The following is a 56,699-nucleotide window of genomic DNA, read 5'->3' as shown; positions in this document are numbered from 1 at the left end:
GCGCCGAACAACTCTTCCATGGCCTTGCGCGCCTCGGTCGAGATGCGCTTGAGGTGCTCGCCGCCCTTGCCGATGACGATTCCCTTGTGGCCCGGCTTGTCGACGATGATGGCGGCGTTGATGCGGCGCAGGTTGCCATCCGCCTCGAAGCGCTCGATCTCGACCGTCATGCCGTAGGGCAACTCGTCGCCGAGCAGGCGGAACAGCTTTTCGCGGAGGAACTCGGCGGCCAGAAAGCGCTCGCTGCGATCGGTGACATCATCCGGCCCGAACATCGGCGGACCTTCGGGCAGGTAGCCGCGCGACACGGCCAGCAGTGCATCGACATTCTTGCCGCGCTCGGCCGACAGGGGCACCACTTCGGCAAACGGGAAGGCGCCGCGCGTCAGCTCGATGAAGGGCAACAGGCTGGACTTGTCGGCCAGAGTGTCCACCTTGTTGATGACCAGGATCACCTTGGCGTCCCGAGGTAGCAAGGCCACCACCTGCTCGTCTTCCGGCCCGAAGCGCCCCGCCTCGATCACCAGATAGACCAGGTCGACATCGGCCAGCGACTGGGTCACCGTGCGGTTCATGGTGCGATTGAGCGCATTCTGGTGCCGCGTCTGAAAACCCGGTGTGTCGACGAAGACGAACTGTGCCGTGTCGTCGGTGAGAATGCCGGACACCCGGTGCCGCGTGGTCTGCGCCTTGCTTGAGACGATGCTGACCTTGAGGCCGATGAGGCGATTCATCAGCGTGGACTTGCCGACGTTCGGCCGTCCGACGATGGCGATGAATCCGGTGCGGAAGGCGCCGCCTTCCGGAGTCTGACTATCCTGCATGCTGCTCCAGTTTTTCCATGGCCGCCGAAGCGGCCTGCTGTTCGGCGGCCCGCCGGCTCGACCCAGTACCCCGCGTCTGCATGCCCCCATCGATGGTGCACTCGACTTCGAATTCCTGAGCATGCGCCTCGCCGCGGGTTTCGACCAGCCGGTATTTCGGCAGCTGCCGGCGCCGCGCCTGCAACCACTCCTGCAGCCGGGTCTTGGGATCCTTGAGGCTGGACTTCGGGTCCAGGTGCGTCAGGTGGTCGGCGAACAGGCGGTCGATGACCGCCTTCGCGGCGTCGAAGCCACCATCAAGGTAGACCGCGGCAAACACCGCTTCGAGTGCATCAGAGAGGATCGAAGGCCGCTCGGCGCCGCGGCTTTTGAGTTCGCCTTCGCCCAGGCGCAACACCGCGCCGAGCTGCAGCTCGACGGCGAGACCGTGCAGGGCATCCTGGCAGACCAACTGCGCCCGCAAGCGGGACAGATCGCCTTCGCGCAACTCGGGAAAACGGGAAAACAGCGCCAGCGCAACCACATGATTGACCACGCTGTCGCCGAGAAATTCGAGCCGCTCGTTGTTCGGTTGACCGAAGCTGCGATGGGTCAGCGCCTGGCGCAGGCGGGCGACGTCCTTGAAGCGATAATCGATCCGCGCCTGCAGCGTTTCCAGACTCACCCGACCCCCGTCAGGAACCACTACTACGCACGGTGCCGGTATCGAAGTCGATCAGCAGGCTCACGTTGCCTGCAATGGGCACTCGTTTGGCGTAGGCCATGGACATCTCGATCTGGTTGCCGCGCTTGACCACGACCAGATCGCGCCCGGTGACGCTTCTCACGTCGCCGATATAGGCACGCTTGTCGAAATCGGCGCGGATCTGACCGACCGTCACGTCCGCCGATGGCTTGGACTCGGCGATCGCATTCAACACGCGTTTGACCGCCAGGTACTCGGTCACCGCCGGCACGGTACGCATCCCGATCAGGAACAGGAAACCAAGAATGGCCCCCACGATCAGCACACCGATCAAAGACAGGCCCGTCTGCTTGTTCTTCATGCGATTGCCCTTCAGTGGAAAAACCCGATACGGCTCGGCTCGTTGAAGTTGAACCAGATCAGGAACGCCTTGCCGACGATGTTCTCTTCGGGGACGAAACCCCAGACGCGGCTGTCGCTGCTGTCGTCCCGGTTGTCGCCCATGACGAAGTAATGCCCGGGCGGGACGGTGCAGCGTACGCCGTTGTTAGTATAAGTGCAGTTCTCGCGCTGCGGGAATTGCTTGACCTGAGGCACATAGGCCGGCTTATCGCCGTCATTCAAGAACGCATGCTCGACGCTGCCGAGATTCTCGGAATACTTGGCACTGGCATACAGGCGATCGCGGTGGACATATTCACCGGCCGATGTCACATCGACCGGTTTTCCATTGATGCTCAAACGCTTGTCGAAGTACTCGATGGTGTCACCGGGCAGTCCGACCACACGTTTGATGTAGTCCAGCGAGGGATCTTCCGGGTAGCGGAACACCATCACGTCGCCGCGCTCCGGCGTGTTCATGTCGACGATTTTCTTGTTGATGACCGGCAGGCGAATGCCATAGGTGTATTTGTTGACCAGGATGAAATCGCCGACGAGCAAGGTCGGGATCATCGAGCCGGACGGAATCTTGAACGGCTCGACCAGGAACGAGCGCAGAAAGAATACCGCCAGGATGACCGGAAAAAAACTGGCGCCATATTCCACCCACCATGGCTCCCCGGCATCGGGCGCGCGCCGCTTGCGGGCATAGAATTTGTCAGCCAGCCACAGCACACCGGTCGCCACCAGCAGCAGGAAAAGAATCAGGGCAAAATTCACGAGGTCTCCGGTTCGCTTCTGAAGAGGGTTACTTGCTGTCGTCGGTACGCAGCACGGCCAGGAAGGCCTCCTGCGGAATTTCCACCGCACCGACCTGCTTCATGCGCCGCTTGCCGGCCTTTTGCTTTTCCAGCAGCTTGCGCTTGCGCGAAATATCGCCGCCGTAGCACTTGGCCAGCACGTTCTTGCGCAGCGCCTTGATGTTCTCGCGCGACACGATGGTCGAGCCGATCGCCGCCTGCACGGCCACGTCGAACATCTGGCGCGGGATGATGCCGCGCAGCTTGGCGGCCAGTTCGCGCCCGCGGAAATGGGCATTCGCCCGATGCACGATCACCGACAGCGCATCGACTTTCTCGCCGTTGACCAGCATGTCGAGCTTGACCAGATCGGCGGCCTGGTAGCAGTGCAGTTCGTAGTCGAGCGAGGCATAGCCACGCGACACCGACTTGAGGCGGTCGAAGAAGTCCATGACCACTTCGTTCATCGGGATGTCGTAGACCAGTTGGACCTGCCGGCCGTGATAGCGCATGTCGACCTGCGTGCCGCGCTTCTGGGTGCATAGCGTGATCACCACGCCCACATACTCCTGCGGCATGTAGATGGTCGCACGAATGATCGGCTCTCGAATTTCATCGATCTTCGACGGATCGGGCAGCTTGGCCGGGTTCTCGACCTTGATCACCGAGCCGTCCTTGAGCAGGACTTCGTACACCACCGTCGGTGCGGTGGTGATCAGGTCGATATCGAATTCGCGCTCGAGTCGTTCCTGCACGATGTCCATGTGCAGCAAGCCGAGAAAGCCGCATCGGAAGCCGAAGCCCAACGCCTGCGACACTTCCGGCTCGAAACGCAGCGCCGCATCGTTGAGTTGCAGCTTCTCGAGCGATTCGCGCAACTGTTCGTATTCGTTGGATTCGACCGGGTACAGGCCGGCGAACACCTGCGACTTGATTTCCTTGAACCCTGGCAGCGGCTTGTTGGCCGGGCGGGTGGCGAGGGTCACGGTGTCGCCCACCTTGGCGTCCGAGATCACCTTGATGCCACTGATGATGAAGCCCACTTCGCCGGCTGACAGCGAATCGCGCACCAGCGACTTGGGCGTAAACACACCGACCGAATCCACCGGGTACTCGGCGCCCGTCGCCATCAGCCGCATCCGGTCCTTGGCCTTGATGCTGCCATCGACCACCCGCACCAGGATCACCACGCCGACATAGCTATCGAACCACGAGTCGATGATCAAGGCCTTGAGCGGCGCATCGGGGTCGCCCACCGGCGGCGGGACGCGGCGCACCACGGTTTCGAGGATGTCGTCGATGCCCAGGCCGGTCTTGGCCGAGCACAGCGTCGCGTCGGAGGCATCGACCCCGATCACATCCTCGATTTCGGCGCGCACCCGCTCCGGATCGGCCGCCGGCAGATCCACCTTGTTGAGCACCGGGATCACTTCGAGGTTCTGCTCGATCGCCGTGTAGCAATTGGCCACCGTCTGCGCTTCGACGCCCTGCGAGGCATCGACCACCAGCAGCGCGCCTTCGCAGGCGGACAGGGAGCGCGAGACTTCATAGCTGAAGTCCACATGCCCTGGGGTGTCGATGAGGTTGAACTGGTATTCCTGACCGTCCTTCGCCTTGTAGAGCAAGGAGGCGGTCTGCGCCTTGATCGTAATCCCACGCTCGCGCTCAAGATCCATCGAATCGAGCACCTGGGCGTCCATCTCCCGGTCGGCCAGGCCGCCGCAGCGCTGGATCAAGCGATCGGCCAGCGTCGATTTACCGTGATCGATATGGGCAATGATGGAGAAATTACGTATGTGGCGCATATTCACAACAAAAAAGGTGCCTTGCGGCACCCTCGGTTCCCGGGCGTAGTCAATCGGCGGATTCTAGCGGAAATCGGGCCAGATAGGCACGCACCGCGGCGGTGTCGAGATGGTAGTGGCACAATTCTTCGCCCTCGGGCGTCAGCAGCACCGGCACCAGTTCGCCCCAACGTGCTTCCAGTGCCGGATCGCTGTCCACATCGATGACGTCGATCGACACGCCCGCCGCGTCGGCAAGCGGCTGCACCGCCGCCAGCATGTCATCGCACAAATGGCACCAACTGCGGCCCAGCAAGCGCAACACCGCCATCAAGGCACCTCGATGGCAACGAAGCTGCGCGCGGTACCGCGCTGAAGCAGCACCACCAGCGGCGCTTGCGCCTCCAAGCGACCGAGCGCCGCGTCCAGGTCGTCGAGCGTGCGCAGTGGGGTTTGCTTTCCGTCTTCGACAGCGGCCACCAGCACATCGCCTTCGCGCACCCGGGCACGTGCCGCCGGTCCCTCGGCCTTGCGCACCTCCAGGCCCCAAGGCGCCCCGATCGACTTCAAGCGGGCACCGGCAAGCGCAGCCAGATCCAGGCCGCGACGCGACCACTGCGCGGGCTTCGATGCAGGTCGCCGGGCATGCGCCGTGGCACGGTCGGCCTCGGGCCACTGCCCCAGCGTGACCTGCAAGGTCTGCCGCTCGCCGCCACGCAGCACATCCATCGGCACCTCCCGCCCCGGCGCCATGCGGGCCACAATGCGCGGCAAATCATCGGAGCGCTGAACGGACTGATCGCCGAAACGGACGATCACATCGCCGGCACGCACGCCGGCGCGCTGCGCGGGGCTGTCCGGTTCGACGGAGCCGACCAGCGCGCCATCCAGCGAAGACAGGCCGAAGGCGCCGGCCAATGCGGCGGTGACTTCCTGGATGCCGACGCCGATTCGCCCGCGCTCGACCTTGCCGGCCTTTCTGAGCTGCGTCTGGATATCCATGGCGATGTCGATCGGAATGGCGAACGAGACGCCCATGAAACCGCCGGTACGGCTGAATATCTGGGCATTGATGCCGACCACCTCGCCCGCCAGGTTGAACAGCGGACCACCCGAATTGCCCGGGTTGATCGCCACATCGGTCTGGATGAAGGGCACGAAGCTCTCTTCGGGAAAAACGCGGCCCTTGGCGCTGACGATCCCGGCCGTCACGCTGTTCTCAAAACCGAAGGGCGACCCGATGGCCACCACCCACTCGCCGACTGAAACGCTGTCCGGCGCGCCGAGCCGCACGGCCGGCAGGCCGCTGGCATCGATCTTCAGCAGCGCGATATCGGCACGCCGGTCAAGCCCCACCAGCGTCCCCACGAAGACGCGCCGGTCGAGCAGACGCACCTGAATGCTCTGAGCATCGCCTACCACATGCGCATTGGTGAGGATGTAGCCGTCGTCGGAAATGAAGAAGCCCGACCCCTGCGACTGCTCGATGTCATCGGGCTCCACCTGCGGCGCGTCCGGCAGGAAACGCCGCAGAAAATCGGGCACATGCGGATTGTCGCCCGGCAAGCCACGCGGCGCCGGAGCGACGGAAGGAGGCTGGGAAACGCTAATATTGACCACCGAGGCCCCGTGCTCGCGCACCAGACGCTGAAAGTCCGGCAACGTCTCCGCAAGGACCGACGCCGACACCCCGGCGACGCAGGTAAAGACCAGCACCCACTGGCTGCACCACCGCCTAATCATGATGCGCCGTGACCGGCCCCGCTTGGGCGCATGCCGCATCGGCCGCCAGCCGCACGGACAGCTTTTGCCGCCAGAATCGACGCCCACCGATCCGGCGGACGGCGGCGACCGAGAGCGCCAGCGCTGCGGCCAGTCCGATCACCGCACCGGCATTGCCGGACCACCAAGTCCCAACACCTGCACCGACAAGGGCCGCGAGGGTCGGCAGGCCATAGCTGATGGCCGCGGCGCCCAAGGCGGCGCCGTCGTCGATCTGCAGGCGCACGCGATCACCGGCAGCGAAATGCTGCGGATTGTCGACATGGAAGACTTCGTCGGGTTTGCCGAAGGCGTGAGCGATCTTCGCACCGCCACACCCACCGGGTTCGTGACAGCGTCCACAGCCGGTGGGTTGGTCGTCGACCCGGACCCAGGCTCGACGGTCCGCCGTCCGCAGCACCACCCCCCGCGCCTCGATCACTGGGCATCCACCGTCATACCGTCGCCAACGCGACGCAGTGCCTCATGCGGCGCCTCGCCCAGCACGGTCAGCCGCTGGCCCCCGACATTACGGGCATACACGGCGATCGATCCGGCCTCCATGAAACCGGCACTCGCCGACGCCCCGCCCGCCGACGCCGGTTCGACAAAGACGGAAATGTTGGCCATGCCATCGGAGAGCACCATGTGCAGCACGGACTGCCCCTGGGCTCCGACCGAGCGGCGAACGCTGGAGACCAGCCGATACCCCGGCAGCACATCGCCAAGGCGCCATGCGGCGGCCTCGCCGTCGGCCTCGTCACCCTTGGCGTTCACGGTCTGCCAGTCATCGGCCACGGCATACTTCTGCTCGAGCAACGACGGATCCACGGCCTCGCCGACATGAATCTCGTTGAACGCGAACTGCTCGATCACCTCGCCCTTGGCGCCGACCAACCGGGCTTTGAGCAACAAGCCGCTATCCACATCGGCCCACAATTGGTGGCCATAGCGCAGCGTGTCCTTGGGCTCGAGCACGACCAGTTGCGCCTTGCGCCCAGCCACCCGGCTGACATCCCCCAGTGAGATCCGGTAATACTCGTCAAGCGCTGAGACCGCCATCGGCAAGCGTGCGGGAAAGGCGCGGCGCTTGCCGACCCGGTCGATGATCACGGTTTTCAGATCCGGCAGCACGCAACGCACTTCGCTGTTGTTGCGGATCACCTCGCGCGGGTTGCCGTCGAGCGTTTCGAGACGCTCCACTTCGCCATTCGGGCCGACCACATGCGCAATGCGCAAGGCTTCGAGGCGCTTGCCGCTGAGATACGAAAACGTGCCGGAGTAATTCAGTTTCTGAGCAGCACTCGCCATCCGGTCCATCCAGAACAGCGCATCCTGCTCGGGCGCGCCGACGGCGACACCGCCGACGACGAACAACCACAGGGCAACGAGGCAACGCCTCATCGTTGCGCCCCCGGAGACACCTCGGCGACCGTCCGAACGAAAGGTGCAACCGCAGGGATCGCCCCTTGATTTGACAGGCTCTGGTGGGCGAACAGATAGGCGCGCAATGGCTCGTTGTCCCGCTTGTCGTCGGCAACGACTTTGGTCGCCATCGGCGCCGGCGTCATTCGGGCCATCTGAATGGCCGCCGTATTGGCGGGTGAGTCGGACGCGACCGGAAACGCCAGCCAACCGACCACAGCGACACCTGCGACCGATGCCGCCAGCGGCATCAGCTTTCGCCACGAGGGACGGGGCGTTTCGTTGCGTCGAAGCGCCACAGGCACCAGCACCGTCGGCTCATCCTCCAGGCGGGCCATGACCCGGGCGGTCAGATCTTGCGACAAATCCACCTCGCCGCGCAGCGCATCCCCGATCAGGCAGTAGCGATCCCACTGCCGTCGAACATCGGCTGACGCCCTGACAGAACCAAGGACCGGTTCCATTGCCTGGGCGTCAACATCACCATCAAGCAGTGCCGAAATACGTTCCTTCATACCTACCACCGTTGGTCAGGGGCCGTATCCAACAACGGCCGAAGTTTCTCTGCAATCGCCTCGCGAGCCCGGAATATCCGCGAACGCACCGTACCGATGGGACATTCCATGATGCCGGCGATCTCCTCGTAACTCATTCCTTCGATTTCACGCAAAACGATTGCGGTTCTCAATTCTTCGGGCAACGCTTCCATTGCCGTCTCGACGGTCTGACCGATCTGGCGCGACATCATCAACCGCTCGGGCGTATTGATGTCCCGCAACTGCTCGCCGTCGTCGAAAGTCTCGGCGTCCTCCGAACTGAACCCGGTGGCCGTCGGTGCTCTTCGACCTTGCGCAACCAGATAGTTCTTCGCCGTATTGACACCGATACGATAGAGCCAGGTATAGAACGCACTCTCGCCACGAAACGCCGGCAAGGCCCGATACGCCTTGATGAACGTTTCCTGAGCGACATCCTCCACCTCCGCCGGATCACGGATCAAACGCGACAGCAAGCGCAACAACTTGCGCTGATACTTGGAGACCAACAGGCCGAACGCCTGTTTGTCCCCGCGCTGTACGCGCTCAACAAGTTGTTGATCCAATTCTCTATCGGTCATTTGGCATCTGGCGGAAATCGGGGATCGATCATGGCGGAGCATAAACCGCGAAAGTATAACCAACCCACCGCGTCGCGCCAAAAGCGCAAGGACCTGTGCAATCGACTCCCCCCGTGCCGAATAGTTCAGACGGCGCAAGGGTTTTTGCTTCACCAGCCGCGGGGGCGCGAGTGATATAGTTGGCGCCCGTCATTTTGCTGGGACCTGTCGGTGGAAGCCTTCGACGTCATCATCATCGGAAGTGGACTGGCCGGCCAGTCGCTCGCCCTGCGCCTGGCGGAACATCGTCGTGTCGCCATCGTCACCAAACGCGCGCTCGCCGACGGCGCCAGCGCCTGGGCGCAAGGCGGCATTGCCGCCGTGCTCGATCCGTCGGACAGTGTCGAATCGCATGTTGCCGACACCTTCGACGCCGGCGCCGGACTGAACAACCGCGCCGCCACCCAGCATGTGGTCGAAAACAGCCGACGCGCCATCCAGTGGCTGATCGAACGCGGCGTGCCCTTCACGCGCGACGACGACAGCCCGACCGGCTACCACCTCACCCGCGAGGGCGGTCACAGCCACCGGCGCATCATCCATGCCGCCGACGCCACCGGCGCCGCAGTGCAGGCCACCCTGACACCTCAGGTCGCCGCCCACCCGAACATCACGATCTTCGAACGCCACATCGCGATCGACCTGATCCCCGGCAGCAAACTCGGACGGCCCGAATACGGCTGCCTCGGCGCCTACGTGCTCGACATCGACAACGACCAGGTCAAGACCCTGAGCGCCCCGAGCACCGTGCTGGCCACAGGTGGGGCCGGCAAAGTTTACGTCTACACCACCAATCCGGACACCGCCACGGGTGACGGCATCGCCATGGCCTGGCGGGCCGGCTGCCGGGTGGCGAACATGGAGTTCATCCAGTTCCATCCGACCTGCCTCTATCATCCGCAAGCCAAGTCTTTCCTGATCTCTGAAGCGGTGCGGGGCGAAGGCGGATTGCTGCGCCTGCCCAGCGGCGAGCGCTTCATGCCCGAGCACGACCCGCGCGCCGAACTGGCACCGCGTGACATCGTGGCCCGCGCCATCGACTTCGAGATGAAGAAACGAGGGCTGGACTGCGTCTTCCTGGACATCTCGCACAAACCGGCCGATTTCCTGCAATCGCACTTCCCCACCATTTACGCACGCTGCCTGGAGCTAGGCATCGACATCACCCGGCAACCGATCCCGGTGGTTCCGGCCGCCCACTACTCCTGCGGCGGCATTCTTACCGACCTGAGCGGACGGACCGACCTGCCCGGTTTGTACGCCGTCGGCGAAGCCACCTGCACGGGATTACATGGCGCCAACCGGCTGGCCAGCAACTCGCTGCTCGAATGCGTCGTATTCAGCGAGAGCATCGCTGCCGCCATCCTCGCTCAAGCACCGCACCCAGCCCTGCCGCTCCCGCCATGGGACGAGAGCCGGGTCACCGATGCCGACGAGGAAATCGTCATCTCCCACAACTGGGAGGAACTGCGGCGTTTCATGTGGGACTATGTCGGCATTGTCCGCACCCACAAACGTCTGCTCCGCGCGCAACACCGCATCCGGCTGCTCAGCCGGGAGATCAACGAGTTCTATACGAACTTCCGGGTCACCAACGATTTGATCGAGCTGCGCAATCTGGTGACCACTGCCGACCTGATCGTTCGCTGTGCCCTGCGCCGCAAGGAAAGCCGGGGGCTGCATTTCAGTCGTGACTATCCGCAGATGCTTCCACGCCCGAAGGACACCGTGTTGCGCCCCCGCCGCGCGCCCAAGCTCTAGCGGACCATTGGATTTTCGTCGGGTCGGATGGGCCGGTGAAAACACCGCCCTATCCAGCCGCTTCGTCGTTTCGTGCGGTTCAACCGCCTCAGATTCGACGCGTCATGATCCCTCAGGGCCGACAGGCTGCGAACCCGGCCGCTCACCGGGGGCGTTGCGAAACCAGATGCACAGCCACCGCCAACCATCGGGATGACCCAAGCTGTCGGGCAGCACCATGAGCGAAAACCGTCGCCCGTGGGCATTGCGCCCATGCAGCCACAGCACGCCAGCCATATCGACGCTCGACGGCGCCAACTCGCAGGCCTCGGATTCACCAGGCGGAATCCAGCGGCCGTCAGGCAACAGGCAAAGGGTCTGTGATGTGGCCGGGCGCCGGCGCGCCAGCCCACCACACACCGCCATCAGGCAAAGCGCGCCCGCCACGACATACCAGGCCACACCTGGGGTCAGCAAAAGCACCAAAGCCGCCCCGCCACCTGCACCGATCGACAATCGGGAAAGGTCGCGGGACGGCTTCAGCGCCAGCGTCAGGGGAAGGCGGAAGACCGCCTCCGGCATGCTCAGACCCGGGCGAGCGCCAAGGTCCCGTTGGTACCACCGAACCCGAACGAATTCGACAGCGCCACCCGGATCTCCATCGGACGGGCCGCATTGGCGGCATAGTCCAGGTCGCAGGCAGGGTCCTGCTCGAAGATGTTGATCGTCGGCGGGGCGATCTGGTTGTGCACCGCCAGCGCCGTGAACACCGCCTCGACCCCACCCGCAGCCCCCAGCAGGTGACCGGTCATGGACTTGGTGGAGCTGACCACCAGCGCCTTGGCATGGTCGCCAAAGCAGCGCTTGACGGCCACGGTTTCGGCCACGTCGCCCAGTGGCGTGGAGGTGCCGTGGGCATTGATGTAGTCGAAATTCTCGACCGACAGGCCCGCGTCACGAATGGCGTTGGACATCGAACGGGCAGCCCCGTCGCCGTCTTCGCATGGCGCGGTCATGTGATAGGCATCTGCGCTCATGCCGTAGCCAACCACCTCGGCATAGATCTTGGCACCACGCGCTTTGGCGCGCTCGTACTCCTCGAGCACCACCACGCCCGCACCTTCGCCGAGCACGAAGCCGTCGCGACCAGTGTCCCAGGGACGGCTGGCCGTGGCCGGATCGTCATTGCGCGTGGACAGGGCGCGTGCAGAGGCAAAACCGCCGATCGCCAGCGGCGTGATCGTCGACTCGGCACCACCGGCGACCATGGCATCCACATCGCCGTACTGAATCATCCGCGCGGCTTCGCCGATGCAATGGGTTGCCGTGGTGCAGGCCGTGACCATGGCCAGGCAAGGCCCCTTGAAGCCATACATGATCGACAGATGACCGGCGATCATGTTGATGATCGTACCGGGAATAAAGAAGGGCGAAATCTTGCGATGGCCGGCTTTGAGGTAATCGTCGTGTGTCGCCTCGATCATCGGCAAGCCGCCGATACCCGAGCCGATATTCACGCCGATGCGCTCTGCGTCCACCCCGGCCGTTTCCAGCCCTGCGTCCTTGACCGCCTGAATGCCGGCGGCTAGGCCGTAGTGAATAAAGGTATCCATCCGGCGCGCGTCTTTTGGCGACAGATAGCTCCCGATATCGAAATTCTTGACCTCACCGGCAATGCGCACCGGGAAGGCCGACGCGTCGAAACGCGTGATCTCCGAGATGCCGGAGCGGCCATTGACAATGTTGTCCCAAGCCTCCGGGATGGAATTACCGACAGGGGAAATAATGCCCAGGCCGGTTACAACAACTCTGCGACGTGTCAATGTTCGCTCCGGTATCCGTTATTACTTGTTCAAATGCGCAGTCACGTAATCGATGGCTTGCTGCACAGTGGTGATTTTCTCAGCCTCTTCGTCCGGAATTTCGCACTCGAATTCTTCCTCGAGCGCCATCACCAGTTCCACGGTGTCCAGCGAATCTGCGCCAAGATCGTCCACGAACGAGGACTCGTTCTTGATTTCGGACTCGTTAACACCGAGCTGCTCCGCGACGATTTTCTTGACGCGTTGTTCGATGTTCTCCATGAAATAGCTCCTTCCCGGATATGCGGGTATGTAGTTAAGGCGGGCGTATTCTACCAAAAAGGCGGCCCGCCGATAGGGTCAAGTTCAAGCCATGTACATGCCACCATTGACATGCAAGGTGGTGCCAGTCACATACGATGCCGCCGGCGATGCCAGGAAGGCCACCGCTGCCGCCACTTCTTCCGGCCGGCCCAGGCGGCCGGCCGCGATCTGGCCGGTCAGCGCTTCGCGCGCTGCGTCCGGCAAAGCCCGGGTCATGTCGGTATCGATAAAGCCCGGTGCCACACAATTGACCGTGATGTTGCGACTACCCAGCTCGCGCGCCAGCGCACGGGCCATGCCCGCCACGCCCGCCTTGGCAGCCGCATAGTTGGCCTGCCCGGGGTTACCGGAACTGCCGACCACCGATGTCACGTTGATGATGCGACCATGGCGCGCCTTCATCATGCCGCGCATCACCAGCCGCGACATCCGGAAGACGGCCTTGAGGTTGGTATCGACCACCGCATCCCACTCGTCATCCTTCATGCGCATGGCGAGGTTGTCGCGGGTGATGCCGGCATTGTTGACCAGAATGGCCACCGAGCCGAAGTCCTTTTCGATCTGTGCAATGACGGCTTCGCAGGCCGCCGGATCGGTGACGTTGAGCGCCAGACCGCTACCCGTATAGCCCTGCTCGGCGAGCGCCTTGGCGATCTCCGCGGCCCCGGTTTCGGACGTCGCCGTCCCCACCACAGTGGCCCCCATGGCCGCCAACTCCATCGCGATCGCCCGGCCGATGCCGCGCGATGCGCCCGTCACCAGTGCAACCTGGCCGTCGAGAACCTTCGTCATGCGTTTTCCTTTACCAAAGCAATCGATTCACCCAGCGAGGCCTCGTCGACAATCGCCCCACCCTGCACATCCTTGACGATGCGCTTGGTCAGCCCCGCCAGCACCTTGCCCGGACCGCATTCGATCACAGCACGAGCGCCCTGCGCGGCCATGGCTTCGAGCGACTCGATCCAGCGCACGGGCGAATAGGCCTGACGCACCAGGGCGTCGCGGATCTGCGCGGGATCGGTGCAAATCGCGACATCCACGTTATTCACGACAGGAATGCTGGGCGCGGAAACTTCGACCCCGGCCAGGCGCTCCGCCAATTGCTCCGCCGCAGGCTTCATGAGGGCGCAGTGGAACGGCGCGCTTACCGGCAACAGTACCGCCCGCTTGGCACCGCGCGACTTGGCCAGCGCCATCGCGCGATCGACGGCGGCAACGGCGCCGGCGATCACGATCTGCCCGGGCGCGTTCAGGTTTGCCGCCTCCACCACCTCGTCTTCGGCCGCTTCGGCACACACGGCGATCACGGCATCGGCATCCAGCCCCAACAAGGCCGCCATGGCGCCCTGCCCGGCCGGCACCGCAGCCTGCATCGCCGCCGCACGGAAGCGCACCAGCGGCACGGCGTCGGAGAACTTCAGCGCGCCCGCGGCCACCAACGCGCTGTACTCGCCCAGGCTGTGGCCCGCCACCAGGTCCGGGGCCGGACCGCCGGCCGCCAACCAGGCGCGATACACCGCCACGCCGGCGGTCAGCATCAGGGGCTGGGTATTGACCGTTTGCGCCAGGCGCTCGGCCGGCCCATCGGCCACCATCGCCCAGAGATCTTCGCCCAGGGCCTCGGAGGCCTCTTCAAACGTCTGGCGAATCACCGGGGCATCGCCATAGGCCGCCATCATGCCGACGGACTGCGAGCCCTGGCCGGGAAATACGAGTGCGAACTTCATGGAAACTCCTTGAACGGAACCGCTCAATACTGGACCAGCGCGGCGCCCCAGGTAAAGCCACCGCCGACGCCTTCGAGTACCAGCCGCTGGCCGCGCTGGATGCGTCCGTCGCGAATCGCGACATCGAGCGCCAGGGGAATCGACGCTGCCGAGGTATTGCCATGCGCATCGACCGTGCTGACCACACGCTCGAGGGGCAGCCCCAGCCGCTTTGCCGTGGAATGGATGATGCGGATGTTCGCCTGGTGCGGAATCAACCAGTCCACCTCGCCCACATCGGACGCGGCAGATGCCAGCACTTCCTGCGCCACATCGCCGAGCACCCGCACAGCGAACTTGAACACGGCCTGCCCGTCCATGCGCAGGAACGGATCGCCAAGCACCTTGCCGGACGCCACGGTTCCCGGCACACAGAGAATGGGATGATGGCTGCCGTCGGCATGCAAGGCCGTCGACAGGATGCCCGGCGTCTCCGAGGCTTCGAGCATGATGGCACCGGCGCCATCGCCAAACAGCACGCAGGTGGTGCGATCCTGCCAGTCGAGAATGCGCGAGAAGACCTCGGCCCCGACCACCAGCGCGCGCTTGTGACTGCCGGACCGGATGAACTTCTCGGCCACCGTCAGGGCATAGACGAAACCGCTACACACCGCCTGCACGTCGAAGGCCGGACTTTCGTTGCGAATACCGAGGCGCGACTGAAGCAGCGCGGCAGTGCTGGGAAAAATATAGTCGGGGGTGGAGGTTGCGACGATGATCAGGTCGACATCTTCGGCCTGCATCCCGGCCGCTTCGATGGCCCGCCGCGCGGCGATCTCCGCCAGGTCGCTGGCGCTTTGGCCGTCGGCCGCGAAATGCCGGGCACGGATGCCGGTGCGCGTGGTGATCCACTCGTCGGAGGTGTCGATTCCGCGTGCGACCAGATCGTCGTTGGTGACCGGAGCGCCGGGCAGACAGCTGCCGGTTCCTGCAATTCGCGCATAAATCATACGGCTTCCTCCCGCGCACCCATCCGCTCGGTAATGCGCTCAAGCAATCGATTTCCGGCAGCCTCGGCAGCCCGCGCGATGGCCTGCTCGAAGGCGTAAGCATCGGCGGAGCCGTGGCTCTTGACGACCACACCACGCAGCCCGACCAGTGCCGCGCCATTGTAGCGGCGATGATCGACCCGCCCCTTGAAGCGCTTCAGCACGGGGGCCGCCAGCAGCGCCATCGCCTTGGTCAACAGGCTGCGCTGAAACTCTTCGCGCAGGAAGGTGCCCATCATCTGCGCCAGGCCTTCCGACGCTTTCAGGGCCACGTTTCCGACAAAACCGTCGCACACCACGACATTGGTGGTGCCTTTGAAAATATCGTTGCCCTCGACGTTGCCGAAGAAGTTCAGGCCGCTGCTGCGAAGCAGTTCCGCCGCACGCTTGGCCACCTCGTTGCCCTTGATGTCTTCTTCGCCAATATTGAGCAGGCCCACCGTCGGGCGGTCGATATGCTCCACCGCCGCCACTAGGCTGGCGCCCATGATACCGAACTGCAACAGATGCTCGGCCGTGCAATCCACGTTGGCGCCGAGGTCCAGCACGTAGGTGCAGCCGCGCATCGACGGCAGGATCGACGCGATGGCCGGCCGATCCACGCCAGGCAGCGTCTTCAGGACAAAACGGGAAATCGCCATCAGCGCGCCGGTATTGCCGGCCGAAACGGCCGCCTGCGCGTCACCCGACTTGACGAGATTGATCGCCACCCGCATCGACGAGTCTTTCTTGTTCCGCATGGCGTTGGCCGGCGGCTCGTCCATACCGACCACTTCACTGGCGGCCTGCAGGCGCACGCGGCCGCGCACATCCGGCGGTGCGGCCGACAAGAGCGGCTCGATGGCTTCGGGCCGGCCGACCAGCACGATCTGCGTACGGGCGCTGCGCTTGAGATATTCGCAGACAGCCGGAACCGTCACGGACGGGCCGTGATCCCCCCCCATGCAGTCGACAGCAATAGTCACGTTCATCGACGTCGGGCCAGGCAATTGGAAAAGATCGGGACGAAAAAACGGCGCGAACGCAGGACGCGTCGCGCCGCCTCTTTCGGCAAGGCTTATTCGCCCTTGGTCTTGACGACTTTCTTGCCGCGGTAGAAACCGTTCGGGCTGATGTGATGGCGCAGGTGCACCTCACCGGTCGTCGACTCAACCGCCAGCGGCGCAGCCGTCAGACCGTCGTGCGAACGACGCATGCCGCGCTTGGAAGGCGATTTTTTGTTCTGTTGAACAGCCATTGCAATAACTCCTTGGAGCAATCAATTTTCAGTGCCCTTTCCCGTCTTCATCCCTTGAAGGACGGAAAATGGCGATTTTTTAACGGCGCCGCCCAACGGCAACGGCGCATCACACTGTTCGTGCCTTGGCGCGAATGGCATGCCGAGAAGGATCTCTTCTTCGACCAGGGGCAACAAGGCCAGCGCGCTGTCCGCATGGATCGGATCGAACGCATCCTCTTCGAGATCATCGTCCGGCAATGGTTGCCCCGGAGGCACCAGCAACAACCGCCCGGCCACTTCTACCGGCCAGGACATCGCCTGCAGGCACCGCTGGCAACGCACCACCAGGGTGCAGCTTGCCGAAACCTCAAGGAATGAAGCCCCCTGATCGTCTCTCTCGCCAGTGACCGAGAACACCACGTCACCCGACGGCGCACAGACCAGAGCGGCCAAGCGATCGAAATCGCTCACCGGCAACCGGCCTGCCTTTTGCCTGCCCTCGCGCGCGAAGGCCAGCGAATCAATCACGTAGCTATCTCGCGACATAAGCGGCGCATGATAGTATTTTCGATTACCCGTGTCAAAGCCCGCCACCCACCGGAAACCCGGCTGCTCAATTGCCATGCCCCTGATTCTCGCTTCCACCTCCATCTATCGCCGCCAACTGCTGGAGCGTCTCGGCCTGCCTTTCGTCGTTGCCCGCCCCGAGGTCGACGAATCGGCCTTGGATACCGAAACGCCAGACCAGACCGCAGAGCGCCTCGCCGTTGCGAAGGCACGCGCGCTGGTCGAGCGCTCCACCGATGCACTGATCATCGGCAGCGACCAGGTCGCCTATCTGGGCCAACACCGTTTCGGCAAACCGGGCAGCGTGCCGAAGGCGATTGCCCAGCTACAGCAGATGCGTGGCCAGCGCGTGGTGTTTCATACAGCAGTGGCGCTAATCAATAGCGCCACGGGCCGCATCCAGGTCGCCGGCGTGCCGACGGTGGTGCAGTTTCGTGCGCTCAGCGACGAGGAGATCACCCGCTATGTCGAGAAGGAGATGCCGCTCGATTGCGCCGGCAGCGCCAAGGTCGAAGGCCTGGGCATCAGCCTGCTCGACGCACTGAGCGGCGACGACCCCACCGCGCTGATCGGCCTGCCGCTGATCGCATTGACACGGATGCTGCGCGCCGAAGGCGTCGTGGTGCCATGACGAGCACTCGCGGAAAGCTCTACCTCGTCCCTGCCAGCCTCGGCATCAGCCCATGGACGGCCACCCTGCCGCACGATGCCGCGCACATCGCCCGACAGCTCAGGCACTTCGTCGTCGAGAACGAAAAGACTGCGCGCGCGGACCTCAAGCGCCTCGAACACCCGGTGCCGCTGCGCGAGCTGAACATCCGCGCACTGCCCGAACGGCCCACCGACGGCGCGCTGCGCGAACTACTCAGCCCGGCGCTGCACGGAAACGACATCGGGCTCATGTCCGAAGCCGGGGTCCCGGCCGTTGCCGACCCGGGCGCCCTGCTGGTGGGTGCCGCCCATTCGCTGGACATCCAGGTCGTTCCCCTGGTCGGCCCGTCTTCCTTGCTACTGGCGCTCATGGCCTCCGGCCTCAACGGCCAGCAGTTTGCCTTTCATGGCTACCTGCCAGTGCACGACGACGAGCGGACGACCGCCCTCAAGGCGCTCGAATCGGAGTCGGCACACAAGAAACAGACGCAACTGTTCATCGAAACGCCCTACCGCAATCAACGCATGCTCGACGCCATCGTCGCCACCTGTCGTCCCGGCACCCGCCTCTGCGTCGCGCGCGGCATCACCACCACCGACGAGTGGATTCGGATGCGCAGCGTCGCAGCCTGGCGAGAACACCCGCTACCCGAGCTGGGCAAGGTGCCGACCGTCTTTCTGTTGTTGGCGTAAGACCGCCGCCTTTCACCCTTCGGTCGGTGCGAGCCAGATCGCCCCGTCACGCTCGACCACCGGCACAGGGCGCAGGCGGGCACCGCGGCAGGGGCCGGCCACGCAAATGCCCGACACCGGATCATAGGTCGCGCCATGCGTGGCGCAGATCAGGTAGTGGCCCTCGCCATCGAAGAACACGCCTTCCAACCAATCCAGCGTGATCGGCACATGGGCACATTGATTGACGAACGCCCGAGGCTGCCCATCGAAACGCACCACGAACGCCGGCAGCGGCCCGGCGACACCATCGATCGTGAATCGCACGCCGGCACCGCCCTCGCACAACTGCTCGGCCGAACAGATCAGGCGTTGGCCAGCAACCATTGATCCAACTCTCCCGGCGTCGCCACCTGCGCCACCGACGGCACCGACGCGAGCGTTGCCGGCTCATGCGCGCCGAAGGTGACGGCCAGTCCATCCACACCGGCGTTCTGTGCCATCAGCAGATCGTGGGTGGTGTCGCCGATCATCAAGGTGCGCCCGGCCGGCACCGCAAGCTCGGCCATCAACTCCTCAAGCATGGCCGGATGCGGCTTTGAAAAGCATTCGTCGGCACAGCGCGTGGCATGAAAGTGCGCCCCCAGACCAGTATGTGCCAACGCTCGGTCGAGCCCGACACGGCTCTTCCCCGTCGCCACCGCCAATCGCCAGCCACCATCAGCCAAGCGCTTGAGCGTCGAGTCGATGCCCTCGAAGAGCACCAGTTCCTGATCGCGCGACAGGTAGTGATGCCGATAGCGCGCCACCATCTCGGCATACCTGGCTTCGGTCAGCTCGGGCACCGCGTAGCTCAAGGCATCGCTCAAGCCCAGGCCGATCACGTGGCGTGCGCGCACATCTTCCGGCTCCGGTAGCCCCAGATCGCGGCAGGCGGCCTGGATGGCACGCACAATCGCAGCGGCCGAATCCATCAGCGTGCCGTCCCAATCAAACACGATCAGCTCATACCGCTTCGCCGGCATCGCGCACCTCGCTCGCATCCAAGTGTTTCAGAAATGCCTGCAACTCGGGCGGCAGCGGCGCCTCCACCGAGACCGGCGCACCGGTCAAGGGGTGCGCAAAGCGCAACCGGGCCGCATGCAGGAACATGCGCGTCAAACCCGCCTCTTTCGCCAAGCGCTTGTTCAAGGCGAAATCCCCGTACTTGTCATCCCCCACCAGCGGGAAACCCTGATGCGTCAGATGCACCCGGATCTGGTGCGTCCGCCCGGTTTTCAACTCGACCCCCAACTGGCTCACCGTCTCCCAGCGCCGCATCAAGGTCACGATGCTGTGCGCGGGTTTGCCGTCGGCCTGAACCCGCACCCGCCGCTCGCCGTCTCCCGTGAGGTATTTATACAGCGGGGTGCGGATGTGCTGGCGAGGGTTCATCCACCGGCCGCTGACCACCGTCACATAATGCTTTTCGATTCCCCCGTTGCGCATCAGTTCATGCAAGGCGGCCAGCGCGGCGCGCTTCTTGGCGACGATCAGCAAACCGGAGGTTTCGCGATCCAGCCGATGGGCCAGCTCCAGCAAACGCGCATCCGGCCGCTGCCGGCGCAATTGCTCGATCACGCCGAAGCTGACCCCGCTCCCGCCATGCACCGCCTGCCCGGCCGGCTTGTCGAGTATCAGCAACGCCTCGTCTTCATAAAGCACGGGCAAGGCCTGGCCGACAGGCACCACGCGATGCTCGCTGGCCGTGCTCACCTGCACCGGCGGGATCCGTACTAGATCGTCGACCTGCAAGCGATAGGTCTGTGCCACGCGGCGACCGCCAACGCGCACCTGCCCACTCCTGAGCAAGCGATAGACATGGCTCTTGGGTACGCCTTTCAGAATACGCACAAGGTAATTGTCGATACGCTGCCCGGCCGACTCCGTGTCGATCTGCTCGTGCCGAACTTCAAGCTTTTTGCTTTGCGCCATCATCCTGCCATATACTTGCGCTCTGACCGGTTTGGTCCAGCGCCATGCGGCCTTGTGCGGAAATGCCAATGCTCGCGACGGCACAAAGAACCCGTTTTTTGTGGTTCCCGGCCAGTCAGAAGTTTCCGCTCGCAGCCCCGAAAGGCTGCGATGGTAACGCAAGCAAACCCTGTTTTGTCTTCTTGCTTATACGCGTCACCCACACGCAGGATCAGAAGTTCCGGCCCTCAGGGCGGGAAACATGAGAACCGACCAGCCGACCCTCGTTAGCTAGAACTTACCGGATGAGAGCCGTTCTCCTAAAAAGATAACTCGCTAAACTCCGTCTCGCACGAAGGTGCGCGCCGCTCGTCCTGCCCGTGTGGAACACGCGGGAGAACGAACCCATGAAGCGCATGCTTTTCAACGCGACGCAGGCCGAAGAACTACGCGTCGCAATCGTCGACGGTCAGAAACTGATCGACCTCGATATCGAATCGGCCGCAAAAGAACAACGAAAGAGCAACATTTACAAGGCGGTCATCACCCGGGTCGAACCCAGTCTTGAAGCCGCTTTTGTTGATTACGGAGCAGACCGGCACGGCTTCCTGCCATTCAAGGAAATCGGGCGCAACTACCTGGGCGCCGGTGGCGACCAGCAAGGACGCGTGCGACCGCAGGATGTCCTCAAGGAAGGTCAGGAACTGATCGTCCAGGTCGAGAAGGACGAGCGTGGCAACAAGGGCGCCGCCCTCACCACCTATGTCTCGCTGGCTGGCCGTTACCTCGTCCTGATGCCCAACAACCCGCGCGGCGGTGGCGTTTCGCGCCGTGTCGAGGGTGACGAGCGCGCCGAACTGCGCGAAGTCATGGACGCCCTCGAAGTGCCCGCCGGCATGAGCCTGATCGCGCGCACCGCCGCGATCGGCCGCAGCGCCGAAGAGCTCCAGTGGGACTTGAACTACCTGCTGCAACTGTGGAGCGCCATCGATGGCGCGGCCCACGCGCAGGCCGGCGCCTTCCTCATCTACCAGGAAGGCAGCCTCGTCATCCGCGCGATCCGCGACTATTTCCAGCCGGACATCGGCGAAATCCTGATCGACACCGATGATGTCTACGAGCAGGCGCGCCAGTTCATGGCCCACGTCATGCCGCAGAACGTCAATCGCGTGAAGCGCTACAGCGACGACGTGCCGCTGTTCTCGCGCTTCCAGATCGAGCACCAGATCGAATCCGCCTATGCCCGCCAGGTCACCCTGCCCTCGGGTGGCGCCGTGGTCATCGACCACACCGAAGCGCTGGTGTCGGTGGATGTGAACTCCGGCCGCGCCACCAAGGGTGCCGACATCGAAGAGACGGCGCTTCGCACCAACCTCGAAGCGGCCGACGAAGTGGCCCGCCAGTTGCGCCTGCGCGACCTCGGTGGCCTGATCGTCATCGACTTCATCGACATGGAGTCGAGCAAGAACCAGCGCGAGGTCGAGAACCGCCTGCGCGACGCGCTGCGCCATGACCGTGCCCGCGTCCAGACCGGCAAGATCAGCCGCTTCGGCCTGCTCGAACTGTCGCGTCAGCGCCTGCGCCCGGCGCTGGCCGAAACCAGTTACATCCCCTGCCCGCGCTGCAGCGGCACCGGTCACATCCGCAGCACCGAATCGTCGGCGCTGCACATCGTCCGCATTCTCGAAGAAGAGGCGATGAAGGAAAACACCGGCGCGGTCCACGTGCAGGTACCGGTCGACGTCGCCACCTTCCTGCTCAACGAGAAGCGGGTCGACATCGCCCATATCGAGATGCGCCACAAGGTCAATCTCCTGATCGTCCCCAACCGCCATCTCGAAACCCCGCAGCACGAGATCATCCGCCTGCGCCACGACCAGCTCAATCAGGAAGACACTGCGCTGCCCAGCTACCAGATGGTGCAGATGCCGGCCGAGACCAACTACAGCGAAGCGGTCATCGAAGGCAGCAAGAAGCCGGCGCGCCCCGAGGCCGCCGTGCGCTCCATCGCGCCGGCCCAGCCGGCACCAATCACCGAGGTCAAGGAAGAAGCCCCCGTTGTCGCCGCGGCCCCCGCGGCAAGCGGCGGTTTCTTCGGTTGGCTCAAGCGCCTGTTCAGCAGCGAAGCTCCTGCCGCCCAGGCGCCGGCCGTCGAAGAGCCCGCACGCCGCAAACGCAGCGAATCGCCGCGCGAAGAGCAGGCCCGGGGCGATGGCCGCCGGGGCCGGGGTCGTCGTGATCGTAACGACCGGAGCGAACGCAGCGACCGGAACGAGCGTCGCGAAGGTGGGCGCACCGAGGCGCAGGCCGAAGGCCGCCCGTCACGCGACAACCGCGGCGAGGGCGACGAGTCTCGCGGCAACAACCGTCGCGGCCGCAACCGTCGTGGCGGCAGCCGCAGCGACGAGGTGCAAACCGACGTCCAGGCCAGCGAAGAGGCGCGCAACACCTCAACCGACGCCGAAGCCGATGTGCTGACCTCAGCGGCCGTTGCCGTGGCGGCCACCGACGAGGGCAGCGGCAGCCGCCGCCGACGCAGCCGCCGTGGCCGGGGCCGTCAGAACGAGACGACCGACACGCCGTCCGCTGAAGAGAGCAACGAGGAAGTCGTCGCCACAACCGACACGATCGAGGCCGACACCAGCGCCGAGCCGGCAGATGCGGGCACCGAGGAAGGCGGCGAAGGCCGCAGCCGCAGTCGCCGCCGTCGTCGTTCGCGTCAGAACCGCAACGAAGACAGCACGACCGTCGAGGCCAAAGAAGTAGACAGCAGCGCGGAAGCGACGGCCGAGGCAGGCGACACCGCCGTCACCGAAGATGCTGCCCTGCCCGCTGAAACGACCGAGGCCGCACAGGTTGCGACGGATGCCGCCCCGAGCGACACGCAAGCCGCTGCCGAGGTAGAAATCGCCCCCGCGCCGACGGAAACCGTGGCTGAGGCCGCTGAGGCCGAAGTAGCCGCGGCGCCCGAGCCGGCCCCCGCCGAGGCGGAAGCCCCGGCTGCCGATATCGCGCACACCGTGGCCGAATCGGCGGAAGCTCCGGCCATCGACGCCCCGCAAACCGAAACCGCGCCCGAACCGGAGGAAGTGGCTGCGCCGCAGACCGACGCCGAGCCGGTGATCGAAGCGGTGACTGAAGAAGAAGCCCCGGCAGCTGAAACCCCCGCGGCCGAACCGGAAGCGAAACCGGCGCCCGTCGAAAAACCGGCACCGGTGACCGCGGCGGCACCGATCAATCTGGCAGAAAGCGGCCTGACCATGATCGAAACCCGCCCGGAGAAGGTCACGCATCAGCCGGCCCCCGCGCCGGTGGTGCCGCTCGGTCGTCCCCGTCCGCAGCCGGTCAGCATGCCGAAGGAAGGCGAGCTTCAGCAGGTTGAAACGCGGAAGTAAGTCCAGCCAGGCATGACCGGAAACGGTCGAAAAAAGGCTCAGCGCATCATGGCTGAGCCTTTTTTCATCATGCCGCGGGATCCCGGCCCGCGCGTCGCGCGCCGGCCGGATCGGCGGCGCTCGGTGCCCTTGGCCGTCAGGCCGTGTCGCGTAGCGTGTCGAGCAATCCCTGCACGCCCGATTCGCACAGGTCCAGCACCTCGTCGAACCCGTGGCCTGCGCCGTAATACGGATCGGGCACATCCTGCCGGTCGCATTCCGGGGCGAAGCTGAGAAACAGGCGCAGCTTGGCCTGATGCTCGGGCGGGCACTTGTGTTGCATTGCTCTCAGGTGGCCGCGATCCATCGCCAGCAACAGATCGAACTCGGCGAAATCCGCCTCGGTCAGCTTGCGGGCACGCTGGCGCGAGAGGTCGTAGCCGCGTATCGCCGCAGCCCGCTGGCTGCGTGGGTCGGGCGCCTCGCCGACATGCGAGCCCTGGATCCCTGCCGAATCGACACTCACCACGCCGTCCAGACCAACCATCCGCAACCAGTGACGGGCCACGGCTTCGGCGGTGGGCGATCGGCAGATGTTGCCGGTACACACAAACAGAATTCTCTGGCTCACGCTCGCCCAGGCCTCCTCAGATGTCGTCATGCCGATCGGCGCCGAACGCTTGGCTGCGCAGGCGGAACAATTCGTCCCGCAGCTTGGCGGCCTGCTCGAATTCCAGATTGCGGGCATGCGTCTGCATCTGCTTCTCGAGCTGGCGTATCGTCCGGGCCAGCGTTTTCTCGTCCATCGACGCGTAGTCGGTCGCTTCGGCCTTGCCTGCGGCGACCGCATCGGCGGCTGCATTGGAATACACGCCGTCGATAATATCCTTGATGCGTTTGACCACCGAGGCCGGCGTGATGCCGTGCTCCGCGTTGTAGGCGGTCTGCTTCTCGCGCCGACGTTCGGTTTCGGCGATCGCCCGTTTCATCGAGTCGGTGACCACGTCGCCATACAGGATCGCCGTGCCATGCACATGGCGGGCCGCCCGGCCGATGGTCTGGATCAGGGCACGGTCCGAGCGCAGGAAGCCTTCCTTGTCGGCATCGAGAATGGCCACCAGCGACACCTCGGGGATGTCCAGGCCTTCGCGCAACAGGTTGATGCCGACGAGCACATCGAATTGGCCGAGGCGCAGGTCGCGGATGATCTCGACCCGCTCGACGGTGTCGATGTCCGAATGCAGGTAGCGCACGCGAATGCCGTTCTCGAGCAGATAGTCGGTGAGATCCTCGGCCATGCGCTTGGTGAGCGTGGTGACCAGCACCCGCTCGCTCTTGTCGGTGCGACGCTTGATCTCGCCGAGCAGATCATCGACCTGCGTGGTTGCCGGACGCACTTCGATCACCGGATCGACCAGCCCGGTCGGGCGCACCACCTGCTCGACAACCTGCGCCTGACGCTCCGCTTCGTACTTGCCGGGCGTGGCCGACACGAACACGGTCTGCGGCATCATCCGCTCGAATTCCTCGAACTTCAGCGGCCGGTTGTCCATGGCCGAGGGCAGGCGGAAACCATAGTTGACCAGGTTTTCCTTGCGCGAGCGGTCGCCCTTGTACATGGCGCCGACCTGCGGAATGCTCACATGGGATTCGTCGACGAACAGCAGGCCGTCCGGCGGCAGATAGTCGATCAGCGTCGGCGGCGGTTCGCCAGGCGCACGGCCGGACATGTGGCGCGAGTAGTTCTCGATGCCTTTGCAGAAGCCCAGCTCGTTGAGCATCTCCAGATCGAAACGGGTGCGTTGCTCGATGCGCTGCGCCTCGACCAGCTTGGTGGCGTGCTGGAACACCTCGATACGCTCGCGCAGCTCGGCCTTGATGCCCTCCATGGCCTTGAGCACGGTGGCCCGCGGCGTCACATAGTGGCTGGAGGGGTACACCGTGAAGCGCGCCAGCTTGTGCTTGAGATGGCCGGTCAGCGGGTCGAACAAGGTGAGGTGCTCGATCTCGTCGTCGAACATCTCCACCCGCACTGCCAGTTCGGCGTTCTCGGCGGGGAAGATGTCGATCACATCGCCACGCACGCGGAAACTGCCGCGCCGGAAGTCCACATCCGCGCGGGCGTACTGCATGCTCACCAGGCGCCCGAGCAGGTCGCGGTGGGCCATGCGCTCGCCCTCCCGCAGATGCAGCACCATGCTGTGGTAGTCGACCGGATCGCCGATGCCGTAGATGCACGACACGGTCGCCACGATCACCACGTCGCGCCGCTCCATCAAGCTTTTGGTGGCGCTCAGGCGCATCTGCTCGATGTGCTCGTTGATGCTCGAGTCCTTCTCGATGAACAGATCGCGCGAGGGCACGTAGGCCTCGGGTTGGTAGTAGTCGTAGTACGAGACGAAATACTCCACCGCGTTTTCGGGAAAAAACTCCTTGAACTCCGAATACAGCTGTGCGGCCAGCGTCTTGTTGTGTGCCAGCACCAGGGCCGGCCGGCCACAGCGCGCAATCACATTGGCCATGGTGTAGGTCTTGCCCGAGCCGGTCACCCCGAGCAGCGTCTGGTACATCAAGCCGTCATCGACCCCCTCGGTCAGTTTCGCGATGGCTTCGGGCTGATCACCGGCCGGCGCGAACGGCTGGTGCAGGCGGAAAGGACTCCCCTCGAAGCTCAGGAGGCGGACAGAATTCGTCGACGTCGGCATGCTAGAATTTTCGCCTTGTGTACGCAGGAGACACACTGCGTGCCGGAGATTAATTTTCGATTATTTCGCGTCGTCCCCGTCGGCGCAACTCACCCCGGGTGGCCGAGACGCCACCCAACAGATGGAGCGAACATGACCTCGTCGATCTTTGCTGCGGTAGAAATGGCACCGCGCGATCCGATCCTCGGCCTTAACGAAGCCTTCCAGGCTGACCCGCGCGCCGAGAAAGTCAACCTGGGCGTCGGTGTGTACTACGACGACAACGGCAAGATTCCGCTCCTCGCGGCGGTCAAGGCGGCCGAAGAACAACGTCTCAAGCTCGCTCCGCCGCGCGGTTACCAGCCGATCGAAGGCGCCGCTGCCTACAACAAGGCTGTACAGACCCTGCTGTTCGGAACCGACTCGGCCTTGCTCGACGCCGGCCGCGCCGTCACCATCGAAGCGCTCGGCGGCACCGGCGCACTCAAGATCGGCGCCGATTTCCTGAATCGCCTGAACTCCAGCGCCAAGGTCTACATCAGCGACCCGAGCTGGGAAAACCACCGTGCGTTGTTCGAAGCAGCCGGCTTCGATGTAGGCGCCTACCCCTACTACGATGCAGCCACCCGCGGCGTCAATTTCAGCGCCATGCTGGCCGCCCTGAAAGGTTACGCTGCCGGCTCGATCATCGTGCTGCATGCCTGCTGCCACAACCCGACCGGCGCCGACCTGACGCTCGAGCAGTGGCAGCAAGTGGTCGACACCATCCGCGAGCGCGATCTGGTCGCCTTCGTCGACATGGCCTACCAGGGTTTTGCCGACGGTATCGAGCCCGATGCTGCCGCGCTGCGCCTGTTCGCCGACTCGGGGCTGGAGTTCTTCGTCTCCAGCTCCTTCTCCAAATCCTTCTCGCTGTATGGCGAACGCGTCGGCGCGCTGACCATCGTCACCGCCGACCGCGACGCCTCGGCCCGCGTGCTGTCGCAGGTCAAGCGCGTGATCCGCACCAACTACTCCAACCCGCCCACCCATGGCGGCATCGTGGTGGCCACCGTGCTGTCCGACGCTGGCCTGCGCGCCCAGTGGGAAGAGGAACTGGCCGGCATGCGTGACCGCATCCGCCTGATGCGCACCCAGCTGGTCGAGCGCATCGCCGCCGCAGGCGTCAAGCAGGACTTCTCCTTCGTGGTCCAGCAACGCGGCATGTTCTCCTTCACCGGCCTCACCGCCGCCCAAGTCGAGCGGATGAAGCAGGAATACGGCATCTACGCCGTGTCGACCGGCCGCATCTGCCTGGCCGCACTCAACAGCAAGAACATCGACACGGTGGCCAAGGCCATCGCGTCGGTCATTGCCGACTGAGTCCCGCTGCGGCAATTGAAAACGGCGCCCGCGGGCGCCGTTTTCGTTGTCGAGGCATCGCTCAGCGCAAGCTTCCAGGCGCCACCGGCACCTCCAGCGACACGGCAGGGCTCTCGGCATCTCCACCGCCATCGGTCGAAACAGACTCCTGACGCGCCGCCGGCGCCGGTGGCGCGGGCAGCCGCGCTTCAAGCGTCGGTGCCGCCAGCGAACCACCGATATCGACCGGCAGGCCCACGCGCCGGCTCCCCGCCCCCACGGACGTCGTCATTTGCCCCGACAACGCCTCCAGCGCGCCGATCCGCAACACGCCGGCAGCGTCGAGTGCGCCGGCCTGAAGGCGGGACACCCGAACCTCCAGCGCCCCGTCCTTCCGCTTCAGCTCGCCGGTCATGCTTTCGAACAGGGTTTCGCCCCCCTGGATCTTGCCGCTGCCGCGCTCGCGCATCGCCGCACCAAAATCCATCCCGCCGACAACCCCGTTCGTCACTTCGAAGCGCCCCGACAGCTGGGAGGCCGTTCTGATTTCTGACGGATGCGCAGCGCCGCCTTCCACCTTGAAACGCCCCGACAGCGAGCCGCCGAGGCGAACGCCCGCATCCAGCCGTTTGAGCAACTGCTCCACATTGACCTGGCTCAGCGTCACGTCGGCTACGATCCGGGCGCCGTCCGGCCAGGACAGGTATGCCGTTCCGGCCAGCTTGCCATCGAGCACACCGGCACCGAAATTCGTGATGTCGAAACCGTCGTCGCTGAGTGTGCCGACAACTTGCAGCGTGCTGACCGGGATCTGCGGGAAGACCGGCAACGGGCGATTGACCGCTACGGCGTCCACGTGCAGCGCGTCGCCAGCGCGAATCGCCGTCACCGTCAGCGTGCCGAGTTCGTCCCGCAGATTGGCGACGGCCCCCTGCTCGCCCGGCATCACCGAGCCCGACAATACGGCCCACGACTCGCCGCCCACGCTAACGCTCACGCGGTCGAGTTCGGTCTCGGTCACCCGCAGCTGATCGGCCGGCGCCGCCATCAGCCGGTTCAGCGCCGAAGGCGCCCCCACCAGCTCGCCGATACGCACGCGAAAGCGCCAGTCCACCGCGCGCAGCGACGCCGGCCAATCGGGAATCAGGAACACCTTGCCGGCACGCAGCGAGGGCAAGGCATCGGCGCGGACATCGCTCATTTGCAACGCCCCCCCGCCGGCCAGCGACACCCGCAGACTGCCAAAACGCACGGGCGTCCCCAGGTAGGCACTCATGCCGGCCTCGAGATCGCCGCGGTAGCGCTCGGGCAGCAAAAAGGCGCCCACCACCAAGGCGCCGATCAAGACGATCGCAGCCGCCGGCAACAGGCCCCGCCATACCCGTTCGAGGAAGAAACCCATGGCAATCACACTCCCGCGGGTGTGATCGCCCATGCGAGGCGTGACGGTCAGGAGGGGTTCCGGGTCGGGGGTCTTGTCGGCAGCAACGTCCTGCGCCTCGTCCAGACGGGGCTCTTGCGGCGCGTGTGGGTCCTGCTCAATGACAGGGATGTCGATGGACGAAGCCTCCGGCTCCACCCGCACGTCCTCCGGCTCGGCCATCGGAAGATCGGGGTCGGGCTCGTCGTACATCGGCACCTTGTCGGCCGCATCGACCGGAAGGGCATCCACCGGGGTGGCGACGCTTGGCGATGGATCGCCCCACGAGGCCTCGCCCGCCTCGGCGAGCGCCGCGGCAGGCACCGCCTCGGCAACAGCATCCTCGCTGGCCTGTTCGTCTTCGCTGGCCCGATCTTCGCGGGCTTGAATCAAGCCCTCGCGCAGCAACTCGCTGATGGCCGGATCGATCGCCAGCGACGTGCCGAAGCGCCGCTTCATCTCGCGCACGGTAATCCGTCCATCGATGAGCAACAACGTCGCGCGCAGTTCATGGGAGCTGATCGACCGCGGCTGTTTGGCCCGCGCATCGCCAAGCGCCGTCTTCACATAAACCGTATCTTCAAAATTCATGGCAGTTTGCGCCCGATCCCGTTTTCCAAGCTAGCCGGATGGCATTTTCGCATAAAAGACGTTGACAGCCGATATTCCCATTTCTATAATTCGCGCTTCTTCAGTTCCCCGATAGCTCAGTCGGTAGAGCGACGGACTGTTAATCCGCAGGTCCCAGGTTCGAGCCCTGGTCGGGGAGCCACAGAATACAAGGGGTTGTCGCCACGCGACAGCCCCTTTTTTCGTCTATTGCGGGCCAAAAACATCAAACGCGCCCGGGGTGCAAGTGCCACGGTCACTGCGCCAAACTTGCGCGCGGACAAGACCGGATTCGCGCCCTTTGCTATAACATCGGCAACACGTCCCAAAACTGTTGAAACCGATGGCTTCTTCGTCCAATCCTGCTGACGACTCCGCCCTGCTCACCGACCTGCGCGGCCGAGCGGTACGCGATCTTCGCATCTCCGTCACGGATCGCTGCAACTTTCGCTGCGTATACTGCATGCCGCGCGCGGTCTTCGGAAAGGACTATCCCTTCCTTGCCCGCTCGGCCTTGCTGAGCTTCGAAGAAATCGTGCGCATCGCGCGCATCTTCGTCGCCAACGGCGTGCGCAAGATCCGCATCACCGGCGGCGAACCCCTGTTGCGGCGAAATGTCGACCAGCTCATCAAGGCGCTGGCCGCCCTGCCCGGCGTCGAGGTCACCCTGACCACCAACGGCGTGCTGCTGCCGCGCATGGCGCAGAAGCTGGCGGACGCCGGCCTGCACCGCGTCACGGTCAGCCTCGATGCGCTCGACGATGCCATCTTCAAGCAGATCAACGATGCCGACTTCCCGGTCGCCGACGTTCTCGCCGGCATCCAGGCCGCCCAGGATGCCGGCCTGCAGCCGGTCAAGGTGAACATGGTGGTCAAGCGTGGCGTCAATGATCATCAGATCATCGACATGGCGCGCCATTTCAAGGGCTCGGGCCATATCCTGCGTTTCATCGAATACATGGACGTCGGCGCCTCCAACGGCTGGCGTCTGGACGAAGTGGTGCCCTCGCGCGAAGTGATCGACCGCATCCACGCCGTGTTCCCGGTCGAATCGTCCGAACCGAACTACACCGGCGAAGTGGCCGAACGCTGGGGCTACCAGGACGGCAGCGGCGAGGTCGGCGTGATCTCCTCGGTCACCCAGGCCTTTTGCAGCACCTGTACGCGCATCCGGCTGTCGACCGAAGGCAAGCTCTACACCTGTCTGTTCGCCACCGAGGGGCACGACTTGCGTGCCCCCCTGCGCGAAGGCGCCAGCGACGCGGATCTGGCCGCACTGATCCACCGCACCTGGCAAGCACGGGACGATCGCTATTCGGAAATCCGCACCGAAAATACGCATTCGCTCAAGCGCATCGAGATGTCCTACATCGGCGGGTAAAGGGCCCCCACGCTCGCTTCGCTCGCTGCCCCCCGAGGGGGCGGCGCCCGCCCTTGGGGCGGCCCGGCGCGCGGGCGTCGGCACGCGCTTTGGGAGGCTGTGGCGAGGCGCTATACCTCGCCGGTGTCGTCCGTGTCCTCGCCCAGATCCTCGGGCAACTCGTCGAGCTGTGCCGATTCGATCTTCTGGAAGTGCGCGGAGATCTTGCGCGAGCTGACCTGCACGTCCTTGACGTCCTTGCCGGCCTGTTCGATGTGCCGCGCCAGCGCCTGCATGCGATCGTCGAAACGATGGAAGTCCTTGGCCAGCTTGGCCAGCGCATCCTTGATGACATGGATCTGCTTGCGCGTTTCCACGTCCTTGAGCACCGCGCGCGCGGTATTGAGGATCGCCATCAGCGTGGTCGGCGAGACGATCCATACCCGGCGCTCCTGCGCGTAGGCCACTACGTCGGGATGGTAGGCATGGATCTCGGCGAACACCGCTTCGGCCGGCACGAACATCACGGCGCCGTCGGAGGTGACGCCGGGGATGATGTATTTGCCGGCGATGGCATCCACATGACGCTTCACGTCGGTGCGAAAAGCGCTTTGCGCCACCCGGCGGTCCGATTCGGCCAGACCGGCCTCGAACATCCGGTGGTAGTTCTCCAGCGGGAATTTGGAATCGACCGCCACCCGCCCTGTCGGCTCGGGCAGCGTCAGCAGGCAGTCGGCGCGCACATTGCCCGGCAAGGTGGCCTGGAATTCGAAACCGTCCGGTGGCAGCGAATTGCGCACCAGCGCTTCGAGCTGCACTTCGCCGAAGGCGCCGCGCGCACGTTTGTCGCCGAGCAACTCCTGCAGGCTCACCACATTGGTGGTCAGCCCGTCGATTTTCTTCTGCGCCTCGTCGATGGTGGCCAGGCGGGCCATGACGTTGGCGAAGGTCTCGTTGGTCTTCTTGAAACCTTCGTCGAGGCGCTGATGCACCTGGCCGGTGATGGTTTCGAGGCGCTCGTTGACCGTGCGATTGAGCGCCTCGCTGCTTTGCGCCATCTGTTCCGAGGCGCTGCGCAAGCCGTTCTGCAGCAGCTCGCGGTCGGCCCGGGCATGCTCGCCGAGGCGCGCCAGGGTCTGCTCGATCATTTCGCTGCGCAGCCGGGCATGGGCACTTTGCAGCGTGCCGTTCAGCTCGCTCAACCGCAGCTGCACGTCGCTGCGCTGTTCGGCCAGTTGCGCCAGCATCTGCGATTGCAGCGCATGCGAGGCCTCACGGCTCTGGCGCAGTTCGCCCTCCACCCGGCTGCGCAGGCGCTCGCTCTGGGTTTCGGCCGATTCGGTCAGGCGATCGGTCTGGCGGCCCAGGCCGGTGTGAAGGTCGCCGAGCATGTCGCGATGCCGGGCTTCGAGCGTTTCCTGCACCGCGTCCACCAGATGGGCAGGGAGGTCCGACTCCAGCCGTCGCACCCGCGCGATCAGCACCAGCACGGCCAGCAACAACGCCGCCACCGCCGCGATCAAGGCATATTGAATCTGTTGCTCGGTCACCGCGGTCCCTGCCCCTGCCGGAAAAAAGAGGGCGAGTATATCAGCGGCATGTGGTCAAACCGCCTCGCGCAAGAGCTGCATCGGCGACAGGCGCAGCAGCGTACCGGCGCCCAGCCAGCCGACCAGCATGACGCCCAGGGCACTGCCCAGCGCGCCGACCACGACAGGCGCCAGCGCCGGCGCATAGGGCATGTCGAACACCCGCGTCGCCAGCAGCCAGCCGACCACGCTGGCGCCGGCGCCGGCCAGGGCGCCAGCCGCCGCGCCCATGGCGGCAAGCTCCACCAGCAGGCTCTGGCGCAGCTGGCGCGCACGCGCCCCGAGGGTACGCATCACGGCGAACTCGCGCGCCCGCTCGTCGCGGGTCGACTGCAAGGCGGCCAGCAGCACCACCGCGCCGGCCACGATGGCAAAGCCGAAGACCAGCTCGACGATGACGATCAGGCGATCGACCATCGATTCGATCTGCGCCATCACCACCCCGACATCGATCACCGAGATGTTCGGGAAGGCGCGCGTCAACGCCAGCGAGAAGTCCTCGGCGCCGGGCGGCACATGGAAGCTGGTGATCAGGCTGGCCGGAAACTGGTCGATCACGCCCGGCGAGGCGATGAAGAAGAAATTGACCCGCATCGAATCCCAGCGCAGCCGGCGCTCGCTCGTCACCGGCGCACTCACCTGCTGCCCGGCCACATCGAAGCTCACCACGTCACCCACCGAAATGCCCAAGGTCTCGGCCACGCCGGCCTCGATCGAAAACGCCGGCGCCTTGTCATCGCCGTGCCAGCGCCCTGCTTCGACCAGATTGCCGGGCGGCAAGGCGGACGCGTAGGACAGGTTGAACTCCCGCTCGGCCAGGCGCCGCGCACGGTCCTCTTTGTAGCCGCCGGGATCGACCGGCGCCCCGTTGATGCTCATGAGCCGGCCCCGGATCATCGGCATCAGCTCGGGCGCCGGCTGGCCGGCGTCGCGGAAGAAGGCGAGGAAGGCCGCGCGCTGGTCGGGCTGAAGATTGATGACGAAGCGGTTGGGCGCGTCGGGCGGCACGGTATCGCGCCAGGCGGCCAGCAGATCGGCCCGCACCAGCGTCAGCAGCAGCAAGGCCATCAGGCCGAGACCGACCGCCGTCGCCTGGATCACCTGACTGCCCATGCGCCGCCGCAGCGCCAGCAGACCCTGGCGCCAGCCGCCGTTGACCGTCATGGCCAGGCGGGACAGGAGCGAAAAGCCGCCCGCGCTGAGCAGCGCAAAACCGCCGAGTGCGGCCAGGAAGCCGGCCGAGATCCAGGCGCCGAGCTTGAAGTCATCGGCCACCCACAACACGATCGCCACCAGCACGGCCAAGCCGCTGGCCCAGGCGGTCCGCGCCAGCCCCTCCCCTTCGCCCAGTTCGCGCCGCATCACTCGTAGGCTCGGCACCCGTGCCAGACCGATGAGATGCGGCAGCACGAAACCGAGCAACAAGGCCAGGCCGACCACCAGCCCATGCACCACCGGCAGGAAGGAGGGGGCCGGCAAGGCAACCCGCAAGACCTCGGCCAGACCGCCCGCGAGCAGCGCGTGGACGGCCCAGCCCAACCCGATACCGATGGCCGACGCACACAGGCCGAACACCACGAACTCGAGCATGAACAGCTGGATCAGCTGTGCCTGTCGCGCCCCTAGGCAGCGCAGCACCGCGCAACCGTCCAGATGACGCGCCATGAAGCGCCGCGCACTCAGACCGATGGCCACCGCCGCCAGCACCACCGACAGGCTGGCCGCCAGGCGCAGGAAACGTTCGGCGCGCGCCAGCGCCACCTGCACCTCGGGGCGGGCATTGTCGATCGACTCGATGCTCTGGCCGCGCTCGAGCGCCGCGGTGGCGCGTTCGCGGAAGTCGGCCACCGCCCTCGCCTCGCCGGCCACATGCAGCCGATAGGCGACCCGTGAGCCGGTCTGGATCAGGCCGGTGGCGGGCAGGTCGGCGGCGTTGATCATGACCCGCGGCAACATGCTGAAGAAGTTGGCACCGCGATCCGACTCGAAGGTGAGCACCCCGCCGACCGTCATCGACAGCTCGCCCAGCTGGACCCGCTCACCGACCGACACGCCGAGCACCGAGATGACCCGTTCTTCGAGCCAGATGCTGCCCGCCGGCGGGATCGCATCGACCACCGCGTCCGGCGCATTGCGCGCCGGCGCCACCCGCACGCTGCCGCGCAAGGGATAACCCGGCCCGACCGCCTTGACCGCCGCCAGCTGCACGGCGGCGTCGGTGCCGACCATGCTGGAGAACAGGTAGGTGTCGGCCACCTGCAGCCCGGCTTCGCGGGCCAGTACGCGCGTCCGGTCTGGCCAGGGGTGATCGGCACGCAGCAGCAGATCGCCGCCGAGCAACTGGTTGGCTTCGCGATCCAGGCTGCGCGAGACGCGATCGGTCAGAAAGCCGACACTGCTCAGGCTGGCCACCGCCACGATCAGCGCCAGCGCCAGCAGATGCAATTCGCCGGCACGCAGGTCGCGCCGCAGCATGCGCCAGGCAAGGGCCAGGATGTTCCCGCGCATCAGCGCGCCAGCAGATGTTCGACCAGCCGCACCCAGTAGCTCACGCCCACCGGGATCACCTGATCGTTGAAGTCATAGTTGGGGTTGTGCAGCATGCAGCCGCCCTCGCCCGGCCCGTTGCCCAGCCACACATAGCAGCCCGGCTTCTCGTGGAGGAAGTAGGCGAAGTCCTCCGCGCCCATGCTGGGCTTGAGATCGGTGCGCACCGCCGCCTCGCCGACCAGCGCACGCGCCACCTCGGCGCACTGTGCCGCTTCGGCCGAGGTGTTGATGGTGGCCGGGTAGCCGCGCAGGAAGTTGAAGCGCACATTCACGTTGTAGGCCGTGCCGATGCCCTGGCAGATACGCTGCATCGTCGCCTCGATCTGGGCCTGCACCTCGGTGGAGAACGCCCGCACGGTACCGGTGATGCGCGCCCGGTCGGGGATCACGTTGTGCGCCTCGCCGGCATGCACCTGGGTCACCGACAGCACGGCCGGATCGAGCGGGTTGAGCGTGCGGCTGACCACCGTCTGCAGCGCCTGCACCAGCGCACTGGCGGCGATGACCGGGTCCACGCCGAGATGCGGCATGGCCGCATGTGCCCCGTGGCCGAGCACCTCGATATCGAAGCGGTCGGCCGAGGCCATGACCGGGCCGTCGTGCACGGCAATGTTGCCGGCCGGCAAACCCGGCCAGTTGTGCAGGCCGAACACCGCGTCCATGGGGAAGCGCTCGAAGAGGCCATCTTCGACCATCTCGCGGCCGCCGCCGTCGCCCTCTTCGGCGGGCTGGAAGATGAACACCACGGTGCCGTCGAAGTCCGGATGCTTGGCCAGATGCTCGGCCGCACCGAGCAGCATGGTGGTGTGGCCGTCATGGCCGCAGGCATGCATGCGGCCGGGATGCTTGGAGTGATGCGGGAAGGTGTTGCGCTCCTGGATCGGCAGCGCGTCCATGTCGGCACGCAGGCCGATCGCCCGCTGGGAGCTGCCGGCACGGATCACACCGACCACGCCGGTGCGGCCGATGCCGCGGTGGGTCTCGATGCCGGCCGCTTCGAGGCGGTCGGCCACCAGCTTGGCGGTGCGGTGTTCGTCGAAGGCCAGCTCGGGGTGAGCATGGATGTCGCGGCGGAAGGTGGTGAGTGCAGCGTGTTGTTGTTTGACGGCGTCGATGATCTTCATGCGCCCTCCTGTCGGGTGATTCAGTCGGTCAGTGTAACGTCGTCGGCCGCATCCTCGCTCGGCAGCACGGCCGCCGTGGTGCCGCGCGGCGGCGGCAGCGTGGCCAGGAAGGCCTCGACCTCCTCGGGCACCCGGGTGCGCCGCATCGGCGGCAGGCTGCGCCAGACTCGTTTGCCGTAGGGCTTGTCGATCATGCGCGGATCGCACACCGCCAGCACGCCGCGGTCCTGCTCGGTGCGGATCAGCCGGCCGGCGCCCTGTTTGACGTTGATCACCGCCCGCGGCAGCTGGTAGGTCATGAACGGATTGACCCCGGCCTGGCGCAGATGTTCGATGCGCGCGGCCAGCACCGGATCGTCGGGCGGGGCGAAGGGCAGCTTGTCGATCACCACCACCGACAGCGCATCGCCGGGCACATCGACGCCTTCCCAGAAACTCTGGCTGGCCACCAGCACGGCATTGCCCAGCTCGCGAAAGCGCGCCAGCAGCTGGCTGCGCGAGCCCTCGCCCTGCAGCAGCAAGGGCAGCTTGAGCCCGGCGCGCTCGAGCTCGCCGGCCAGGCGCTCGTGGATGCGCCGCATGGCGCGCAGCGAGGTGCACAGCACGAAGGTGCGCCCCTGGGCCGCGCGGATCAGCGGAAAGGCGACATCCGCCACCACATCGGGGTACTCCGGCGCATTGGGGTCGGGCATGCCGGTGGGCGCATACAGCACCGCCTGCTCGGGGTAGTCGAAGGGGCTGCCCCACACCGCGGTGTGCGCCGGCGGCTCCAGCCAGTTGAGACCCAGGTCGCGGCAATAGTGCGAAAAATCGGTGCCGACGGCGAGCGTGGCGGAGGTGAAGATCCAGGCGCTCGGATAGCGCTGGATCTGCCGCGCGAACACGTTGCCGATCTCCAGCGGCGTGCTGTGCACGGCCAACGACTGGGTGAAGACCTCGACCCAGCGCACCACCTTGGCCTCGGCCGGGTGCTGCCAGCGGTCGAGCCGCTCGACCAATTCGTCGAGCCGGCGCAGGCAGTTGGCCAGCCCCTCGGAGCGCTCGGCCTGGGTCTTGAGCACTTCGCCGAGTTCGGCCAGCGCCTTGCCGACGGTGTCGACCGCAGGCATGAAGCCGGGATGCTGCGCCAGCTGTTCGAGGCTGATGCGCGCCCCCTCGGCGCTCACCGCCAGGCGCCAGTCGCGCGCGGCCTTTTCGAGCGTGCGGGTGGCTTCGATCAGCACCCGGCAGTCGGGTGCACCGGTCAGCGCTTCGGTGCGGGTGTCGCGCGCCAGATCAATGACCTGTGCGGTGCTCACCGATTCACCGAAGAACAGGCTGGCGGTCTCGGGCAGCTGGTGGGCTTCGTCGAACACCAGCGTGTTGCAGGCCGGCAGCAGCTCGCCCATGCCCTCGTCGCGCAGCATCACGTCGGCGAAGAACAGGTGGTGGTTGACCACCACCACGTCGGCCTCCATGGCCTCGCGCCGCGCCTGCAGCACGAAGCACTCCTTGACGTTGGGGCAGTCCTGGCCGAGGCAGTTGTCGCGTGTGGAGGTGGCGGAGATCCAGGCGCCGCTGTCTTCGGGCACATCCTGGCAGTCGGCCTTGTCGCCAGTGCGGGAGATTTCGGCAAAGCGGGCGATCTTGCGCAGGTTGGCGGCGTCCTGCGGGGTGGCGAAGCGCCCGTCGCCGGCATTGCGCGCCAGATGATAGTGGCACACGTAGTTGGCGCGCCCCTTGAGCAGCGCGATGCGCAGCGGTAGCTTGAGCGCGGCGCGCACGGTCGGCAGGTCGCGGCGGAAGAGCTGGTCCTGCAGCGTCTTGGTGCCGGTGGAGATCAGCACCTTGCCGCCGCTCAACAGCGCCGGCACCAGGTAGGCAAAGGTCTTGCCCGTGCCGGTGCCTGCCTCGGCCACCAGCACGCCTTGTTCGCGAATGGTCTGGCCGATCTTGAGCGCCATCTCGACCTGCTGGGTGCGGGCCGAGAAGCCGGGCACCACCTGGGCCAGCGCGCCTTCCGGCGCAAAGGCGGCGGCCAGCGCCTGGTGGGCGCGATCGTTGGCATCGACCTCAGTCACGCGCGCCTCCTACGGTATCGACTCGCAGCCAGAAGGCAGCATCGCTCTGGCTGTCAGCGCTCGAACTGCCGCCGATGACCACACCCCGGCTCTCGCGGGTGTCTTCGGCTGCGCTCGCCCCGCCGACCGCGATCCACTCGCCCAGCCGGCCTTCGACAGTGGTCTCGAGGCGCATCACATCGATCCGCCCATCGCCGGCCTGACGGCTCGATTCGGGGCTCAACACCAGCCGTACCCGCTGGCCGACCACCGTCGGGCGCACCAAAACGCCTTCGCCGACGTCCTGGTACACGGTGCCGCGCACCACACGCACGCCGTCGGGCCGCACGAAGACCTGGTGGAAGGCCAGGGGCACCGAGGTGCCGACGAACAGTGTGGCCGCGCCGCCGTCGCGGGTTTCGACGAACTGGGTGCCGCTGCGGCGCATGCTGCGCGAGGATTCGCCCACCCCGGCCCGCACCCCGCCGATATCGACACTTGCGCCCCGCCGCGGCACCTGGCCCGGCAGGCGCACCGTCACATCGCCGGAGCGCACTTCGCCGCCGATGCCGATGTCCCGACGCAGTTCGCTGCCGACCCGGTCGGTGCGCAGCTCGATCCGCAATCGGGCCGGCGGCGTATCCACCGCCGCCAACGCCTCGCGCAGCTGGCGCAGGTTGTCGGCATCGGTGCGGATCAGCAGTTTGTCGTTGATGCCGCTGAGCTGGCCACCGGGGCTGAGCAGCGGGCGCAGTGCCGGCAGCACCTCGTCGACGCTGCGGTGTTGCAAGGTGATGATGGTCAGCGGCAGCGCGGCATGGGCGGCCGGCGCCAGGCAAATCGCGGCGACCACCAGGATCGCCCAACGCGCGAGGCGCCCGGCACGCCGGTGATCACTCGGGGCGATGAGCTTCCGCAAGGTAGTCCCGGGTACGCATTTCAATGAGCCGGCTGACCGTCCGGACGAATTCATGGGCGTTGTGCCCTTCGCGATACAGGTCATGGGCCTCGACCTCCGCGCTCATGATGAGCTTGACCCGGTGATCGTAAAGCACATCGATCAACCAGGTGAAACGGCGCGCCTCGTTGCTCTGCCCGGCAGTCATCTTCGGCACGCCGGACAACAGAACGGTGTGGTTCTCGCGCGCCAGTTCGAGATAGTCGTTCTGCGAGCGCGGCCCTTTGCACAAGGTATTGAAGTCGAACCACACCACGCCCGGCGCAATGCGCTCGGCCGGAAAGGAGCGACCCAGCACGTCGACCGCACCGGCCTGGCCATCGACCCCGGCGATGCGGTAGAAGTCCTCGGCCATGCGGGCGCGCGCGGCGGCATCGTCCGGCACCAGGTAGATTTCGAGTTGCTCGAGCGTGCGCAGGCGGTAGTCGGTGCCGTAGTCGACCTCGATCACGTCGAAGCGCTTTTTCATCAGCTCGATGGTCGGCAGGAAGTTGATGCGCTGCAGCCCGTTCGGATAGAGCCCGTCGGGCGGGTAGTTGGAGGTCATCACGAAGATGACGCCGCGCGCCAACAGGGCCTCGAGCAGGCGGCCGAGGATCATCGCATCGGCGATGTCCGACACATGGAATTCGTCGAAGCACAGCAGGCGCGTCTGCTCGCTGACCCGCTCGGCGATGATCTGCAGCGGATCGGGCAGATGGTTGAGCGACTTGAGGTCGTTCTGCACTTCCTGCATGAAGGCATGGAAATGCACCCGGCGCTTGCGGGTATAGGGCACCGCCTCGTAGAAGCAGTCCATCAGGAAGCTCTTGCCCCGACCGACACCGCCCCAGAAATACACGCTGCGCGGCTCTTCCGGCTTGGCAAACCACTTCTTGAACAAACTGCGCCGCGCCACCTTGTAGCCGAGCAGTTCGGAGTACAGCGTCTGCAGCCGCTTGACCGCTGCCTCCTGAGCCGGGTCGGCCTGATAGCCGCGCTCGGTCAAGGCCGCGTGGTAGGCATCGATCATCCCGAATTCGGGAACGTTGAGCGTGCGATGTGGCATAGCCTTAGGGTAATAGCAATTTGGCGGCGGGTCATGCAATGAGACAAGCCGGGGCGGCATGGCCACCCCGGCTTGTCGGCCGATCCCGCATATAGATCAGCGAGATACTAGCAGCCCGATCAGAAGTGCAGCGGACGCTTGTCCACCGCCAGCGCGGCCTCGTGCACCGCCTCCGACAGCGTCGGGTGAGCGTGGCAGATGCGCGCCAGATCTTCGGCCGCACCATGGAACTCCATGGCCACGACGGCCTCGGAGATCAGCTCGGACGCATTGGCGCCGATGATGTGCACACCGAGAATGCGGTCGGTCTCGGCGCAGGCCAGCATCTTGACGAAGCCGGTCGGCGCGCCCATGCCCAGCGCACGGCCGTTGGCCATGAACGGGATCTTGCCGGCGCGGTAAGCCACGCCATCGGCCTTGAGCTGTTGCTCGGTCTTTCCGACCCAGGCGATTTCCGGCGAGGTGTAGATGACCCAGGGCACGGTGTCGAAGTTGCAGTGGCCGGCCTGGCCCGCCATCAGCTCGGCGACCATCACGCCCTCTTCCATCGCCTTGTGCGCCAGCATCGGGCCGCGCACCACGTCGCCCACGGCCCACACGCCCGGCAGGTTGGTCTGGCAGTGATCGTTAACGTCGACGAAACCACGGTCGGTGATCTTCAGGCCCACCGCCTCGGCATTGAGCCCGTCGGTGTTGGGCACGCGGCCGACCGAGACGATCAGCTTGTCGAAGACGGCCTTCTGCGCGCCGTCCTTGTCTTCGTACTCGACGGTGACGGTCTTCTTGTTCTTGGCCGGCGTGACCTTGCCGACCTTGACGCTCAGTTTGACGTCCAGGCCCTGCTTGGCGAACACCTTCTGCGCTTCCTTGGCCACGTCCTGGTCGGCCGCGGCGAGGAAGCTGTCCATGGCTTCGAGGATGGTCACTTCGGAACCGAGCCGGCGCCACACCGAGCCCATCTCCAGACCGATCACGCCCGAGCCGATCAAGCCCAGACGCTTGGGCACGGCAGCGATGTCGAGCGCGCCGATATTGTCGCAGATGAGGGTGTTGTCGACCGTGATGCCGGGTAGATGACGCGCGGTGGAGCCGGTGGCGACGATCACCTGCTTGGCCTCGACGACCTCGTCACCGACCTTCACTTCCCAGCCCTCGCCGGCCTGGCCGACGAAGCTGCCGTGACCGGAGAGCATGGTGACCTTGTTTTTCTTGAACAGGCCCTTGATGCCCCCGGTGAGCTGGTCGACGATCTTGGCCTTGCGCGCGATCATGGTCGGCACGTCGATGCTCGGCGTGCCCACCTTGATGCCTTGCTCGGCGAAGTCGTGGCTGGCTTCCTCGAACATGTGCGAGGTGTGCAGCAGCGCTTTCGACGGGATGCAGCCGACGTTCAGGCAGGTGCCGCCCAGGCGCGGCTCGCCTTTCGGATCGGCATAGGGGTTGGATTCGGCGCAGGCGGTCTTGAAGCCGAGTTGCGCGGCGCGGATGGCCGCCACATAGCCGCCGGGGCCGCCGCCGATCACCAGCACGTCAAATTGTTTTTTCGACATTGTTCGTTCTCTCCCTCGATGTGGGGCGCGGGCGCCGGGGCGCCCGCGGGTTCTGTCTTAGACGTCCAGCAGCAGACGAGCCGGATCTTCCAGCGCTTCCTTCATGGTCACCAAACCCAGCACGGCTTCGCGGCCGTCGATGATGCGGTGATCGTAGGACATGGCCAGGTAGTTGATCGGGCGGATGACGATCTGGCCGTTCTCCACCACCGGGCGATCCTTGGTGGCGTGGATGCCGAGAATCGCCGACTGCGGCGGGTTGATGATCGGGGTCGACAGCATCGAACCGAACACGCCACCGTTGGAGATGGAGAAGGTGCCGCCCGTCAGCTCTTCGAGCGAGATCTTGCCGTCCTTGGCCTTCTGGCCGTATTCGGCGATCTTCTTCTCGATATCGGCGATCGACATCTGGTCGGCATCGCGCAGGATCGGCACCACCAGGCCACGCGGGCCACCGACGGCGATACCGATGTCGAAGTAGCCGTGGTAGACGATGTCGTTGCCATCGACCGAGGCGTTCAGGATCGGGAACTTCTTGAGCGCGGCCACGGCGGCCTTGACGAAGAAGCCCATGAAGCCCAGGCGCACGCCGTGCACCTTCTCGAACTTGTCCTTGTACTCGGCGCGCAGGGCCATCACCGGGCCCATGTTCACCTCGTTGAAGGTGGTCAGGATGGCGTTCTCGTTCTTCGACTGCAGCAGGCGCTCGGCGATGCGGGCACGCAGGCGGGTCATCGGCACGCGCTCTTCCGGACGGTCGCCGGACACCTCGATCGCCGGTGCGGCGGCCGCGGCCGGAGCGGCCTTGCCGGCGGCGACGGCGTCGCCCTTGGTCACACGGCCACCGCGGCCGCTGCCCTTGACGTCGTCGGCCGACACGCCTTTTTCGTCGAGGATCTTGCGCGCGGCCGGGCTGGCAGCACCGCCGCTGGCAGGCTTGCTGGCGGCCGGCGGCGTGACTTCCGGCGCCGGTTCGGCCGCCTTGGTGGCGCCCGCGGCGGCCTTGGCTTCGGTGTCGATCTGGGCGATCAGGTCGCCGCTGCCGACGGTTTCGCCATCACCTTTGATGATCTTGACCAGCACGCCATCGGCCGGTGCCGGCAGTTCGAGCACGACCTTGTCGGTCTCGATGTCGATCAGGTTTTCGTCACGGGAAACGGCCTGTCCTTCTTTCTTGTGCCAGGTGACCAGCGTGGCTTCAGACACGGACTCGGACAACTGGGGGACTTTGACTTCGATCAGCATGAATTGACTCCCTCTAAGGCTCGGTGTTTTCGTTGTTCGTTCAATCGTTGATGGGGCTGAAAGCGTTTTCGATCACCGCTTTCTGCTGGGCGTTGTGCTTGGCGTAGTAGCCAACCGCCGGCGAAGCCGACGCCGGGCGGCTGACGAGCAGCAGCCGTTGCTTGGGACCGAGCACATTAATCAGATGCTGACGCGAGGCGAACCAGTACCAGGCACCCTGGTTGCGCGGCTCTTCCTGGCACCAGACGACTTCCTTGGCATTGGGGAACTTGGCCAGTTCGGTGCGGAACGCATCGCGGGGGAAGGGATAGAGCTGCTCGATACGCACCACGGCGGTGTCCTTGATGCCTTGTTCGCGGCGGTAGGCCATCAGCTCGTAGTAGATCTTGCCGGAGCACAGCACGACCCGCTTGACCTTCTTGGCCTCGAGTTCGTCGACCTCGCCGATCACGGTGCGGAAGGTGCCCTTGGCGAGTTCTTCCATCGACGACACCGCCTCTTTGTGACGCAGCAGCGACTTGGGCGTGATGACGATGGCCGGTTTGCGCAGCGGGCGCACCATCTGGCGGCGCAGCAGGTGGAAGATCTGCGCCGGCGTGCTGGGCACCAGCACCTGCATGTTGTTCTCGGCACACAGCTGCATGTAGCGCTCGAGGCGGGCAGAGGAATGCTCCGGGCCCTGGCCTTCGTAGCCGTGCGGCAGCAGCACCGTCAGGCCGACCTTGCGACCCCACTTGGCTTCGCCCGAGGAGATGAACTGGTCGAACACCACCTGGGCGCCGTTGGCGAAGTCGCCGAACTGCGCTTCCCACACCACCAGATGGTCCGGCTCGGCGGTCGCGTAGCCGTATTCGAAGGCCAGCACCGCCTCTTCGGACAGCACGGAGTCGAAGACTTGGATCTCCGCCTGCCCTTCCTGAATGTGCTGCAGCGGAATGTAGTCGCCCTCATCCCAGCGCTCGCGCTTCTGGTCGTGGAACACCGCATGGCGGTGGAAGAAGGTGCCGCGCCCGATGTCCTCGCCCGACAGACGCACACCGTAGCCTTGCACCAGCAGGCTGGCGTAAGCGAGGTTCTCGCCCATGCCCCAGTCGATCAGCGCTTCGCCGCGTGCCATGGCGGCACGGTCGTCGACGATTTTCTTGACGCGCGAATGCAGGGTGAAGCCTTCGGGCACCGTGCTGATCCGCTCGGCCAGGCGCTTGAGCTCGACCATCGGCACCGCGGTGTCGGCTTCGTCGGTATACGGGGTCTTGAGGTACGGCGTCCAGTCGACCGCAAACTGGCGGTTGTGACCGGAGAGCACCGGGTTGGCGAGCAACTCGCCGCGGTCGAGGTGCTCGCGATAGTCCTGGATGATCGCTTCGGGCTCGTCGGCCGTGCACACGCCTTCGCGCACCAGGCGGTCGGCATACAGTTTGCGGGTCCCCGGATGCTGGGAAACTTTGCGGTACATCAGCGGCTGGGTCACCATCGGCTCGTCCTGCTCGTTGTGGCCGAGTTTGCGGAAGCAGATGATGTCGATAACCACGTCTTTCTTGAATTCGTTGCGGAATTCAACGGCCAGCGCGGTGACCAGCGCGACGGCTTCGGGGTCGTCGCCATTCACGTGGAAGATCGGCGCCTCGACCATCTTGAAGATGTCGGTGCAGTACAGCGAGGAGCGGTAGTCGCGCGGGTCGGAGGTGGTGAAGCCGATCTGGTTGTTCACCACGATGTGCACCGTGCCGCCCGTGCCATAGCCGCGGGTCAGCGAGAAGTTCAGCATCTCCTGGTTCACGCCCTGGCCGGCCACGGCGGAGTCGCCATGGATCAGCACCGGCAGCACCTGGTTCTTGACCTTGTCCTTGCGACGCACTTGGCGCGCATAGACCGAGCCCTCGACCACCGGGTTGATGATCTCGAGATGGGACGGGTTGAACGCCAGCGTCAGGTGCACCGGCCCGCCGGCCGTCATGACGTCGCTGGAGAAGCCGTTGTGGTACTTCACGTCACCCGCCGACAGATCGACCTCGGCCTTGCCTTCGAATTCGGCAAACAGGGTCGAGGGCGATTTGCCCAGCGTGTTGACCAGCACGTTCAGGCGGCCACGGTGGGCCATGCCGATCACGATTTCCTGCGCGCCGAGCGTACCGCCAACGTTGATGACCTCGTCCATGGCGACGATCATCGACTCACCGCCCTCGAGCGAGAAGCGCTTCTGGCCGACGTACTTGGTGTGCAGGTATTTCTCGAGCGTCTCGGCGGCGGTCACGCGACCGAGCACATGCTTCTTTTGCTCGACCGAGAATTTCGGCGTGCCGCGAATACTTTCGAGGCGGGCCTGGATCCAGCGCTTCTGACCGATGTCGGACATGTACATGTACTCCGAACCGATCGAGCCGCAATAGGTCTGGCGCACGGCTTCCAGGATCTCGCGCAGGCTAGCCTGTTCGGTCGAGAACGCATGGAAGGAGCCGACATTGAACTGCTCGTTGAGGTCTGCCTCGGTAAAGCCGTAGTAGGACGGCTCGAGCTCAGGCACCTGCATGCGCTCGTTGCGCTTGAGCGGGTCAAGATTCGCCCAGCGGTTGCCGAGGAAGCGGTAGGCATTGATCAACTGCAAGGTGCTGACCTGACGCTTGTTGCCGTCGCCGGCCGCGATGGTGCGCACCGGTCCGCGCTTGGCCAGCTGCTCGAAGGCGTGGATGATCGGCGTGTGAGCCACATCGCGAACCGCGGCGGCGGCACCGGCCTTCAGACCATCGAAATAGGTTCGCCATTCGTCCGGCACGGTTTCCGGATCGGCGAGGTAGGACTCGTACAGCTCTTCGACGAACGGTGCATTGCTGCCGAACAGCATCGAGGTGCTTTGCAGTTGCTTCATCATCTTGGAATTCACCCGAATTCTGTTGCCTTGTCAGGTGGCCGCCGATGGCGGACACGGTCAAATGGGGCATAAGGAAACGGGATGATCACGACAGGCGGCGATCATCCCGCGAGGGGCTGTTTCAGTGCAGCGTCTTCCCTGCCCTCATGGGGTTAAGCGCGCTGGTCGATGGCGACCACGTCGCGACGCGCCGCACCGACATACAGCTGGCGCGGACGGCCGATCTTGTATTCCGGATCGGTCATCATTTCCTCCCACTGCGTCATCCAGCCCACGGTGCGGGCCAGAGCGAAGATGCAGGTGAACATCGAGGTCGGGATGCCCAGCGCCTTCTGCACGATGCCCGAGTAGAAGTCGACGTTCGGGTAGAGCTTCTTCTCGACGAAGTACTGGTCTTCCAGGGCGATCTTTTCGAGTTCCATGGCCAGCTTGAACAGGCGATCGTTCTCGAGGCCCAGCTCGGTCAGCACGTCGTAGCAGACCTTGCGCATCAGCTTGGCGCGCGGGTCGAAGTTCTTGTACACCCGGTGGCCGAAGCCCATCAGCTTGAACGGATCGTTCTTGTCCTTGGCGCGGGTGATGTACTCGCCCACCTTGGACACATCGCCGATCTGCTCGAGCATGTTCAGGCAGGCCTCGTTGGCGCCACCGTGCGACGGGCCCCACAGGCAGGCGATACCGGCCGAGATGCAGGCGAACGGGTTGGCGCCCGAGGAGCCGGCCAGACGCACCGTGGAGGTGGAGGCGTTCTGCTCGTGATCGGCGTGCAGCGTGAAGATGGTGTCGAGGGCATGGACCAGCACCGGGTTCGGCTCGTAAGTCTCGCACGGCGTGCCGAACATCATGTGCATGAAGTTGGCGGTGTAGCCCAGGTCGTTACGCGGGTACATGAACGGCTGGCCGGTGTTGTACTTGTAGGCCATGGCCACGATGGTCGGCAGCTTGGCGACCAGGCGGTTGAACGACACGTTGCGGTGCTCGGCGTCCTGCAGGTCGAGCGCGTCGTGGTAGAAGGCCGACAAGGCGCCGACCACACCGACCATGACCGCCATCGGATGCGCGTCACGACGGAAGCCCGAGTAGAACTTGGTCATCTGGTCGTGCAGCATCGTGTGATTCTTGATGGTGCTCTCGAAGTCCGACTTCTGCACAGCATTGGGCAGCTCGCCGTTCTTCAGCAGATAGGCCACTTCGAGGAAGTTGCAGTGCTCGGCCAGTTGTTCGATCGGGTAGCCGCGATACAGCAGCTCGCCCTTGTCGCCATCGATGAACGTCACGGAGGACGCGCAGCTGGCGGTCGACAGGAAACCGGAGTCGTAAGTAAACAGACCGGTCTTGGCGCCCAGCGTGCGGATGTCGATGACATCGTTGCCGTGCGTTCCGGTCATCACCGGAAATTCGACCGTCTTCCCATCTACCGTGAGGGTGGCGTTACGTTCAGTGCTCATAACTCGTCCTTTGCTTACCCGTTATTTTCGATCTGCCTGGGCAGAATCCATCTGTGTTCCGGTGTCGCGCAGCATGCCGAGGAGAGGCATCCAGCGTTCTTCCGGACACGAAGCGCTTCCGTTGACCATGGCCCACAAGGCATGGTCTTCGAGATCCAGCAATTCCTGGAGGTCGACCAGCTGGGCATCGCTCAACTGGTCGAACTTCGTTTCAAGAAAACGTGCGAAGACCAGATCGAGCTCCAACAAGGCCCGACGACAGTGCCAGCGCATGCGTCCTTTGTTGGGCGTCATATGGCGCGACGCACCATCATGTCCTTGATCTTGCCGATCGCCCGGGTCGGGTTCAGGCTCTTAGGACAGACGTCCACACAGTTCATGATGGTGTGGCAGCGGAACAGGCGGTACGGATCCTCGAGATTGTCGAGGCGTTCATTGGTCGCTTCATCGCGGGTATCGGCGATGAAACGATAGGCGGCGAGCAGGCCGGCCGGGCCAACGAACTTGTCCGGGTTCCACCAGAACGACGGGCACGAGGTCGAGCAGCAGGCGCACAGGATGCACTCGTAGAGCCCGTTGAGTTCTTCGCGCTCTTCCGGCGACTGCAGGCGCTCGCGCTCCGGCGGCGGATTGTCGTTGACCAGATACGGCTTGATCGAGTGGTACTGCTTGAAGAACTGCGTCATGTCCACGATCAGGTCGCGGATCACGGGCAGGCCAGGCAGCGGCCGCAGAACGATCGGCTGAGCCAGCGAATCGACGTCGGTCAGGCAGGCCAGGCCGTTCTTGCCGTTGATGTTCATCGCATCGGAGCCGCACACGCCTTCACGGCAGGAGCGGCGGAAGGACATCGAATCGTCCTTCACCTTGAGGCGCACCAGTGCGTCGAGCAGCTTCTTGTCGGACGGCTCGAGTTCGACCGAGATGTCCTGCATGTAGGGCTTCTCGTCGCGGTCCGGATCGTAGCGGTACATCTTGAATTGAACGGTACGTTTGCTCATCAGTTCGACTCCCAACCCCTCAGTAGGTCCGCTTGGCCAGCGCGATCGGCTCGACGTCGTCGGACATCGGCTGCAGGTTCACCGGCTTGTAGTCCAACCGGTTGTCTTCGCTGTACCACAGTGTGTGCTTGAGCCACTCGTCGTCGCGGCGGCCGTTCGGGAACTCGGCAGTGTCGGGCGCATCGTCGCGCACGTGGGCACCGCGGGACTCCTTGCGAGCCTCGGCCGAGATCATGGTGGCCTTGGCCACTTCGATCAGGTTGTCGAGCTCCAGCGCTTCCATCCGCGCCGTGTTCCAGACCTTGGACTTGTCCTTGATCTCGGTGGTCTTGGCCTGCTCGGCCACTTCGAGAATGCGGGTCACGCCTTCCTTGAGCAGATCGGCGAAACGGAACACGCCGGCATGTTTCTGCATGGTGCGCTGCATCGCCAGGCGGACTTCATGCACGTCAGTGCCGTCCTTCTGGTTCTCGAGGCGTGCCATGCGGGCCAGGGCCTGGTCGGCCGCGCCTTCGGGCAGCGGCTTGAGGCGCAGGTTGCCGCTCTGGATGTCCTCGACCACGGTCTCGCCGGCCGACTTGCCGAACACCAGCAGATCGAGCAGCGAGTTGGTGCCCAGACGGTTCGCGCCATGCACCGAGGCGCAGGCGCACTCGCCGGCGGCGTAGAAACCGGTCACCGGAGCGTTCGGGTTGTCCCCCTGCGGCGCCACCACCTGGCCCTTGTAGTTGGTCGGAATACCGCCCATCTGGTAGTGACAGGTCGGCACCACCGGAATCGGCGCCTTGATCGGATCGACCCCGGCGAACTGGATGGAGATCTCGCGAATCCCCGGCAGCCGCTTCATGATCGTCTCGGGCGACAGGTGGGTGATGTCGAGCAGCACGTGATCCTTGTCCGGACCGCAGCCGCGACCTTCGTTGATCTCGGTCACCATCGAGCGCGACACCACGTCGCGCGAGGCCAGATCCTTGAGGTTCGGGGCGTAACGCTCCATGAAGCGCTCGCCGGCCGCGTTGCGCAGGATGCCGCCTTCGCCGCGCACCCCTTCGGTGATCAGCACGCCCGCGCCGGCCACGCCGGTCGGGTGGAACTGCCAGAACTCCATGTCTTCGAGCGGAATGCCGGCGCGTGCCGCCATGCCCACGCCGTCGCCGGTGTTGATGAAGGCATTGGTCGAGCTGTAGTAGATCCGGCCGGCGCCGCCGGTGGCGAAAATCACCGCCTTGGCATGGAAGATCGACACTTCGCCGGTTTCCATTTCCATGGCCGTCACGCCGACCACGTCACCGTCGGCATCGCGGATCAGGTCGAGCGCCATCCACTCGACGTAGAACTGGGTCTTGGCGCGCACGTTGCGCTGATACAGCGCGTGCAGCATGGCATGACCGGTCCGGTCGGCCGCGGCACAGGAGCGCGACACGGGGGACTGGCCGTAGTTCTGCGAGTGACCGCCGAACGGGCGCTGGTAGATCTTGCCGTTGTCGAGACGGTCGAAGGGCATGCCGTAGTGCTCGAGCTCGACGACCACTTCGTTGGCCTTCTTGCACATGAACTCGATGGCATCCTGGTCGCCCAGCCAGTCCGACCCCTTGACGGTGTCGTACATGTGCCAGTGCCAGTTGTCTTCGGTCGAGTTGCCCAGCGAAGCGGCCACCCCGCCCTGTGCGGCAACCGTGTGGGAGCGCGTCGGGAAGACCTTGGTCAGCACCGCCGTCTTGAGGCCGGACTCGGACAACTGCAGCGCAGCGCGCAGACCTGCACCGCCGGCACCGACAATCACCGCATCATAAGTAAGCTTAGCGATTTTCACCCTTACAGCCTCCACAGAATCTGGGCCGCCCAACCGGCGTAGCCGATGAGCAAGAACAAGACGATCACGTGCAGTACCAGTCGAACACCGACCGGCTTGATGTAGTCCATGAAGATGTCACGGACGCCCACCCAGGCGTGATAGAAGAGCGACATGAAGAACAGGAAGGTAAAGAAACGCATGAAGCCGCCGGCAAACATGCCGCTCCAGGCTTCGTACGACATTTCCGGCAACATCAGCGCGTTGATAGCGAAGAACACCGAATACAGCGCCATCACCACGGCAGTCACACGCTGGCCCAGCCAGTCGCGCAAGCCATAGTGCGCGCCGACAACGATACGATTCACCATAGCTTCACCCCGATCAGGACAGTCAACACCAGGCTGACGATGAGCACCAGACGCGCGGACTGGCGCGAGGCCGCCAGATCCAGGCCCTTGTGCATATCCAGCAGCAGAAAGCGGATGCCGGCACAGAAATGGTGCAAATAGGCCCACAGCAAGCCGAAGAGGATCAGCTTCACCAGCGGGTTCGACACGGTCTGCTTGTAGGTCGCAAACGTCTCGGCAGATCCCAGGCTATTGCCGAACAAGGACAACAGCAGCGGCAACATCAAGAACAAACCCGCACCGCTCACTCGGTGAAGAATCGAGACAAAGCCCGCCAAGGGCAGTCTGATCTCATGCAACGCCAAATGTTTCGGGCGTTTTTTTGTGACTGTCATTTCAGACATTTTTTTCCCCAATGCATGGCCGCACGAATGCCGCCTTACTCCCACGAAAAACGTCGATTATAACCGCTGACGTCACCGCACCTGAGTGCGCGCCAAGCCATTAATTCAGCTCATTCAGATAATAGTGTTCGGCGGTCGAATACAAACCGCGCCGCCATTCGACCGGCCGATCGCCATAGGTGAAAGTCACCCGCTCGACCGACAACAAGGGCACGCCCTCTTCGACGCGCAACATCTCGGCCGTCCGCCGATCGGCCGCCACCGCGCGAATACGCTCCTCGGCGCGAATCATCCGCAAGCCGTAGCGCGACTCGAACAGGCTGTACAAAGACCCCCGCCAGTCCTGCAGGACTTCGATGGTCAGCCCGTGAAAGATCTCGCCCGGCAGATAGATTTCGTCGACAACCACCGGTTTTGCGCTAAATTCAAGAAGACGCCGGATGATGATGATCGGCGAACCGGGCTCGATCGCCAGCACCCGAGCCGCCTCCTGCCCCGCCTTGGCGCGCCAGCACTCGAGCGGCACGCTGACGGGGTGCGACAGATCCTCGCCCTCCGGCACCAGCCGCAGGAAGCGGAACAACGCACGGGGATCGTTGTGGGAGGCGACATAGGTGCCCTTGCCCTGTTTGCGCACCAGCAGATTCTCGGCCGCCATCTCATCGATGGCCTTGCGGACGGTGCCCTGGCTGACGCCAAAGCGCGCGGCAAGTTCCTGCTCGCTCGGGATGGCCTGACCCGGCCCCCATTCGCCGGATTCGAGCGCCTGCAGCATCAGACGTTTGATCTGACGATAGAGCGGGCTGAAGGTGGGGGACGTCTGGGTCATCGGCGTATTTCATCACAAAAGTTGACATGCGTCTATACTAACTCTTCTATCTTATATAAGACAAATAACATGAATTGACTTTCCGCAAGTCCGATACTAGTATCTTGCGCGACTCGGCACAGCCAGTTTCGCCCCGCTTCGTGGGCGCGTTCAGCCGGCCGAATGCTGTCTTCACACACTCACTTCGAGAGGGAATCGTCCATGAGCAAAGCCCCAGTCCGCGTCGCCGTCACCGGCGCAGCCGGTCAAATCGGTTACAGCCTGTTGTTCCGCATCGCCAGTGGCGAAATGCTGGGCAAGGATCAGCCGGTCATTCTTCAGCTGCTCGACCTGCCGCAGGCTCAGAAGGCCGTCAAGGGCGTGATGATGGAGCTCGAAGACTGCGCTTTCCCGCTGCTCGCCGGCATGGTCGCCACCGACGACCCCAATGTCGCCTTCAAGGATGCGCAAGTCGCCCTGCTGGTCGGCGCCCGTCCGCGTGGCCCCGGCATGGAGCGCAAGGATCTGCTGACCGAAAACGCCAAGATCTTCACCGTGCAAGGCGCTGCCATCGGCCAGTACGCCGATCCCAACGTCAAGGTGCTGGTGGTGGGCAACCCCTGCAACACCAACGCCTACATCGCCATGAAGACCGCCGAGAAATTCGGCCGTGTCAATCCGAAGAACTTCACCGGCATGCTGCGCCTGGACCACAACCGCGCGCTGTCGCAACTGGCTGCCAAGACCGGCCGCGAAGTGTCGAGCCTGACCAAGCTGGTGGTGTGGGGCAACCACTCGCCCACCATGTACGCCGACTACCGCTTCTGCCTGTCCAACGGCGACAGCGTCAAGTCGCTGGTGAACGACGACGCATGGAACCGCGACGTGTTCCTGCCCACCGTCGGCAAGCGTGGCGCGGCCATCATCGAAGCGCGCGGCCTGTCCTCCGCCGCCTCGGCCGCCAATGCCGCCATCGATCACATCCGTGACTGGGTGCTCGGCTCGAACGGCGAATGGGTCACCATGGGCGTGCCCTCCGACGGCTCCTACGGCATCCCCGAAGGCATCATCTACGGCGTGCCGTGCGTCACCGAGAACGGCGAGTACAAGGTCGTCAAGGACCTGGAAATCGACGAGTTCTCGCGCGAGCGCATGACCGTCACGCTCAACGAGCTGCTCGAAGAGCGCGAAGGCGTGAAAGACCTGCTCTGATCCTTTCCCGGATCGGCAACATCAAGTCGGGGGCGAATTCGCCCCCGATTTTTTTTGCTATTCTGCTTCGCAACATTCACCCCATCACGGCTTCGCCATGCATCCCGACCAAGTCCTCTTCCAGGGCGAGCGTACGCTGCCCGACATGCCCGCCATCGATCACTACGCCGGCAGCGAAAAACTCATCGCCAAGGCCATGGACATCCAGCAGCAGATGGGCCCGGTGTTCGACATCACCTGCGACTGCGAAGACGGCGCGCCGGCCGGACAGGAAACCGCGCATGCGCGCATGGCCGCTGCCATGGTGATGTCCGATGCCAATCGTTTCGACCGGGTCGGCGCGCGCATCCATGACATCACCCATGACCACTGGCGGCGCGACATCGACATCCTGATCGAGGAGGCCGGCCAACGGCTGGCCTTCATCACCTTCCCCAAGCCGCGCTCGGTGGCTGACGTGCACGAACAACTGGCCTATCTGCGCGCGCAGGAGGCCGCCAATCGCACCGGCACCGCCCTGCCCGTCCATGTCCTCATCGAGACCCACGGCGCGCTGCGCGATGCCTGGCAGATCGCCGCCCTCGATGGCGTCGAAAGTCTGGATTTCGGCCTGATGGATTTCGTCAGCGCCCACCACGGTGCGATTCCCGGCGCCGCCATGCGCAGCCCCGGGCAGTTCGAGCACCCGCTGGTCGCGCGCGCCAAGTGCGAAATCGCCGCCGCTGCGCTGGCCCACGGCGTGGTGCCCAGCCACAATGTCACCACCGAGATCAAGGATGTCGACATCATCCGCGGCGACGCCGAGCGCGCCCGCCGCGAGTTCGGCTATCTGCGCATGTGGAGCATCCACCCCAACCAGATCACCCCGATCCTCGACGCCATGCGACCGGACTTCTCCGAGGTCGAGAGCGCCGTCGCCATTCTCACCGCCGCCCAGGACGCCCACTGGGGCCCGATCCAGCACGCCGGCAAGCTCCACGACCGCGCCTCCTACCGCTACTACTGGACCCTGCTCAAGCGCGCCCGCGCCACCGGCCAGGAACTACCCGCCGAGGTCACGCAGCGCTTCTTTGCCGACTGACGCTGCACCTCAACCGAAGCGCACCCCCTGGGCCAGCGGCAGTTCGTCCGAGTAATTGACCGTCGCCGTCTGCCGCCGCATGTAGCCGCGCCAGGCGTCGGAGCCCGACTCGCGCCCGCCGCCGGTGGCCTTCTCGCCGCCGAAGGCGCCGCCGATCTCGGCGCCGCTGGTGCCCACATTCACATTGGCAATGCCGCAATCGCTGCCGGTAGCCGCCAGGAAGCGCTCGGCCTCGCGCACGTCGGTGGTGAAGATGGCCGACGACAAGCCCTGCGGCACCGCATTGTGGCGGGCGATGGCTTCGTCCAGCGCGTCATAGCGGAAGCAGTACAGCACCGGCGCAAAGGTCTCCTCGACGCTGTTGTCGATGGCCCCGCCGCCTTCGACCAGGGCCGGTTGCACGTAGTAGGCGCCAGGCCATCGGTCGGCCAGCACCCGCTCGCCGCCAACGACCTTGCCGCCCTGCTCGCGTGCGGCCTGCAGCGCATCTTCCATCTGGGTCAAGGCACGGGCGTCGATCAGCGGCCCGACCAGCGTGCTGGGCTCGCGCGGATCGCCGATGGGGAGCGCCGCATAGGCCTGCTGCAGGCGCTCGACCACGGCCGGATAGATCGACTGATGCACGAAGATGCGCCGCGTGCTGGTGCAGCGCTGGCCGGCGGTGCCCACCGCACCGAAGACAATGGCCCGCACCGCCAGGTCGAGATTGGCACTGGGAGCGACGATGATGGCGTTGTTGCCGCCCAGTTCCAGGATGGATTTACCGAAACGCTGCGCCACTCGCGCGCCCACCTGGCGGCCCATGGCGCAGCTGCCGGTGGCGCTGATCAGCGGCACGCGCACATCGTCGGCCAGCGTCATGCCAACCTCCCGCCCGCCCAGCAGCAGCTGCGACAAGCCTTCAGGCGCCTCGTCGAAATCCGCCATCGCCTGTTCGAACAGATGCTGGCAGGCGATGGCGCATAGCGGCGTCTTCTCCGACGGCTTCCACAGCAGGCTGTTGCCGCAGACGATGGCCAGCGCCGCGTTCCAGGACCACACCGCCATCGGGAAATTGAAGGCGGAGATGACGCCCACCGGGCCGAGCGGATGCCAGGTCTCGCGCAGCGCATGATCGGGCCGCTCGGAGGCGATGGTGCGGCCATAGAGCTGGCGCGAAAGGCCCACGGCGAAGTCGCAGATGTCGATCATCTCCTGCACTTCGCCCTCGCCCTCGGCCACGATCTTGCCCGCCTCCAGCGTGATCAGCGCGCCGAGCGTGGCCTTGTGCCGGCGCAAAAGGCCGCCGAAACGGCGTACCAGCTCGCCGCGCCGCGGTGCGGGCACGCGGCGCCACTGCGCAAACGCCTCGACACTGCGGGCGATCTTGGCGTCCACTGCCGCCGCATCGTCGAGCGTCAGCCGAGCGATGACGGCGCCGTCGATCGGCGAGCTCACCGGCCAGTCGCCGCCGTCGAGCGCCGCGCGGTCCATGCCCAGGGTGTCGAAAATCCGTGCTGCATCCATCGTGAAGCCTCCTATCGCATCTGCCGCAGACCGCCGCTGGCTACGGTGTGCGGTTCTTCGCCGTCGATCACGTAGTGACGGCCGAAACGGTTGTCGAGAAACGCATCCAGCGGGATGTCTTCCTGGCGCACGAAGCCTTGCTGTGGCAGGCGGCCGTCGAGCAGGAGATCGAGCGCCGCGCAGATCGCGCTGGCGGTGGTGACCTGAATCGCGCTGCGCTGACGGCCGCCGATCACCCGGTTGTAGATCTTGCGCGCATAGGTCTCCTGCATCAGCAGCCCGTCCTTGAGGCCGCTGACATTGACAAAGACCAGCACCACGTCCTGCAGGGTGACCGGGATCGACGATTCGAAAATCTCCTTGAGCAAGGCGCGCCGCTCGCCGAGGCGCAGATCGTGCAGCAGGAGCTTCATCACGTCGCGATGGCCGACATAGCGCACCGTGCGGTAGTTGAGGTTGCGCACCCGCCCCTGCAGGGTGTCGCACAGCGTGCCCAGCCCGCCGGAGGTATTGAAGGCTTCGTAGTCGTCGCCGTCGAGCGAGAAATGCTCCAACTCTTCGAGCGCCGGCATCTCCTTGAGCATGCCACCGACGATCGCCTCGCAGGGGTTGAGGTATTCATTGATCAGCCCGTCGGTGCTCCAGGTGAGGTTGTACTTGAGCCCGTTGGAGGGAAACTTTGGCAGCGCCCCGACGCGCATGTGCACATCGTGCAGCTCGTCGAAACTCCTGGCCAGATCGTAGGCGGCGATCGAGATGAAGCCCGGCGCCAGGCCGCACTGCGGCACCAGCGCGCACGCGGCGCCGTCGGCCAGGGCGCGGATTGCGCGCGCGCTGC

General features: G+C 65.0%; 52 protein-coding genes and 1 tRNA gene (2 of these 53 only partly in view). 9 read left to right on the top strand and 44 right to left on the bottom strand.

Features of this window, described 5'->3' with window-relative positions; translation table 11 throughout:
- The 11 genes in view from era to rpoE are tightly spaced (at most 49 nt apart) and all read right to left on the bottom strand, a layout consistent with a single transcriptional unit that may run on beyond the window.
- Nucleotides 1–824, bottom strand: the 5' portion of a protein-coding gene (era, locus tag I8J34_RS09445) for a GTPase Era (RefSeq protein ID WP_214361150.1). Its footprint begins 85 nt before the window's first position; the window shows 824 of its 909 coding nt (coding positions 1–824); its start codon is at nt 822–824; its stop codon lies beyond the left edge, outside the window.
- Entirely contained in the window at nt 814–1,488 is a 675-nt protein-coding gene (rnc, locus tag I8J34_RS09440; RefSeq protein WP_214361149.1) for a ribonuclease III, read from the bottom strand. Before rnc ends, era begins: the two co-directional genes overlap by 11 nt.
- A 10-nt stretch (nt 1,489–1,498) precedes the next feature.
- Nucleotides 1,499–1,870 carry a DUF4845 domain-containing protein gene (locus tag I8J34_RS09435; RefSeq protein ID WP_214361148.1) on the bottom strand — a complete coding sequence of 124 codons (372 nt, stop codon included), beginning with the start codon at nt 1,868–1,870 and terminating at the stop codon, nt 1,499–1,501.
- A gap of 11 nt (nt 1,871–1,881) precedes the next feature.
- The gene (lepB, locus tag I8J34_RS09430) at nt 1,882–2,670 is read right to left on the bottom strand and encodes a signal peptidase I (protein ID WP_214361147.1); all 789 of its coding nucleotides are present in this window, start codon (nt 2,668–2,670) and stop codon (nt 1,882–1,884) included.
- A gap of 28 nt (nt 2,671–2,698) precedes the next feature.
- Nucleotides 2,699–4,495: a translation elongation factor 4 gene (gene lepA / locus I8J34_RS09425; protein WP_214361146.1), complete on the bottom strand. Its 1,797-nt coding sequence runs from the start codon at nt 4,493–4,495 to the stop codon at nt 2,699–2,701.
- 49 nt (nt 4,496–4,544) lie between these two features.
- Nucleotides 4,545–4,805: a glutaredoxin family protein gene (locus I8J34_RS09420; RefSeq protein WP_214361145.1), complete on the bottom strand. Its 261-nt coding sequence runs from the start codon at nt 4,803–4,805 to the stop codon at nt 4,545–4,547.
- Nucleotides 4,805–6,217 carry a Do family serine endopeptidase gene (locus I8J34_RS09415; protein WP_214361144.1) on the bottom strand — a complete coding sequence of 471 codons (1,413 nt, stop codon included), beginning with the start codon at nt 6,215–6,217 and terminating at the stop codon, nt 4,805–4,807. The genes I8J34_RS09420 and I8J34_RS09415 overlap by 1 nt, the downstream gene beginning before the upstream one ends.
- Complete coding sequence (locus tag I8J34_RS09410; RefSeq protein ID WP_214361143.1) at nt 6,210–6,677, bottom strand: SoxR reducing system RseC family protein; 468 nt, start codon at nt 6,675–6,677, stop codon at nt 6,210–6,212. Before I8J34_RS09410 ends, I8J34_RS09415 begins: the two co-directional genes overlap by 8 nt.
- Complete coding sequence (locus I8J34_RS09405) at nt 6,674–7,639, bottom strand: MucB/RseB C-terminal domain-containing protein (RefSeq protein ID WP_230411776.1); 966 nt, start codon at nt 7,637–7,639, stop codon at nt 6,674–6,676. Before I8J34_RS09405 ends, I8J34_RS09410 begins: the two co-directional genes overlap by 4 nt.
- Nucleotides 7,636–8,175, bottom strand: coding sequence for a sigma-E factor negative regulatory protein (locus tag I8J34_RS09400; RefSeq protein ID WP_214361142.1), 540 nt, complete (start codon nt 8,173–8,175; stop codon nt 7,636–7,638). The genes I8J34_RS09405 and I8J34_RS09400 overlap by 4 nt, the downstream gene beginning before the upstream one ends.
- 2 nt (nt 8,176–8,177) lie before the next feature.
- The gene (gene rpoE / locus I8J34_RS09395) at nt 8,178–8,777 is read right to left on the bottom strand and encodes an RNA polymerase sigma factor RpoE (protein WP_214361141.1); all 600 of its coding nucleotides are present in this window, start codon (nt 8,775–8,777) and stop codon (nt 8,178–8,180) included.
- Between the two features lie 210 nt (nt 8,778–8,987).
- Here rpoE and nadB point away from each other — a divergent pair, with 210 nt between their 5' ends.
- Entirely contained in the window at nt 8,988–10,577 is a 1,590-nt protein-coding gene (gene nadB / locus I8J34_RS09390; protein ID WP_370661883.1) for an L-aspartate oxidase, read from the top strand.
- A 102-nt stretch (nt 10,578–10,679) separates the two neighbouring features.
- Here the strand turns inward: nadB and I8J34_RS09385 are convergent, their stop codons facing one another.
- The 9 genes from I8J34_RS09385 to I8J34_RS09345 all read right to left on the bottom strand — a co-directional run bounded on the left by I8J34_RS09385 (nt 10,680) and on the right by I8J34_RS09345 (nt 17,280).
- Complete coding sequence (locus I8J34_RS09385) at nt 10,680–11,138, bottom strand: protein YgfX (RefSeq protein ID WP_214361140.1); 459 nt, start codon at nt 11,136–11,138, stop codon at nt 10,680–10,682.
- A gap of 2 nt (nt 11,139–11,140) precedes the next feature.
- Complete coding sequence (gene fabF / locus I8J34_RS09380; RefSeq protein WP_214361139.1) at nt 11,141–12,379, bottom strand: beta-ketoacyl-ACP synthase II; 1,239 nt, start codon at nt 12,377–12,379, stop codon at nt 11,141–11,143.
- Between the two features lie 21 nt (nt 12,380–12,400).
- A complete protein-coding gene (acpP, locus tag I8J34_RS09375) occupies nt 12,401–12,640 on the bottom strand; it encodes an acyl carrier protein (protein ID WP_214361138.1) in 240 nt (79 codons plus the stop codon).
- 84 nt (nt 12,641–12,724) lie between these two features.
- Nucleotides 12,725–13,474 (bottom strand): 3-oxoacyl-ACP reductase FabG, encoded by a 750-nt coding sequence (gene fabG / locus I8J34_RS09370; protein ID WP_214361137.1) that lies wholly within the window; start codon nt 13,472–13,474, stop codon nt 12,725–12,727.
- Nucleotides 13,471–14,409 (bottom strand): ACP S-malonyltransferase, encoded by a 939-nt coding sequence (gene fabD, locus I8J34_RS09365; protein ID WP_214361136.1) that lies wholly within the window; start codon nt 14,407–14,409, stop codon nt 13,471–13,473. Before fabD ends, fabG begins: the two co-directional genes overlap by 4 nt.
- A 23-nt stretch (nt 14,410–14,432) precedes the next feature.
- Nucleotides 14,433–15,398 (bottom strand): beta-ketoacyl-ACP synthase III, encoded by a 966-nt coding sequence (locus tag I8J34_RS09360; protein WP_214361135.1) that lies wholly within the window; start codon nt 15,396–15,398, stop codon nt 14,433–14,435.
- Nucleotides 15,395–16,408: a phosphate acyltransferase PlsX gene (gene plsX, locus I8J34_RS09355; RefSeq protein ID WP_214361134.1), complete on the bottom strand. Its 1,014-nt coding sequence runs from the start codon at nt 16,406–16,408 to the stop codon at nt 15,395–15,397. Before plsX ends, I8J34_RS09360 begins: the two co-directional genes overlap by 4 nt.
- An 86-nt stretch (nt 16,409–16,494) precedes the next feature.
- Complete coding sequence (gene rpmF / locus I8J34_RS09350) at nt 16,495–16,674, bottom strand: 50S ribosomal protein L32 (protein WP_214361133.1); 180 nt, start codon at nt 16,672–16,674, stop codon at nt 16,495–16,497.
- A 21-nt stretch (nt 16,675–16,695) separates the two neighbouring features.
- A complete protein-coding gene (locus tag I8J34_RS09345; protein WP_214361132.1) occupies nt 16,696–17,280 on the bottom strand; it encodes a YceD family protein in 585 nt (194 codons plus the stop codon).
- On the opposite strand from I8J34_RS09345, the gene I8J34_RS09340 reads away from it, so the two are divergent.
- Together I8J34_RS09340 and I8J34_RS09335 are read left to right on the top strand one after the other, a co-directional pair.
- A complete protein-coding gene (locus I8J34_RS09340; protein ID WP_214361131.1) occupies nt 17,279–17,854 on the top strand; it encodes a Maf family protein in 576 nt (191 codons plus the stop codon). The two genes, I8J34_RS09345 and I8J34_RS09340, sit on opposite strands and share 2 nt — an antisense overlap.
- Nucleotides 17,851–18,567 (top strand): SAM-dependent methyltransferase, encoded by a 717-nt coding sequence (locus I8J34_RS09335; protein ID WP_214361130.1) that lies wholly within the window; start codon nt 17,851–17,853, stop codon nt 18,565–18,567. The genes I8J34_RS09340 and I8J34_RS09335 overlap by 4 nt, the downstream gene beginning before the upstream one ends.
- A gap of 12 nt (nt 18,568–18,579) precedes the next feature.
- On the opposite strand, the gene I8J34_RS09330 is transcribed toward I8J34_RS09335, so the two are convergent.
- The 3 genes from I8J34_RS09330 to I8J34_RS09320 are packed head-to-tail and all read right to left on the bottom strand — an operon-like array spanning nt 18,580 to nt 20,523.
- The gene (locus I8J34_RS09330) at nt 18,580–18,933 is read right to left on the bottom strand and encodes a Rieske (2Fe-2S) protein (RefSeq protein WP_214361129.1); all 354 of its coding nucleotides are present in this window, start codon (nt 18,931–18,933) and stop codon (nt 18,580–18,582) included.
- Complete coding sequence (locus I8J34_RS09325) at nt 18,912–19,571, bottom strand: HAD-IA family hydrolase (RefSeq protein ID WP_214361128.1); 660 nt, start codon at nt 19,569–19,571, stop codon at nt 18,912–18,914. The genes I8J34_RS09330 and I8J34_RS09325 overlap by 22 nt, the downstream gene beginning before the upstream one ends.
- Nucleotides 19,552–20,523 carry an RluA family pseudouridine synthase gene (locus tag I8J34_RS09320; protein WP_214361199.1) on the bottom strand — a complete coding sequence of 324 codons (972 nt, stop codon included), beginning with the start codon at nt 20,521–20,523 and terminating at the stop codon, nt 19,552–19,554. The genes I8J34_RS09325 and I8J34_RS09320 overlap by 20 nt, the downstream gene beginning before the upstream one ends.
- A 383-nt stretch (nt 20,524–20,906) precedes the next feature.
- Between I8J34_RS09320 and I8J34_RS09315 the strand changes: the two genes are divergently transcribed.
- On the top strand, nt 20,907–23,894 hold the full coding sequence (locus I8J34_RS09315) for an Rne/Rng family ribonuclease (RefSeq protein ID WP_214361127.1): 2,988 nt from the start codon (nt 20,907–20,909) through the stop codon (nt 23,892–23,894).
- Between the two features lie 136 nt (nt 23,895–24,030).
- On the opposite strand, the gene I8J34_RS09310 is transcribed toward I8J34_RS09315, so the two are convergent.
- Together I8J34_RS09310 and uvrB are read right to left on the bottom strand one after the other, a co-directional pair.
- Entirely contained in the window at nt 24,031–24,534 is a 504-nt protein-coding gene (locus tag I8J34_RS09310; RefSeq protein ID WP_214361126.1) for a low molecular weight protein-tyrosine-phosphatase, read from the bottom strand.
- Nucleotides 24,521–26,578 (bottom strand): excinuclease ABC subunit UvrB, encoded by a 2,058-nt coding sequence (gene uvrB / locus I8J34_RS09305; protein ID WP_214361125.1) that lies wholly within the window; start codon nt 26,576–26,578, stop codon nt 24,521–24,523. The genes I8J34_RS09310 and uvrB overlap by 14 nt, the downstream gene beginning before the upstream one ends.
- Nucleotides 26,579–26,710: 132 nt before the next feature.
- Between uvrB and I8J34_RS09300 the strand changes: the two genes are divergently transcribed.
- On the top strand, nt 26,711–27,919 hold the full coding sequence (locus I8J34_RS09300) for an amino acid aminotransferase (RefSeq protein WP_214361124.1): 1,209 nt from the start codon (nt 26,711–26,713) through the stop codon (nt 27,917–27,919).
- 61 nt (nt 27,920–27,980) lie between these two features.
- Here I8J34_RS09300 and I8J34_RS09295 read toward each other — a convergent pair whose 3' ends face one another.
- Nucleotides 27,981–29,909 (bottom strand): AsmA-like C-terminal region-containing protein, encoded by a 1,929-nt coding sequence (locus tag I8J34_RS09295; protein WP_214361123.1) that lies wholly within the window; start codon nt 29,907–29,909, stop codon nt 27,981–27,983.
- Between the two features lie 105 nt (nt 29,910–30,014).
- Between I8J34_RS09295 and I8J34_RS09290 the strand changes: the two genes are divergently transcribed.
- A tRNA-Asn gene (locus I8J34_RS09290) sits at nt 30,015–30,090 on the top strand.
- A 180-nt stretch (nt 30,091–30,270) separates the two neighbouring features.
- Entirely contained in the window at nt 30,271–31,308 is a 1,038-nt protein-coding gene (gene moaA / locus I8J34_RS09285) for a GTP 3',8-cyclase MoaA (RefSeq protein WP_214361122.1), read from the top strand.
- Nucleotides 31,309–31,418: 110 nt separating this feature from the next.
- Here moaA and I8J34_RS09280 read toward each other — a convergent pair whose 3' ends face one another.
- From I8J34_RS09280 to I8J34_RS09205, 16 genes are all read right to left on the bottom strand, one after another.
- Complete coding sequence (locus I8J34_RS09280) at nt 31,419–32,837, bottom strand: DNA recombination protein RmuC (protein WP_230411775.1); 1,419 nt, start codon at nt 32,835–32,837, stop codon at nt 31,419–31,421.
- A 54-nt stretch (nt 32,838–32,891) separates the two neighbouring features.
- On the bottom strand, nt 32,892–35,384 hold the full coding sequence (locus I8J34_RS09275; RefSeq protein WP_230411774.1) for an ABC transporter permease: 2,493 nt from the start codon (nt 35,382–35,384) through the stop codon (nt 32,892–32,894).
- Nucleotides 35,384–36,550: a M20 aminoacylase family protein gene (locus tag I8J34_RS09270; RefSeq protein ID WP_214361121.1), complete on the bottom strand. Its 1,167-nt coding sequence runs from the start codon at nt 36,548–36,550 to the stop codon at nt 35,384–35,386. Before I8J34_RS09270 ends, I8J34_RS09275 begins: the two co-directional genes overlap by 1 nt.
- Nucleotides 36,551–36,570: 20 nt before the next feature.
- Entirely contained in the window at nt 36,571–38,610 is a 2,040-nt protein-coding gene (gene yoaA, locus I8J34_RS09265) for a DNA repair helicase YoaA (protein WP_230411773.1), read from the bottom strand.
- Nucleotides 38,603–39,442 carry a secretin N-terminal domain-containing protein gene (locus I8J34_RS09260; protein ID WP_214361120.1) on the bottom strand — a complete coding sequence of 280 codons (840 nt, stop codon included), beginning with the start codon at nt 39,440–39,442 and terminating at the stop codon, nt 38,603–38,605. The genes yoaA and I8J34_RS09260 overlap by 8 nt, the downstream gene beginning before the upstream one ends.
- A 40-nt stretch (nt 39,443–39,482) precedes the next feature.
- Nucleotides 39,483–40,595, bottom strand: coding sequence for a cell division protein ZapE (gene zapE, locus I8J34_RS09255; RefSeq protein WP_214361119.1), 1,113 nt, complete (start codon nt 40,593–40,595; stop codon nt 39,483–39,485).
- 119 nt (nt 40,596–40,714) lie between these two features.
- On the bottom strand, nt 40,715–42,145 hold the full coding sequence (gene lpdA, locus I8J34_RS09250; protein WP_214361118.1) for a dihydrolipoyl dehydrogenase: 1,431 nt from the start codon (nt 42,143–42,145) through the stop codon (nt 40,715–40,717).
- A gap of 57 nt (nt 42,146–42,202) precedes the next feature.
- The gene (gene odhB / locus I8J34_RS09245; RefSeq protein WP_214361117.1) at nt 42,203–43,390 is read right to left on the bottom strand and encodes a 2-oxoglutarate dehydrogenase complex dihydrolipoyllysine-residue succinyltransferase; all 1,188 of its coding nucleotides are present in this window, start codon (nt 43,388–43,390) and stop codon (nt 42,203–42,205) included.
- A gap of 40 nt (nt 43,391–43,430) precedes the next feature.
- Nucleotides 43,431–46,259, bottom strand: coding sequence for a 2-oxoglutarate dehydrogenase E1 component (locus I8J34_RS09240; protein WP_214361116.1), 2,829 nt, complete (start codon nt 46,257–46,259; stop codon nt 43,431–43,433).
- Between the two features lie 152 nt (nt 46,260–46,411).
- Nucleotides 46,412–47,707, bottom strand: a complete 1,296-nt coding sequence (gene gltA, locus I8J34_RS09235; RefSeq protein WP_214361115.1) for a citrate synthase — start codon at nt 47,705–47,707, stop codon at nt 46,412–46,414.
- Between the two features lie 21 nt (nt 47,708–47,728).
- Entirely contained in the window at nt 47,729–48,001 is a 273-nt protein-coding gene (locus tag I8J34_RS09230; protein ID WP_214361114.1) for an FAD assembly factor SdhE, read from the bottom strand.
- On the bottom strand, nt 47,998–48,708 hold the full coding sequence (locus I8J34_RS09225) for a succinate dehydrogenase iron-sulfur subunit (RefSeq protein WP_214361113.1): 711 nt from the start codon (nt 48,706–48,708) through the stop codon (nt 47,998–48,000). Before I8J34_RS09225 ends, I8J34_RS09230 begins: the two co-directional genes overlap by 4 nt.
- Nucleotides 48,709–48,727: 19 nt before the next feature.
- Nucleotides 48,728–50,521 carry a succinate dehydrogenase flavoprotein subunit gene (sdhA, locus tag I8J34_RS09220; protein ID WP_313798790.1) on the bottom strand — a complete coding sequence of 598 codons (1,794 nt, stop codon included), beginning with the start codon at nt 50,519–50,521 and terminating at the stop codon, nt 48,728–48,730.
- 2 nt (nt 50,522–50,523) lie between these two features.
- Nucleotides 50,524–50,871, bottom strand: a complete 348-nt coding sequence (gene sdhD / locus I8J34_RS09215) for a succinate dehydrogenase, hydrophobic membrane anchor protein (protein ID WP_214361111.1) — start codon at nt 50,869–50,871, stop codon at nt 50,524–50,526.
- A complete protein-coding gene (sdhC, locus tag I8J34_RS09210; protein WP_214361110.1) occupies nt 50,865–51,254 on the bottom strand; it encodes a succinate dehydrogenase, cytochrome b556 subunit in 390 nt (129 codons plus the stop codon). Before sdhC ends, sdhD begins: the two co-directional genes overlap by 7 nt.
- Nucleotides 51,255–51,354: 100 nt before the next feature.
- Nucleotides 51,355–52,083 (bottom strand): GntR family transcriptional regulator, encoded by a 729-nt coding sequence (locus I8J34_RS09205; RefSeq protein ID WP_214361109.1) that lies wholly within the window; start codon nt 52,081–52,083, stop codon nt 51,355–51,357.
- A gap of 201 nt (nt 52,084–52,284) precedes the next feature.
- Between I8J34_RS09205 and I8J34_RS09200 the strand changes: the two genes are divergently transcribed.
- Together I8J34_RS09200 and I8J34_RS09195 are read left to right on the top strand one after the other, a co-directional pair.
- Nucleotides 52,285–53,274, top strand: coding sequence for a malate dehydrogenase (locus tag I8J34_RS09200; protein ID WP_214361108.1), 990 nt, complete (start codon nt 52,285–52,287; stop codon nt 53,272–53,274).
- A 97-nt stretch (nt 53,275–53,371) separates the two neighbouring features.
- A complete protein-coding gene (locus I8J34_RS09195) occupies nt 53,372–54,355 on the top strand; it encodes an HpcH/HpaI aldolase/citrate lyase family protein (RefSeq protein ID WP_214361107.1) in 984 nt (327 codons plus the stop codon).
- Nucleotides 54,356–54,364: 9 nt separating this feature from the next.
- Here the strand turns inward: I8J34_RS09195 and amaB are convergent, their stop codons facing one another.
- Both amaB and I8J34_RS09185 read right to left on the bottom strand, forming a co-directional pair.
- Nucleotides 54,365–55,861, bottom strand: a complete 1,497-nt coding sequence (amaB, locus tag I8J34_RS09190; RefSeq protein ID WP_214361106.1) for an L-piperidine-6-carboxylate dehydrogenase — start codon at nt 55,859–55,861, stop codon at nt 54,365–54,367.
- 11 nt (nt 55,862–55,872) lie between these two features.
- Nucleotides 55,873–56,699, bottom strand: partial view of a saccharopine dehydrogenase family protein gene (locus I8J34_RS09185; protein ID WP_214361105.1) — the 3' portion only. The gene runs 304 nt beyond the window's last position; the window shows 827 of its 1,131 coding nt (coding positions 305–1,131); the start codon falls outside the window, past its right edge — the gene reads right to left on this strand; its stop codon occupies nt 55,873–55,875.

Origin of the sequence: Denitromonas iodatirespirans, from assembly GCF_018524365.1 — a bacterium.
In the GTDB taxonomy this organism is placed as follows: Bacteria; Pseudomonadota; Gammaproteobacteria; order Burkholderiales; family Rhodocyclaceae; genus Nitrogeniibacter; species Nitrogeniibacter iodatirespirans.
The sequence above is the reverse complement of the archived record's forward strand: the minus strand, read 5'-3'. Positions and strand labels throughout refer to the sequence as shown.

Excerpts from the sequence above, each read along its gene's own strand:
- I8J34_RS09310 (WP_214361126.1), bottom strand. The coding sequence starts at position 24,534 with ATGACGACATCTGAGGAGGCCTGGGCGAGCGTGAGCCAGAGAATTCTG.
- I8J34_RS09400 (WP_214361142.1), bottom strand. The coding sequence starts at position 8,175 with ATGAAGGAACGTATTTCGGCACTGCTTGATGGTGATGTTGACGCCCAG.
- rpoE (WP_214361141.1), bottom strand. The coding sequence starts at position 8,777 with ATGACCGATAGAGAATTGGATCAACAACTTGTTGAGCGCGTACAGCGC.
- I8J34_RS09300 (WP_214361124.1), top strand. The coding sequence starts at position 26,711 with ATGACCTCGTCGATCTTTGCTGCGGTAGAAATGGCACCGCGCGATCCG.
- I8J34_RS09200 (WP_214361108.1), top strand. The coding sequence starts at position 52,285 with ATGAGCAAAGCCCCAGTCCGCGTCGCCGTCACCGGCGCAGCCGGTCAA.
- I8J34_RS09415 (WP_214361144.1), bottom strand. The coding sequence starts at position 6,217 with ATGATTAGGCGGTGGTGCAGCCAGTGGGTGCTGGTCTTTACCTGCGTC.
- I8J34_RS09345 (WP_214361132.1), bottom strand. The coding sequence starts at position 17,280 with ATGGCAATTGAGCAGCCGGGTTTCCGGTGGGTGGCGGGCTTTGACACG.
- I8J34_RS09295 (WP_214361123.1), bottom strand. The coding sequence starts at position 29,909 with ATGAATTTTGAAGATACGGTTTATGTGAAGACGGCGCTTGGCGATGCG.
- I8J34_RS09325 (WP_214361128.1), bottom strand. The coding sequence starts at position 19,571 with ATGCCGGCGAAGCGGTATGAGCTGATCGTGTTTGATTGGGACGGCACG.
- sdhC (WP_214361110.1), bottom strand. The coding sequence starts at position 51,254 with ATGTCTGAAATGACAGTCACAAAAAAACGCCCGAAACATTTGGCGTTG.
- sdhD (WP_214361111.1), bottom strand. The coding sequence starts at position 50,871 with ATGGTGAATCGTATCGTTGTCGGCGCGCACTATGGCTTGCGCGACTGG.
- I8J34_RS09195 (WP_214361107.1), top strand. The coding sequence starts at position 53,372 with ATGCATCCCGACCAAGTCCTCTTCCAGGGCGAGCGTACGCTGCCCGAC.
- amaB (WP_214361106.1), bottom strand. The coding sequence starts at position 55,861 with ATGGATGCAGCACGGATTTTCGACACCCTGGGCATGGACCGCGCGGCG.
- I8J34_RS09270 (WP_214361121.1), bottom strand. The coding sequence starts at position 36,550 with ATGAAGATCATCGACGCCGTCAAACAACAACACGCTGCACTCACCACC.
- plsX (WP_214361134.1), bottom strand. The coding sequence starts at position 16,408 with ATGAACGTGACTATTGCTGTCGACTGCATGGGGGGGGATCACGGCCCG.
- fabD (WP_214361136.1), bottom strand. The coding sequence starts at position 14,409 with ATGAAGTTCGCACTCGTATTTCCCGGCCAGGGCTCGCAGTCCGTCGGC.
- I8J34_RS09340 (WP_214361131.1), top strand. The coding sequence starts at position 17,279 with ATGCCCCTGATTCTCGCTTCCACCTCCATCTATCGCCGCCAACTGCTG.
- uvrB (WP_214361125.1), bottom strand. The coding sequence starts at position 26,578 with ATGCCGACGTCGACGAATTCTGTCCGCCTCCTGAGCTTCGAGGGGAGT.
- I8J34_RS09230 (WP_214361114.1), bottom strand. The coding sequence starts at position 48,001 with ATGACGCCCAACAAAGGACGCATGCGCTGGCACTGTCGTCGGGCCTTG.
- zapE (WP_214361119.1), bottom strand. The coding sequence starts at position 40,595 with ATGCCACATCGCACGCTCAACGTTCCCGAATTCGGGATGATCGATGCC.
- lepA (WP_214361146.1), bottom strand. The coding sequence starts at position 4,495 with ATGCGCCACATACGTAATTTCTCCATCATTGCCCATATCGATCACGGT.
- I8J34_RS09420 (WP_214361145.1), bottom strand. The coding sequence starts at position 4,805 with ATGGCGGTGTTGCGCTTGCTGGGCCGCAGTTGGTGCCATTTGTGCGAT.
- I8J34_RS09315 (WP_214361127.1), top strand. The coding sequence starts at position 20,907 with ATGAAGCGCATGCTTTTCAACGCGACGCAGGCCGAAGAACTACGCGTC.
- I8J34_RS09225 (WP_214361113.1), bottom strand. The coding sequence starts at position 48,708 with ATGAGCAAACGTACCGTTCAATTCAAGATGTACCGCTACGATCCGGAC.
- I8J34_RS09360 (WP_214361135.1), bottom strand. The coding sequence starts at position 15,398 with ATGATTTATGCGCGAATTGCAGGAACCGGCAGCTGTCTGCCCGGCGCT.
- I8J34_RS09240 (WP_214361116.1), bottom strand. The coding sequence starts at position 46,259 with ATGATGAAGCAACTGCAAAGCACCTCGATGCTGTTCGGCAGCAATGCA.
- fabG (WP_214361137.1), bottom strand. The coding sequence starts at position 13,474 with ATGACGAAGGTTCTCGACGGCCAGGTTGCACTGGTGACGGGCGCATCG.
- rpmF (WP_214361133.1), bottom strand. The coding sequence starts at position 16,674 with ATGGCTGTTCAACAGAACAAAAAATCGCCTTCCAAGCGCGGCATGCGT.
- I8J34_RS09435 (WP_214361148.1), bottom strand. The coding sequence starts at position 1,870 with ATGAAGAACAAGCAGACGGGCCTGTCTTTGATCGGTGTGCTGATCGTG.
- acpP (WP_214361138.1), bottom strand. The coding sequence starts at position 12,640 with ATGGAGAACATCGAACAACGCGTCAAGAAAATCGTCGCGGAGCAGCTC.
- I8J34_RS09330 (WP_214361129.1), bottom strand. The coding sequence starts at position 18,933 with ATGGTTGCTGGCCAACGCCTGATCTGTTCGGCCGAGCAGTTGTGCGAG.
- I8J34_RS09335 (WP_214361130.1), top strand. The coding sequence starts at position 17,851 with ATGACGAGCACTCGCGGAAAGCTCTACCTCGTCCCTGCCAGCCTCGGC.
- lpdA (WP_214361118.1), bottom strand. The coding sequence starts at position 42,145 with ATGTCGAAAAAACAATTTGACGTGCTGGTGATCGGCGGCGGCCCCGGC.
- odhB (WP_214361117.1), bottom strand. The coding sequence starts at position 43,390 with ATGCTGATCGAAGTCAAAGTCCCCCAGTTGTCCGAGTCCGTGTCTGAA.
- I8J34_RS09385 (WP_214361140.1), bottom strand. The coding sequence starts at position 11,138 with ATGCCGGAGGCGGTCTTCCGCCTTCCCCTGACGCTGGCGCTGAAGCCG.
- I8J34_RS09405 (WP_230411776.1), bottom strand. The coding sequence starts at position 7,639 with ATGAGGCGTTGCCTCGTTGCCCTGTGGTTGTTCGTCGTCGGCGGTGTC.
- I8J34_RS09275 (WP_230411774.1), bottom strand. The coding sequence starts at position 35,384 with ATGCGCGGGAACATCCTGGCCCTTGCCTGGCGCATGCTGCGGCGCGAC.
- gltA (WP_214361115.1), bottom strand. The coding sequence starts at position 47,707 with ATGAGCACTGAACGTAACGCCACCCTCACGGTAGATGGGAAGACGGTC.
- moaA (WP_214361122.1), top strand. The coding sequence starts at position 30,271 with ATGGCTTCTTCGTCCAATCCTGCTGACGACTCCGCCCTGCTCACCGAC.
- I8J34_RS09205 (WP_214361109.1), bottom strand. The coding sequence starts at position 52,083 with ATGACCCAGACGTCCCCCACCTTCAGCCCGCTCTATCGTCAGATCAAA.
- I8J34_RS09320 (WP_214361199.1), bottom strand. The coding sequence starts at position 20,523 with ATGATGGCGCAAAGCAAAAAGCTTGAAGTTCGGCACGAGCAGATCGAC.